Here is a 57671-nt window from a genome sequence, read left to right as displayed (position 1 = left end):
CCGGTGGCCGGCCAGGAAGGTCTCCAGCGCCCGGCCGACGGCCTCCCGGACATATCCCTTCGTCAGCTTTTTCTCGATGCCGAAGAGGCGAGGCGTGATCGTCTCCGAGTCCAGCAGCGCCATCAGGTGATGGGCGGCGACGATCGGATCGCTCTGTCGCAGCTTGCCCTTTTCCATCTGCAGTGCGAGGAAGCGGCCGAGCTCGGCCGTGCCCTTCTTCGGGCCCCCTTCGAAGAAGCGCACCCCGATGTCGCTGCGCCCCGATTCCGCGATGATCGCGCGCCGTGCCTGGACGGCCGACTCCTGGCAGAGCACGGCCAGCGTGCGCTCGCCGAAACGCTGCAGGGCCAGCGGCAGGTCGTCGCTGTCGTTCTCCAGCGCCGCGAAGATGCGTTCGAAATGATGCTTGGCTGCGCTGTGCATCACCTCGACGAACAGGTCTTCCTTCGAGCCGAAGTAGCCATACAGCGTCGCCTTCGAGCCGCCCACGCGTGCCGCGATCTCGGCCATCGACGCGCCTTCGAAGCCTGATTCGAGGAAGACCTGCGACGCGGCCTCGAGGATCGCTTCTCGCTTGGATTCGGTTCTAACGCGCACGGGGTGGTCTCCTCATTGGCTCCTCATTTCTATACCAGAGTGTTCAGTATTGCTTGACGGGGTCGTCAAGTCAACCTACATTACCGTACAGTACGGTATGTTTAAAGCCGAACCGCTCTTGTCCTGAAGCCTTTCCTGGAGATCGCCATGCGTCCTGTCGCCACCTACAGCTCGACCCTCATCGCGGCGCTTGCAGCCGCCTGCCTGCTCACCGCCTGCGGCAAGCCGCCCGGAGGCGCGCCGCCGGCAGCCGGTACCCCCGTGGTGGGCGTGCTCACGGTGCAGCCGCAGCGCGTCGCGCTGAGCACCGAACTGCCGGGGCGCACGGTTCCTTTCCTGATCGCCGACGTGCGCCCGCAGGTCAACGGGATCGTCAAGACGCGCAATTTCCGGGAGGGCAGCGACGTGAAGGCGGGCGCGGCGCTCTACCAGATCGACCCGGCCACCTACAAGGCGGCCTACGACAGCAACGTGGCCGCGCTGGCCAAGGCGCAGGCCAGCCTGAAGACGACGCGGCTGAAGGCGGACCGGTACAAGGAACTGGTCGCGATCCAGGCGGTCAGCCAGCAGGACTACGACGACGCCGCCGCCTCCCTCGGCCAGGGCGAGGCCGACGTGGCGTCTGCCAAGGCCAATGTCGAGACCAGCCGGATCAACCTCGCGTACGCCCGCGTCGACGCACCGATCTCGGGGCGCATCGGCAAGTCGAGCGTCACGCCGGGCGCGTTGGTGACGGCCAGCCAGACCACCGCGCTCGCCACGATCCAGCAGCTCGACCCGATCTATGTCGACGTCACCCAGCCCAGCGCGTCGCTGTTGCGCCTGAAGCAGGCCCTGGCCCGTGGCGACCTGCAGCAGGCCGGCACCAACGCCGCCAAGGTGAAGCTGTTGCTGGAAGACGGCAGCACCTACCCGCTGGAGGGGAAGCTCGAGTTCTCCGACGTCACGGTCGATCAGAGCACCGGCGCGATCACCTTGCGCGCGGTGTTCCCCAACCCGAAGGCCGACCTGCTGCCCGGCATGTACGTGCGTGCCGTGCTGCAGGAAGGCGTGAAGGAACAGGGCCTGCTGGTGCCGCAACAGGCCGTGTCGCGCGACAACGCGGGCAAGCCGACGGCCTACGTGGTGGGCAGCGACAACAAGCTGCAGCGCCGCACGCTCGAGACCGACCGCGCCGTGGGCGACCAGTGGCTGGTGCGCAGCGGCCTCCAGGCGGGCGACCAGCTCGTGGTCGACGGCCAGCAGAGCGCCCGGCCGGGCGCCGAGGTGAAAGTCACCGCGTGGACGCCGAAGCCGGCCGCCGCCACCACCACCAGCGCGTCGAACTGACCCGCGCGAAAGACCGCCATGGCACGCTTCTTCATCGACCGCCCCATCTTCGCCTGGGTCCTCGCCATCATCGTGATGCTGGCCGGGGTCCTCTCGATCTTCACGCTGCCGATCGCGCAGTACCCGAGCATTGCGCCGCCCGCCGTCGCGATCAGCGCCACTTACCCCGGGGCCTCCGCCAAGACGCTGGAGGACACCGTCACCCAGGTCATCGAGCAGAAGATGAAGGGGCTCGACCGGCTCAGCTACATGGCTTCGACCAGCGAGTCCTCGGGCCAGGTCACCATCACGCTGACCTTCGGGAACGGCACCGACCCCGACACCGCGCAGGTGCAGGTGCAGAACAAGCTCTCGCTGGCCACGCCGCTGTTGCCGCAAGAGGTGCAGCAGCAGGGCGTGACGGTCACCAAGTCGGCGACCAACTTCCTGAACGTGCTGGCCTTCACGTCCGAAGACGGCAGCATGAACGGCTCCGACCTGTCGGACTACGTGGCGGCCAACGTGCAGGACGCGATCAGCCGGGTCGAAGGCGTCGGCGACACCACGCTGTTCGGCGCCCAGTACGCGATGCGCGTCTGGCTCGACCCGGACAAGCTCGCGAACTTCAGTCTCACGCCGATCGACGTCAAGACGGCGATCACGGCGCAGAACGCCCAGGTCTCGGCCGGCCAGCTCGGCGGCCTGCCCGCGACGAACAACCAGCAGATCAACGCGACCATCACCTCGCAGACGCGGCTGAAGACCGCGCAGGAGTTCGAAGACATCCTGCTGCGCACCCAGACTGACGGCTCGCAGGTGCGCCTGCGCGACGTCGCCCGCATCGAGCTCGGCCGGGAGTCGTACGCGACCGTCGGCCGCTACAACGGCAAGCCGGCCGCCGGCCTGGCCATCAAGCTGGCCACCGGTGCCAATGCGCTCGACACGGTGAAGGCCATCGACGCCCGCGTGGACGAGCTCGCCAAGTTCTTCCCGCAGGGCATGAAGGTGCAGAAGCCCTACGACACCACGCCTTTCGTGCGCATCTCGATCGAAGAGGTGGTGCGCACCCTGATCGAGGCCGTGGTGCTGGTGTTCCTGGTGATGTACCTTTTCCTGCAGAACTTCCGCGCCACGCTGATCCCGACCATCGCCGTGCCGGTGGTGCTGCTGGGCACCTTCGGCGTGCTGTCGATGTTCGGCTACACCATCAACACGCTGACGATGTTCGCCATGGTGCTGGCCATCGGCCTGCTGGTGGACGACGCCATCGTGGTGGTGGAGAACGTCGAGCGGGTCATGACGGAAGAAGGCCTGTCACCGAAGGAGGCCACGCGCAAGTCGATGGACCAGATCACCGGCGCGCTGGTCGGCGTGGCCCTGGTGCTGGCCGCGGTGTTCGTGCCGATGGCCTTCTTCGGCGGCTCGACCGGCGTGATCTACCGCCAGTTCTCGATCACCATCGTGTCGGCGATGACGCTGTCGGTGCTGGTCGCGCTGGTGCTCACGCCGGCGCTGTGCGCCACCCTGCTCAAGCCGGTGCCCAAGGGCCACGCCATGGCGAGCACCGGCTTCTTCGGCTGGTTCAACCGCAGCTTCGACCGCGGCAACGGCCGCTACCAGGGCGTCGTGCGCCACATGCTGGGCAAGGGCTGGCGCTACATGGTCGTCTACGCGGTGCTGCTGGCGGCGGTGGTGTTCGGCTTCATGAAACTGCCGGTCGGCTTCCTGCCCGACGAAGACCAGGGCACGATGTTCGTGCTGATGCAGCTGCCACCCGGCGCCACCGCCGCACGCACCGACGAGGTGATCCTGCAGGTGGAGCACCACTTCCTGGAAGACCAGAAGGACGCGGTCGCCGGTGTGTTCGCCGTGTCGGGCTTCAGCTTTGCGGGCAGCGGCCAGAACACCGGCTTCGCCTTCGTCAAGCTCAAGCCCTGGGACGAACGCAAGGGCGACGCGCTGAGCGTGACCGGCGTGTCGGCCAAGGCCAGCGCCTTCTTCGCGACGATCCGCGATGCGAAGGTCTTCGCCTTCGCGCCGCCGGCCGTGGCCGAACTGGGCAACGCCACCGGCTTCGACCTGATGCTGCAGGACCGGGGCAACCTCGGCCACGCGGCGCTGATGCAGGCGCGCAACCAGCTGCTGGGCGAACTGTCGAAGGACAAGCGCCTGGTGGCGGTGCGGCCCAACGGCATGGAGGACACGCCGGAGTTCCGCCTGGAGATCGACCCGCACAAGGCCGGCGCGCTGGGCCTGACGATGGCCGACATCAACGACACCTTCTCGGCGGCCTGGGGCAGCAGCTACGTCAACGACTTCATCGACAAGGGCCGCGTGAAGAAGGTGATGCTGCAGGCGGACGCCAGGTACCGCATGCTGCCGGAGGACATCGACCGCTGGTACGTGCGCAACAGCGCCGGCACCATGGTTCCCTTCACGTCCTTCTCCAAGGCGAGCTGGACGTCGGGCTCGCCGCGGCTGGAGCGCTACAACGGCGTGCCGTCGGTGGAAATCCTGGGCATGGCCCTGCCGGGCACGGCATCGAGCGGCGAGGCGCTCGCCATCGTCGAGGCCGCGGTGGCCAAGCTGCCCCCGGGCATCGGCTACGAATGGACCGGCCTGTCGCGCCAGGAGAAGGCGTCGAGCGGCCAGACCGGCGTGCTCTATGCGCTGTCGATCCTGATCGTGTTCCTCTGCCTGGCCGCGCTCTACGAGAGCTGGGCGATCCCGTTCTCCGTGATCATGGTCGTGCCGCTGGGCGTGTTCGGCGCGCTGCTCGGGGCGATGCTGACCTGGAAGATGAACGACGTGTACTTCCAGGTGGGCCTGCTCACCACCATCGGCCTGGCGTCGAAGAACGCCATCCTGATCGTCGAGTTCGCGAAGGATCTGTACGAGGAGGGCATGAGCCTGGTCGACGCGGCGCTGGCGGCCGTCCGCATGCGGCTGCGCCCGATCCTGATGACCTCGCTGGCCTTCATCCTGGGCGTGCTGCCCCTGGTGCTCGGCAGCGGTGCCGGCGCCGGTGCGCAGCACGCGCTGGGCACGGCGGTGATCGGCGGCATGCTGTCCGGCACCGTCCTCGCGATCTTCTTCGTGCCGCTGTTCTTCGTCCTCGTAGTGGGCCTGTTCAACCAGCGCAAGCCGGCCGCGCCGGGCGCGGCGGCCCCCCATGACCAATCGGCTGCGGCCGCTTCGGAAGGTGTCTGACATGTCCCGCTTCACATGGGCTCCCCTGGCGCTCGCCGCCTTCCTTGCCGGCTGCAGCCTGATGCCGACCTATGAGCAGCCGGCCGCACCGGTGCCGACCACCTTCTCCGGCGACACCGGTGGCACTGCCACAAAACCGGTGGCCGAGATCGGCTGGCGCGATGTCTTCACCGACCCATTGCTGCAGCGCGTGATCGAGCTGTCGCTGGCCCACAACCGCGACCTGCGCGTGGCCGCGCTCAACATCGAGAAGGCCCGCGCGACCTACCGTGTGCAGGACGCGGCGCTGTTCCCCACCGTCAACGCCAGCGGCAGTGGCAGCGGCAGCCGCACGCCGGGCGACCTGTCCATCAGCGGCCAGCCGACCGTCTCGCACAGCTACAGCGCCACGCTCGGTTTCAGTGCCTACGAGCTCGACTTGTTCGGCCGGGTACGCAGCCTCAACGCCCAGGCCCTGGAGCAGTTCTTCTCCACCGCCGAGGCGCGCCGCAGCACGCAGATCAGCCTGGTGGCCGAGGTCGCGACGGCCTGGCTCACCCTGGCCGCCGACCAGGACCAGCTCAAGCTCGCGCAGGACACGCTCGCCAGCCAGAGCAACACCTACAAGCTCAACCAGCGCAGCTTCGACCTGGGTGTGGCCTCGGCGCTCACGTTGCGGCAGGCGCAGACCAGCGTCGAGACGGCGCGGGTCGACGTCGAGAAGTACACCGCGCAGGTGGCGCAGGACCGCAATGCGCTCGTGCTGCTGGTGGGCGCCGACCTGCCGGACGACCTGCTGCCCAAGGGCCTGCCCGACGGCGCGACGGCCGCGGCCAACCCGCTGGCCAGCATCCCGCCCGGCCTGCCGTCGGACCTGCTGCAGCGCCGCCCCGACATCCTCCAGGCCGAGCGCGACCTGAAGGCCGCCAACGCCAACATCGGCGCCGCGCGCGCCGCCTTCTACCCGCGCATCAGCCTCACCGCCTCGGCCGGCAGCTCCAGCGCGAGCCTGTCGAACATGTTCAAGGGCGGCTCGGGCAGCTGGAGTTTCTCGCCGCAGATCTCGTTGCCGATCTTCGACGGCGGCGCCAACCAGGCCAACCTCGACATCGCCAGGACCGAGCGCGACATCACCGTGGCGCAGTACGAGAAGGCGATCCAGACCGCCTTTCGCGAGGTGTCCGACGCATTGGCGCAGCGCAGCACGCTCGGGCGCCAGCTCAAGGCGCAGCAGGCGCTGGTGGATGCCACGGCCGACAGCTACCGCCTGTCCGACGCGCGCTTCAAGCGCGGCGTCGACAGCTACCTCAGCGTGCTCGATTCGCAACGCTCGCTCTACACGGCGCAGCAGAACCTGATCAGCACGCGGCTGTCGCGCTTCACCAACCTCGTGACCTTCTACAAGACGCTGGGCGGCGGCTGGGTCGAGACGACGGGCACGCCGGTGGCGACGCTTTCCGCCGCCGCGCAGCCTTGATCGACGCGACGCATGCCGCCGCCTCCCACCGAGCTTGCACCGTGGTGAGACACACCAAGGCCGAAGCCGACCGCACCCGTACCCGCGTGCTCGAGGCCGCGCTCGCGGCCTTCGCCGAGGGCGGCGTGCGCACCACCAGTCTGGAAGACGTGGCGGCGCGTGCCGGCGTCACGCGCGGCGCCGTGTACTGGCACTTCGCCGACAAGGCCGCGCTGGTGACCGAGCTCGTCGAGGGCGTGCGCTGGCCGCTGGACATCGGTGGCGACGTGGCGGCCTACGAGGCGCATCCGCAGCCGCTCGAACTGTTGCGCGAGCAGTTGTGCCGGCAGATCGAGCGCTGCATGGCCGACCCCTGGCAATCGCGCGCCGTGAAGATCGTGCTGCGCCATGGCGTCGAGTCGGAGCTGCCTGCGCCAGCCATGGCGCGTGTGGAAGGCGCCCTGGCCGAGACCGTGTGGCGCCTCGGTCGCGTGATGGCCATCGCGCACCGCCGCGGTCAGCTGCGCGCCGGCCTGCGCCCCGCGTCGGTCGCACGCTGCCTGCATGCAGTCGGCATCGGCGTTCTGTCCGACTATGCGAGTGAGGCGGCCGCCGCACGGCAGAACGCCTCGCCGCTGTGCCTCGAACTGTTCATGGCCGGCGCCGGCAGCGCCGGGGGCGATCGCTTCAGCGACGCGTCGACAGGCCGTTCAGGGTCGCCAGGTCTTCATCGCTGAGCTCGAGCGCCGCACTCGCCAGGTTCTCCCGGAGATGCGCCACCGACGACGTGCCGGGAATGAGCAGGATGTTCGGCGAACGGCGCAGCAGCCACGCGAGGGCCACCTGCATCGGCGTCGCCCCCAGCCGTGCGGCCACGTCGTTGAGCGCGCCCGACTGCAGCGGGGTGAACCCGCCCAGCGGGAAGAAGGGCACATAGGCGGTTCCGCTGGCGGCGAGCTGGTCGATCAGGGCGTCGTCGCCTCGGTGCACGAGGTTGTAGTGGTTCTGCACGCAGACGATCGGCGTGATGCGGCGGCCCTGTTCGATCTGCGCCGGCGTGACATTGCTCAGCCCGATGTGCCGGATCAGGCCGCGGCGCTGCAGTTCGGCCAGCGCCGTCAGCGGCGCCTCGATCGAGCCTTCGGCCGGGCCGTGCACGTCGAACATCGCGCGCAGGTTCACCACGTCGAGCACGTCCAGGCCGAGGTGGCGCAGGTTGTCGTGTACCGCGCGTTCCAGGTCCGCTGCGGAGAAGGCGGGCTGCCACGAGGCGTCGTCGCCGCGCATGGCGCCGACCTTGGTGACGATGACCAGGTCGTCGCGGTAGGGATGCAGCGCCTCGCGGATGAGCTGGTTGGTGATGTGCGGCCCGTAGAAGTCGCTGGTGTCGAGGTGGTTGATGCCGAGGGCCATGGCTTCGCGCAGCACGGCGAGCGCGGCGGGGGTGTCCTTGGGCGGGCCGAACACGCCGGGGCCGGCGAGTTGCATGGCGCCGTAGCCCAGGCGATTCACGGTGCGGGTGCCCAGGCGGTAGGTGCCGGCGGAAGCGATGCGGGTCATGGTGTGGTCCTTCGGGAAGTGGTGTGTCATGAATCTAGGAGCGCAGGCACTGCGCGACAATCCACTGCAATCTGCACAGGCCGTGCAGAAATCAGGACAGTCCATGGACGATCTGGCAGACCTCACCGCCTTCCTGGCCGTCGCCCGCGAGGGTGGCTTCCGCAACGCCGCGCGCGTGGCCGGCACCAGCGCCTCGCGCCTGAGCGATGCGGTCCGTCGGCTCGAAACCCGGCTGGGGGTTCGGCTGCTGCATCGCACCACCCGCAGCGTGGCGCCGACCGATGCCGGCGCGCGCCTGCTGGAGCGGCTCGCGCCCGCGCTCGGCGAGGTGCACGCGGCGCTGGACGTGGTCAACGGCTTTCGCGACCAGCCGGCGGGCCGCCTGCGGCTCAACGTGCCGGTGAGCGCCTCGCGGCTGGTGTTGCCGCGCATCGTGCCGCCCTTTCTCGCGAAGTACCCCGACATCTGCCTCGAGGTGATCGCGGAAGACCGCTTCGTCGACGTGCTGGCCGAAGGGGCCGACGCGGGCATCCGCTATGAAGAGCGGCTCGAGCAGGACATGGTCGCCGTGCCCATCGGCCCGCGCGTGCAGCGCTTCGCGGCCGCCGCATCGCCGGCCTACCTCGATCGCCGCGGCCGCCTCGCGCATCCGCGCGAACTGCTCGGCCACGACTGCCTGCGCGGACGCTTCGCGAGCGGGGCGATGCCGGCATGGGAGTTCGAGCGCGACGGCGAATCGGTCAAGGTCGACACGACCGGGCCGCTGATCGTCGGCCTGGGCGCGACCGTCGACCTCGCCGTCGACGCGGCTGTGGCGGGCAGCGGCGTCATCTACCTCTTCGAGGATTGGTTGCGTCCATTCATCGATCGCGGCGAACTGGAACCCGTGTTGGAGCCATGGTGGCCGAGCTTCTCGGGGCCGTTCCTTTACTTCTCGGGACGACAGCACCTGCCGGCACCGCTGCGGGCGTTGGTCGACTTCGTGCGGGAGATGGAACACTGACAACCGACCGGTGAGCCCTGCCTACGTGCGCACGCCCTGTTCTCCGGCTGGAGGTCGCGCGAGGTCTGGTCAAGGTCGTGAGCATCCAACCCGAACGAAAAGGATCTGCCATGACATCGAGCTCCGACAAGACGACGCTTCCCGCACCCACGACGGCAAAGGACATGAACGAAGCCCGCGCAGGCGACCGCGGACCTGCCTCCGGCCGGAACATCGAGCAGAACCGCGCCATCGGCCAGGACGACCCGATGGACGGAAGCCGCATGGGCCGCGAACAGCACAAGGCCCGCGACTACCCGGGTTCGGGCGAGGCGGGCGATGGTCAGGGCACCGACGCGACGCAGGTCGCCGAAGGGGTGAAGGACAAGCGATAGCGGCAGCGATGCCGGCCGCAGAATGAGCGCCATGCCCCTGATCAAAGCGCTCGTCTCACTGGCGGCCTGTCTCACCGTCGGCGCGGCCTTCGGCCAGGCCCCTGCTGCCGCGCGAACCGGACCGGCGGATGCGGAGATGCCCGGCGATGTGCTGACGAACGGTCGCGTCGATGCGGCCAGGTACCGTGCCACGGCCGCCGCCATGGGCACGGAGGTCGGCATCGCCTATCGCTACGGGCCGAGCGCCGCGGACCTTGGCTATCCCGCAGCGACGGTGACCTATGGCAAGCGGCCGGACAAGAGCTATGACCCGATCTCGGTTCGCCTCGGCTGGAGCAACCGCAGTTGCGTGTCGCCCGGCGGCTGGTGCGGCACATGGCAGATCGGCCGCGCGACTTCGAAGGAGCCGGGCGACTTCAGCTCGTCGATCGTGAACGTAGCCTACGTGCCGGATGCGGTGCCTCCGCCGTCGTTCTTCCCGAAGAAGTACTTCGGCGTCGCCAGCCTGCAGCAGTTCGGCATCGCGCACGACGTGGTCGCCGTGAAGCCCGAGCATTCGTGGACCACCTACGACGGCCTCGCGCGCGACGGTGGCGCCAACGACGGCAACATCGAGGCCGCGGCGCAGACCATCGCCATGGACCAGAAGCCGGTGGCGGTGGGCAAGTGCTACGGCCGCGGCGGCTGGTGCACCAACTCGATCGCCGTCTTCGCCAACGGCTGGCTGATGGGCGTCGGCTCCAACACCGCGCACAACCGCATGCGGGTGAAACTGGCCGACGGCAAGGTGCCGACCGCCATCGCGGTCACCAACAGCGGCGAGTTCGCGCTGGTCACCGTCTGGGACACGGCGGCGGTGCGCGGCCAGATTGCGGTGGTGGCGCTGGCCGATGGCTGCCAGTGGTGCGACCCCGCCAAGGAACGCGACTGGGGACGCAACTGGGGCAGCGCCCGGCGCATGTATCACGGCTTCCCCGGCCTGGGCAACTACATCGCGGCCAAGGTGATCGGCTACGTCGACCTGCCCGACACCTTGAAGGCTCCCACCGAGATCAGCGTGAGCACCGGCAAGAGCCACGGCGACTACGAGATCGTGCGCGACTTCTGGGCGAACGACATCGACACCGCCGAGCGCCGGGCCCAGTACTTCGACGGCGACGAGCGCAGTCTGGCGATCGCGCGCACCGGCATGGCGGTGGTGATCAGCAAGAACGAGAAGCGCGCTGCCTTCATCGACCTGCGCCCGCTGTTCCAGTACTACCGTGCCCAGTACCTCGGCCAGGACCAGGCCAGATGGCATGCGCTGATCGCCAGCCGCGGCGAGGCGCCGAACCAATGGCCCTACGCCTTCAGCGCCGCACCGGCGCAGGTGCCGACCGTGGTGAAGGTGATCGACCTGCCGGCACGGCCCACGGCCGTCAAGCTGGGGCTCACGGCGCCGTACCGCGCCTTCATCGCCACGCAGGAGGGCCGGCTGCGGGTGTTCGACCTCGGCACCGCCTACCTCGACCAGGCCGGCAAGGCCGTCGGCAAGCCCGCCGACATCGTCGAGAAGTTCGCGGTCGAGGTCGGCAGGAACCCCACGGACATCACCTACGTCAAGGAGCGCGGCTGGAACGAGACCACGGCGCTCTTCGGGCCGCTGGGCCTGAAGCACGACCGCTCCTACTGGGTGACCTCACGCGGCGAGCGCAAGGCGCAACTGGTGAGCTTCGACGCGACTTTCGGCAGCGCACGCACCGTGAAGACCCTGGCCGACAGCCGCATCGTGGATCCGATCGCCTCGGACGACGCTGCCAACCATGGCACCGAGAGCTACGTCCTCACGCTGGCCGACTACGGCGGCAAGACGGTGCGCAACTACCTCTACGGCCCGGTCATCGCATGGACCTACGGCACACAGGACGGGTGGACGATCTGCCCGGCGCCGCAGGGCTGCACGCTGCTCGACGGCAAGCCCTTCGAGTATGGCGGCGGCTACGACCTGCCGGGCAAGCCGTTCCACGCGGCGGGGGCGAACATCAATTGAGCGCAGCGGCTATCGAGTGATCAAGCCCCATCGGTTGGGGCAGATCTCATTTGCCCCCCTGTCCGCCTAGGACCGGGTTGCGAGGGAGATCAGTGACAGCACCAGGGCGAGTGCCAGGCCGACGACGAGCGCCGCCTCACCCCAGACCCGGTCGCGCCTTGGCGGCCGGCTCGGTTCGTAGGTGCGAAAGCGCGCTGCGGGCCGCGCGTCTCTCTGAGGCTTGTCGATCCACCAGCCGAAGTTGGTATCCCAGTCTTTCTCGTGCGGTGATGGCGAACTCATGTCACCAAGTTTAGCTACGCCGCTGACATTTGGTTAACCAAAGTATTCATTCGTGCGAGACGTGCGCAGTAGTTCACATGCGAGCGCGAACGCGCAGCTGTTCGATGCTTGGCCCTCGGCGCGGCGTCCAGGGGAAGCTGCCGGCGATTGGTCAGACGTAAATATCCACCTGCGTGCCCAGCGCACCCTCCCCAGCATCGGCTGACTTGGACCGCTCGGTCTCGTGGGAGCGAACCTGTGCCATTTGGCGCGCGGTGCTGGCTGCAGCCTGCTGGCGCTGCAGGTCCGAGATCTGCTGCTGGATCATTTGCATCTGCTGCGCCAGCAGGTCCAGCTGCATCTTGATCGCGTCTCGCGCGGGGCCTTCAGGGGCGCCGATCAAGGTCGACTGCGTGTCCTGGATCTGCTTTTGCAGCACGACCAACTTCTTCTGCAGCGCCGCGATCTGACTGCCTGAGTTACCGCCGCGCGCAGGCGTCGCTGCCGCTGAGCCAATCGCCTGGACCATTGCGTTTTCTTCCTTCATGAATTTGAGTCTCTATCGGCACTTCAGTGATGGTTCTGAAGGGCTGACACGCGGACATCGCACTGAGTGGCGCTTGACCACCAACGTGAAAGCGTGCCGCTGGTCCGCCGCTGGTTTTCGTTCCGCCGTCCGGCCCGAATTTGCCGAACTTGATTCGGCGCCCAGGCCGGCCGCCTGAGGTCGTCCGCGTGGTGCGGTGCGCGCTGCGCGATGGATCAGCGTCCGCCGCCAGCTCCCCCGCCCCCAGCTCCGCCTCCACCGCCTCCGCCGCCTCCGCCCCCGGAGCCCCCTCCGCCGCCGCCAGATCCACCGCCTCCGGCACCACCGCCCCCTGAGCCTCCGCCACCAGAACCGCCTCCGGAGCCCCCGCCACCCGCGCCGCCTCCTCCAGACCCGCCTCCCGGGCCGCCGCTGCCAGAGCCACCTGCGCTCGCGCCTGCGGCAGCACCGGCGCCAAGGCCGGCGTCTGCAGCCGCACCACCGCCGTCGCCGCCGACTGCGCCTTGGCTTGCGGCGCTACTCCCGCTCGATGCCATCGCCGTTCCAAGGGTGCGCAGGGCGTCAAAAACCTTGTACAACGGGTTTCCACTGGTCGCGGCAGCGGCGCCGGCCGACGCCGACGAAGGGGCGGCGCTGCCTGATGCCGCAGGCGCAACCTCGGCTGAGGAGGGCGGCGGTCCACACAGGGCACTGAGCCGCGCATCGCAGCCGGCCGAAGGCACCGGTTCCTGACGGGTCGGCGCTGGTGATCGGGCAACTGGCGCCGTGCGAGAGCTCTGTCGCCGCACTCCTTCCTCGCGTACCGCGGCCACGCGCTGACGTCGGACGAGTGCCTTCTGCGTCGGCAACTCCGCCGGCTCTCCGCGTACCGCACCGCTGTCGAGGGAGGGTGGGCTGGAACGCTCGTCCGGCGTTGGTCTCGCAGGCGAAGAAGCCTCGACACCGGACATGTCCAGCGAGTCCAAGGCGCCTGATCTAACAGAGGGAATGTCCGGCGCAGCGGAGTGCGCCGTCGTGAGCGCCGGGGGTTCAACGGCAGACTGCGGTTCAGCAGCAGTGGAAATTTGCGGCTGAGCGCTGGACGCTGGCACGAGCTGCAGCGCAGGCGCCACCGCCAGCGAAGCAGAGTGAGTCGAGGGCTCGTCGTTTGTCCTCGTCGGACTCTCCAAGTACGCCGATGGGGTCGGCCGAGTCAAATACCAGAGCATGAAGCTGCCTTGCAGGACGGTCAGTGCCAGCACCAACCACACCACCGACACGTCTATGCCCATCAGCACCGGGAGCCATCGCCAGCGTGATTCGCTTGCCTTCCATGGACGTGTGGCCGGGGCGGAAATCTTCCGGGTCTCCAGGGGCGCCGCGACGAGCACCGCGTCGCGCCGCGTGGAGTCAAACGCGGTGGCGGGCGTCTTGATGCCAGAGAACCTGCCTGTGCATCCGCGACAAAAGCGCGCGCTGTCGCGGTTCTCGGTATGGCATGAACTGCAAAACTTCGTCATGACGGAGCTCCTGGGAAGCGATCCCGAAGCCTTCCAGCCCTCGCGGGCAAACGGTCGCCAAGAACGGCAAGACAAATGCCAAGAAGAGCGCGACGGACACGATCCAGTTGATCGCCGCAGCCGCGTGAAAGGCGCAAAGGTCCGCTTCTGGCGAAGCGCCGCTGCCCGTCCACGGCGCCACGTTCTTTACGACGATCCATCGCTACTGAGGACAACCCAGACGGTCCGCGCGAGAATCTTGACGTCCAGCCAAAGCGACCACTGCGATGCGTAAGTCATGTCGAGCTCGACGCGGGCGGCATAGGAAAGCCGGTTGCGACCGCTCACCTGCCATAACCCCGTCAGTCCCGGTCGCATCTCGCAATAGCGGTTCCAATGTGGCCCGTAGAGCGTGCGCTGGCGCGTCATGCAAGGCCGGGGGCCCACAAGACTCATGTCACCCTTGAGCACATTGAAAAATTGCGGAAGCTCGTCAATGCTGAACTTCCTCATCACTTTGCCGAGCGGCGTGATCCTCGGGTCATCAGCAAGCTTCTGGAATGCGTTCCATTGGTCGCGCGCTTCTGGGTTCGCGGCGAGGTGCCGTTCCAGGATCTCGTCGGCGTTCACCACCATCGAACGAAATTTGTAGAAGCGAAACGTTCGCCCGCCCTGGCCGATACGGTTTTGCCAGTAGTGCACCGGGCCACCCATGCACAGACGCACTGCCAACGCGATGGCAACGTAGAACAGGCCGAAGCTCAGGAGAAAAAATAAGGCGCCCGCAATGTCCAGCGCGCGCTTCGCGACGCGTTGTGACGTTGTCAAACAATAAGGGCTCGCCTCGTCCGGACAACTGACAAGCTTCGGTGCTTGGACAGGCCGCGAAACGGCGAAGAAGTCGAAATCAGGTCGCATGGGTCGGCTTACGAGCGGTACGTCAAAGAATGTGAAAAAATCACATTGCGTTGTCCCGCATGCGCGGCTTGCTCGATGTAGGACTAAAGGCTGAATTTTCGCGTTCGACCGCCGCTGCTTAGACGCGTGCGTTTTGCGATACGACTTCCAGCGTCACGTCCTGCCCGGTGCCCACCGCAGATTGGTACCGGTTTGATTCCCGGCTCATCTCAGCTCTTGCGATCGCTCGAAGCCGGGGCGAAATGAACGTTCAGAGGAGTTGGCCTCCCGCGCATCATGAATGCGTCTGCGCTCCAGGTCAGCGTTTGAGTCGACCTCTGCGGGGCTTGAAGTTGCCGTGTTTGAAATCCGGCATAACGTTGCCGCTGCGGCAAGACTTTGCTGGTTTTACAGGGTCGGTGATCCGGCCTGGTCTGGCCTTGGTGCCCTCGACAGGAATCGAACCTGTATCTGAGTCTTAGGAGGACCCCGTTCTATCCATTGAACTACGAGGACGCTGGGCAGCGGCGACTTTAGCAGTTCGTCAGTCGTACTTCAGCGTGTAGATCAGGTCGACGCCGCTCTGGATCCCGGCTTGGCCGCGCAGGGTGAGGCGCTGGGTCAGGTCGTAGAAGATGTAGAGCGTACCGAGCATGCCGGTCAGGCTGCTTTCATAGGTGACGTAGAAATCGCTCGACAGGCGCTTGCCCAGCGTGACGGCCGATTCGCGCAGTTCGCCGCCCGGGTTCGGGCCCTTGAAGCCGATCTCGTCCAGGCCCAGCCGGCTCGCCAGGCTGCCCCCCGAGCCGCCCTTGCCGAGGCCGCCGAGCAGGGCGAGCGCAGCCTGCTGCATCAGGATCGACTCGCCGCCGCTGCTGGCCGACGCGCGGCCGAGCACCACCCACGACAGCGTCTCGACGTCCGACAGCACCGGCTCTGAATACAGCTTGACGCGCGGCGACTGGGCCGTGCCCGTGACCTGCACGCCCGCACGCTGCGTGATGTTCGGCCGGATCGCCAGGATGTCGAGCGAGGGGTTGTCGACCGGGCCGTTGAATCGCGCCAGGCCGGTCTCGACGTCCAACTGCTGGCCGTAGGCGCGGTACTGGCCCTTGACGGTGCGGACCTCGCCGGTGACGCGCGGCGGCGCGGTGAGCGACGTGCTGCGGATGTCCAGCTTGCCTTCGAGCCGGGTCGTGATGCCGCGGCCCTGCACGGCGAAGTCCTTGCCGAGATCGAAGGTGACGGCCACGTCGGGTGCCTTCGCGGTCTGTGGCTTGGCGGCATCCGCGCTGGCACGGGCAGCGTCGCGCTGCGCGGTGGCAGCGGCTTCGGCGGTCTTGGCGGCGGAGCGCACGACCACATCGCTGCCCAGGCTGGGTGCGCTCTCGTCGGGCAGGATGATCACGGCGCGCTCGGTGTCGATGTTGCCGCGCACGGTGAACTGGCCGTCGGCGAGGCCCGCCTGCAGGTCGCCCGACACCGTGATCTGCCGGTCGGAGCGCACCAGCAGGCGCAGGCTGCGCAACTGGGCGCGCATGTCCATGCGGATGCCCGACGCGCCGCTGCCGGCGGGCACCGCGCCCCAGCTCATCTGGCCGGTGCCCGACAGCGTGCCGCCGTCGCGCGCCGCTTCGCTCGCGGTGGTGCTGACGTTGCCGCTCTGGCCGGCGATGCGCGCGCTGCTGCCGCGGCCACCTTTGAGCGTGAATTCGGTGATGTCGACACGGTGGCCCGACAGCGTGGCGCGCAGCCGGCCGTCGCGCAGGTCGAGCCCTTCGACCAGCGCGCGCAGGGCGAGCTGGTCGGCGGCCAGCGTGCCGTTCCAGCGCGGTTCGGTGCGGCTGCCCGACAGCGTGGCATCGGCGTCGAGCGTGCCGGCGATGCGCCAGCCCGGCGGCGCCAGCATCGACCAGACGCCCAGGCTCGGCATGCGCGCCTTGACCGCACCGGACAGCGGCGCGTCGGCCGGCCACTGCCAGCCGCCGTCGCGCTGCAGCACACGGGTGCCGAGGGTGGCGTCGATGTTGCCGGCGCGCATGCTGTCCCACACCAGCTTGGCCTGCACCGATTCGCCGCGCGCCTCGATGCGCAGCTCGGCCTGGCGCAGGCCGGCGGGCGTGCTCGGCCCCTCGACGTTGCCGGTGCCGCTGACCATCTTGATCTCGCTCCTGGCGCCGGTGCCGCGGCTTTCGATGCGGGTGACGAGTGCGGCCTCGCCAGCCTGCACGCGGATGTCGCCGCTGCGGCGCGCCAGGCGCAGGTCGGCGCGCAGGGCGTCGCCGGCCTCGATGTCCCAGTCGCCGTCGAAGATCAGGTCGCCGGTCACGCCCATGCTGGCGAGCGAGCTGTTGCTGTCCATGGCCTCGGCCCAGGCCATCGGCAGGCCCTGCATGCGGCCCTTCGACTGCAGGCGGAAGGCGCGCTGCCCGGTGGCACCGGTCTGGCGGAAGCGCACCGGCTCCCAGTCGATGCGCACGGTGCCGGGCACCGGCCCCTGCAGCGTGGCGCCACCGGCGGAGGTGTCGACTTCGAGGCCGCCGGCGGTGCTGCGCACGTTGGCGTTGAGCGGCGCGCTCAGCGCCACGGTCCAGGGGCCGGGGCGGGTGCTGTCCTGGGCCTGCACGCGCAGGCTGGCCAGCGCGGCGCGCCAGCGGCCGGGGCCTTCGAGCGCACCGCTGGCGCGGGTGTCCAGCGTCATCTTCTGCGTGCCGCGGGTCGCCTCGCCCTGCAGCGCCAGCGTGGCCTGCGCCAGGCTGCCGGACAGCTCGGCGCGCAGGCCGCGCAACTGAACGGGAAGCGCCGGCGGGGGCGGCACGCTGCCGGCAGGCACTGCAGCAGCAGGAAGGCGCAGGTCGAGCCGCGGCACGGTCAGCGTGGCCTGCACGGTGGGTTCGGCAGTGCCGCGCGGCGCGGGCGTGGTCGCGTTCTGCAGCCGGCGCTGCACGGCCTCCCAGCCGCCGTCCCAGCGCGCGTCGAGGCGCGCACTGCCGTCGGCGCTGGCACCGGCGAAGACCTTGCCAAGGCCCGGCAGCGTTTCGACCCAGCGCTGCAGCGTGGCGGCGTTGTCGATCTGCGCGTCGATCTGGCCGCGGCCCTGCGCCGGCGCGATCCGTCCGGCGACCTGGGCGTTGCCGCCAGGCAGCACCAGCTTCAGGTCGCCGCTGCCGGCGCGTTCGGCGATGCGGGCCTGCAGCGTGCCGGCGACACTGGCCTGTGCCGCCTCGACGCGCAGCGTGCGCAGGTCGAGCACCTCGTTCTTCCACTGGCCCTGCGCGACAACGCGGTCGAGCCGCAGGCCCTGCAGCGCGGCGCTGCCCGCGGTGCCCTGCGCCTGCAGCGCCACGTCGAAGACCAGCGCATCGTCGCGCTGTTCAAGCTCGGCCTTGCCGCCGACCGGCGCACCGGCCAATTGGGTGTGCAGCGCGCCCGGCTGTACGTTGCGCACGGTGGCGCGCACGGCCCAGGGCAAGGGGGCAGGGCTCCAGTCGCCTTCGGCGTCGATGCGGCCGCCGCCGGTGCGCACGGTGGCGCCGGGCACCGTCCAGGTGGTGCCGTCGTAGGTGGTGCGGGCCTCGACGCGCTCGACCGGCAGCTTGCCCTGGTCCCACGGGCCGGGCAGGGCGTTGCGAATGTCGGCGCTGGCCTGCCATTGCACGCCGCTGCCGGCTGCGCCGGGGCCGGCCAGCACCTGGCCGCTGAGTAGCGTGGCCGGGGCGGTGGGCCACAGGCGCGCGAGGTCGACGTTGCGCAGGTCGGCGTTGGCGTCGATCACCGGTTGCGGCTGCCACGGCGCGATGTTCGCCTGCAGCTGTGCCTGCATCGGGGCGGTGGCGTCCTGCTCGGCGGGCTTCAGGTCGGCGGCGATCGCCAGGCGGGCGTCGGCGCCGGCGAGCGTGCCCTTGGCCGTCGCGGTGGCCAGCACGTCGATGCTGCGGCCTTCGGCCAGCGGCGCGCGTACGCGGCCGTCGAGCGCGAGGTCGAGCGCCATCGGCGCATCGCCCTGCAGCCCGACGCGCGCGCTGTAGTGGCCGTCGGCCATGTCGACGCTGTCGACCTTCAGCGTGTGCTGGCGCTGCGCGTAGATGTAGTGGCCGGCGAGGTTGGTGGCCTCGACCACCGGCGGCCCGGCCCAGCGGACGGTGCCGACGCGGAAGGGCAGGTCGACATCCACCGGCAGCACGATCTGTTCGAGCGGCTGCAGCGGCTCGCTGGTGTCGGGCGCGGGGCCGCGGCGCTCGATGCGCACGTCCTTGGCGACGACTTCGCCAAGCTGGACCTTGCGCTGGAACAGCGGCTTCAGCGTCCAGCCGATCGCGGCATCGTGCACCTCGACCGAGAGCGTGGGGCTCTGCCATTGCAGGTAGCCGATGCGGCCGCCGGTGCGCAGCGAGCCGCTCACGTCGCGGCTCTGCAGCGTTTGGCCGGGCGGCATGTAGTGCGCGGCCTTGGCGAGCGCATAGGCGAGCGACTGGTCGGAGCCCAGCCACCACCACGCGCCGGCGCCGATCGCGATCACCAGGACGATGAGCGTCACGAACGCCCATGCCAGGCCGCGCAGCACGCGGCGCGTGCGCGACCGGCGTGGCGCGGGCAGAGGGGTGAGCGTCTCGGTCGTTGCCACGCGTGTGCCTAGAAGCTGAAGCCCAGCCGCAGGTGCAGCCGGTACTTCTTCGTGTCGACGCCGTAGGCGACGTCGGCCTGCACCGGCCCGACGGGGCTGCGCCAGCGCACGCCCACGCCGGTGCCGACCTTGGCCTTGAGCTCGCCGAACTTGTCGGCCACCGACCCGGCGTCGACGAAGACCGCGCTCTCGAAGTCGCTGAGCTTGCCGTTCCAGAGGATGGGCCGCTGCCATTCGACGCTGCCCACGCCGAGGTAGCGGCCGGCGACGATGGCGCCATCGCTGCGCTCGGTGCCGATCTGCCGGTAACTGTAGCCGCGCACCGTGGTGTCGCCGCCGGTCAGGAACAGCAGCGTGGTCGGGATCTGCGCGTTGTCGCGGGCGACGACGGCGCCGCTCTCGGCGCGGAACTGCAGGCGGCTGCTGCGCGAAGCACCGCCATCGGTGCCCTGCACCGTGCCGATGGGCAGGATGCCGAGCCAGCGCAGGTAGCTGCGGATGAAGGGCGCGCGCTCGCCGATCAGCGTCTGGCCCACGCCCAGTTCCAGCGACAGCCCCTGGCCGCGTGTCGGCGCCGCGTTGTCGTCGAAGTAGCGTCCGGTCCAGCCCCAGTTGGCGCTGATGGCCGACGCGGACGGGGGCGCGCCTTCGCCCTGGTTGGTCGCGTAGTCGTACTGCAGGAACAGGCTGCGCTCGATGCGGTCACCGGTGCGGCCACGGCCGGCGCGCAGACGGCCACTGTCGGTGTCGTAGGTGCCGGCGGTTTCGTGCTTGAGCAGGCCCGAGCCGAACCAGCGCCAGCCGGTGTCGTCGGGAATGGCGTTCCAGTCGGTGCCCAGCGACTGGGTCTTCTGGTCGATCGACAGCTTCGACACCGCCCGCCAGCCCAGCAGCGGCATCTGGTTGTGCACGTGGTCCAGCGACACGCGCGGGCCGCTGTCGGTGGTGAAGCCCACGCCCGCCACGACCTTCTGCAGCGGCGCCTCGCGCACCTGCGCGATCACGGGCGCGGTCTGCGGGTCGGTGCCTTCGGTGTCGAGCGTGAGGAAGACCGAGTCGTAGTAGCCGCTGCTGGCCAGCCGCTGCTGCGCGTCGAGCAGCTTCTGCTGGTCGTAGTCGGCGCCGGTGGGGATGCGGGCGATGCGGCGCGTGCCGTCGGCGCTGTAGCGCTGCACGCCGCGCACGTCGAGCGGGCCGAAGCGGTACGCCGCGCCGGAGTCGTAGCTGACGCCCAGCTTCGCCTCGCTCTTGTCGGCATCGATCTCGGCCCGGCTGGTGGCGACGCTGCCGGTGGCATAGCGCTTGGCCGTCAGGCTGCGCAGGCCGACGGTCTTGGCGTTGTCCCAGGCCTGTTGCGTGAAGAGCTGGCCGGTGCGCAGCGTCCAGGCTGCGCGGATCGCCTCGCGCTGTGCGGCGGCGCTGGGGTCGTTCGCGATGGCGCCGCGAAAGCCGATGTCCACCGCGCCGATGCGGGTGGGTGGGCCGGGGTCGACGGTCACCACGACCTGGCGCGGTGCCTTGCCGCCGAGCGTCTCGTTCAGTTCGAGCGTGAGCGTGGGCGTGAAGTAGCCGAGCGTGCCGAGCAGCTCGCGCGCATTGGCCTCGGCCGCCACCATGAGCCGCGACAGCTCGGTCGCGCCGAGGTCGGCGATCTTGCTGTAGCGCTGGATTTCGAGGTGCAGCGCGAGGTAGTTGCGGACGTCATCCGGGCCGCGCACCTCCAGCGTGAAGGCATCGCCGGTCGACGGGGCATCGGCCACCACGGCCTGCTTGCTGGTATCCGTGTCGGCGTCCTTCTTCGGCAGCAGGCTGCATCCCTGCAGAAGAAGGACGATTGCAAAAAGCAACGCCGGCCATGACGCCGGCGTTTGAAGGGAAGCCACCCTGAGCATCGCTGCATTCTGACAGCAGTTCCTGCACGCTCCGGGCCGCGGCGCGTCGGACGGCGGCGCGTCTTGCGCTTAGCGGCCTGTGACCTTTTTGGCCAGGCGCCAGAGGATCGGCGGCACCCACTGGCGCAGCATCGCCTTGGCGGCGTCGATGCGGCGCGGCTGGATGAAGATGGAAATCGAGCGATCCAGATCTTGCTCGGGCATCGGCGTGCCGGTGTAGAAGTAGGTCGCCACCGAGCGACGTGGCCGGTCGTCGGGCGCCTGCAGCGGGGTGGGGTGGCCGTGGAAGCTCCTGGGGCCGTGCGGCATCAGCAAGGTGCGACCGAACTCGGGCTGCACGGTGGTGACGCACTGGCCGTCCTTCGCATCCCACAGCTCGAGCGCCGAGCCCCATTCGGGCTGCCAGCCGCGGTTGAGATAGGTGATGAACACCATCTCATTCTTGAGGCCGGTCTTGGGATGGCGATCGAAGTCGCGGTGCACGGCGAAGCTCCCGCCGGTGCGGCTTTCGTGCAGCCCGCCGCCGTGGCGCAGCGGGTCGGGGATCAGGTAGGGCGTGCCGGTCACGTCGGACAGCCAGGTGGTGAACCAGCCGGCATTGACCAGGTCGAAATAGAGCTGCGTGGCCGGCCCCAGCGTGGCGCCGAGCACCGAGCGGCGCGTGCGCTCGTAGCTGCTCTGCACGTCGTACCAACCGCCATCCTCGTGCGTGTCGAATTCCTCGAGTACCAGCGTCAGCAGGTCGGGGTTGAAGAGGCCGTCGACGACCAGGTGGGGAAAGGGGGCCGCGCCGGCGAGTTGGGCGCGCAGGCGCTGGCGCGCCTCAGGCGTGAAGAAGGCCGGGTCGACCAGTTCGTCCAGCAGCAGTGTCGTGCCGCGGAGCGTGATGCAGTCCGCCCGTCGGGTTCGGACGATGCCCAGGGGAGAAGGGTCGCGCAGGGCAGAGGCGAGGGCAGGCATGGTGCTGGGTCTCGAAGGGCAACCACCGGGAGAAGTTCTCGCCCCATGAAGCCGTTATCGCCAATGTAACAAAAAGCACTCAAATCGCGAGGGATTTTTGCCGCACTTTTCAGTGTGTCGTTATTTCGACAGCATCCGCATGGCGTCCTCGAGGCCCCGGAGGGTCAGCGGGTACATGCGGTTGGACATCATCTGCTGGATGACCGCGATGCTTTGGCGGTACTGCCAGACCCCCTGCGGCTCCGGGTTGATCCAGGCGAACTTCGGGAAGGTGTGCGTGAGGCGCTGCAGCCATTCTGCACCGGCTTCCTCGTTGTTGTATTCGACGCTGCCGCCCGGCTGCAGGATCTCGTAGGGGCTCATGGTCGCGTCGCCGACGAAGATGAGCTTGTAGTCCTTGTTGTACTTGCGCAGGATGTCCCAGGTCGCGAACTTCTCGGAGAAGCGGCGCCGGTTGTTCTTCCACATGAAGTCGTAAACGCAGTTGTGGAAGTAATAGAACTCCAGGTGCTTGAACTCCGTCTTGACGGCCGAGAACAGTTCCTCGACGCGCTGGATGTGCTCGTCCATCGTGCCGCCCACGTCCATCAGCAGCAGCACCTTGACGTTGTTGTGCCGCTCGGGGCGCATCTTGATGTCGAGGTAGCCCGCGTTGGCGGCCGTCTTGCTGATGGTCTCGTCCAGGTCCAGCTCTTCTTCGTGGCCCTCGCGGGCGAACTTGCGCAGGCGGCGCAGCGCGACCTTGATGTTGCGCGTGCCCAGTTCCTGCCCGTCGTCGTAGTCCTTGTAGGCGCGCTGGTCCCACACCTTGACCGCGCTCTTGTTCTTGCCCGCGCCGCCGATGCGCACGCCCTGCGGGTTGTAGCCGCCGTGGCCGAAAGGCGAGGTGCCGCCGGTGCCGATCCACTTGTTGCCGCCCTCGTGGCGCTCCTTCTGTTCCTCGAAGCGCTTCTTGAGCGTCTCCATGAGCTCGTCCCAGCCCATCTTCTCGATCTTGGCTTTCTCCTCGGCACTGAACTCGCGTTCCAGCGTCTTGCGCAGCCAATCGAGCGGGACGTCCTTGGTGAAGTCGGTCAGCACGTCGACGCCCTTGAAGTAGCCGGCGAAGGCGCGGTCGAACTTGTCGTAGTGCTTCTCGTCCTTCACCAGCGTGGTGCGGCTCAGGTAGTAGAAGTCGTCGAGGCTGCAGGCGTCGTCGGAGTTGGGCCCCACCACGTCGGCCTGCAGCGCTTCGAGCAGCGTGAGGAACTCCTTGACCGACACCGGCAGCTTGGCCGAGCGCAGGGTGTAGAAGAAGTCGATCAGCATGCGTGGACCCTCCGTGGATCAGTGCTCGGCCGGGCGCGGCTTGTCGAGCAAATAGAGCAGGTGCGCCTTCACCTCCGGCCATTCGCCGGCGGTGAGGCTGTACATCACCGTGTCGCGGGTGGTGCCGTCGCGCCGCAGCGCATGGCCGCGGATCACGCCGTCCTTCTTGGCGCCCAGGCGCTCGATCGCGCGCTGCGAGGCGAAGTTGTAGTTGTCGGTGCGCCAGCCCACGGTGCGGCAGCCCATCGTGTCGAAGGCATGGGTGAGCATCAGCAGCTTGCAGGTGGTGTTGATGTGGGTGCGCTGGCAGCGTTGGGCATACCAGGTGTAGCCGATCTCCACGCGCTTCACGGCCGGCAGGATGTCGTGGAAGCTGGTGGTGCCGAGCACCGTGCCGCTGGCCTCGTCGGTCACGGCGAAGGCGAAACGGTGGCCGTCGTCGCGCCCCTTGAGCGCGGCCTCGATGTAGGCGCCGGTCTGCTCGGGCTCGGGCACCGAAGTCACGCGCAGTTGCCAGAGTTCGCCGTCGGCGGCCGCAGCGCGCAGGCCGGGCTCATGGTCGAGCGCCAAGGGAACGAGCGCGAGGCCCCGGGCCTTCAGGGTGGTGGGTTCGACGAATGCCATGTTCAGACTCTGGGATCTCCGTATTTGCGCCGGTACCACGCCCGACCCAGTTGCACGCCACCGCCGCCGCCGAGGCCGATGAGCGCGATGCCCAGCATGGCCGGGCCGTCGTAGCCGTTGGGCCCGAAGGCATCGAAGCCCAGCACGATGCCGAGCCAGCGGCCGAGCAATGCACCGACCACGAAGCCCAGCGCCTGGGCGATGCCGAGCAGCAGCAACTGGCGCGGCGGATGCGGCGTCGTGTTGTTCATGGCTTCAGCGGTTGTTGCGCTGCATGAAGACCAGCTTCTCGAACAGTGTCACGTCTTGCTCGTTCTTAAGCAGGGCGCCGACCAGCGGCGGCACCGCGACCTTGTCGTCCTTGCTCTGCAGCGCTTCGAGCGGGATGTCTTCGGCCACCAGCAGCTTGAGCCAGTCGAGCAACTCGGAGGTCGACGGCTTCTTCTTCAGACCCGGCAGGTTGCGCACGTCGTAGAAGGTCTTCATCGCCGCGGCGAGCAGGTCCTGCTTGAGCGTGGGGAAGTGCACCGCGACGATGCTCTTCATCGTGTCCGCATCGGGGAACTTGATGTAGTGGAAGAAGCAGCGGCGCAGAAAGGCGTCGGGCAGTTCCTTCTCGTTGTTCGAGGTGATGAAGACCACCGGCCGGTGCTTGGCGCGGATCAGCTCGCGCGTCTCGTAGCAGTAGAACTCCATGCGGTCGATCTCGCGCAGCAGGTCGTTCGGGAATTCGATGTCGGCCTTGTCGATCTCGTCGATCAGCAGCGCCACCGGCCGGTCGGCCGTGAAGGCCTGCCAGAGCACGCCCTTGACGATGTAGTTGTGGATGTCCTTGACCCGCTCGCCGCCATCGATGTCCGAGAGCTGCGAATCGCGCAGCCGGCTCACCGCGTCGTATTCGTAGAGGCCCTGCTGCGCCTTGGTGGTCGACTTGATGTGCCACTGCAGCAGCGGCAGGCCCAGGGCCGCGGCCACTTCCTCGGCCAGCATCGTCTTGCCGGTGCCCGGCTCGCCCTTGACGAGCAGGGGGCGGGTCAGCGTGATGGACGCGTTGACCGCGAGCATCAGGTCCTGGGTGGCAACGTAGTTGTCGGAGCCCTTGAATTTCATGGATGACATCGAGCGGGGAGTGGGTGAATCGGCCCATTCGATCCTGCGTTGCCGGCCGGCGGTGTCGCCGAGGCACGGGGCTGCAAGGAGCCCCCGCATATAATCAAATGTTGATCTAAAAAACTGTTCCTCCACGAGATTGTGCGCGCAAAATGAACAAGTTGTTGACCACGATGTTTGCCCTCGCTGTCGCTTGCGGGACGGTTTCCGCCCAGGCCCAGACCGTCACCGGCAAGGTTGAAGACGGCGCCAAGAAAACCGCCATGTGCGTGGGCTGCCACGGCATCATCGGCTACCAGGCCAGCTTCCCCGAGATCCACAAGGTTCCCAAGATCGCGGGCCAGAGCGCGACCTACATCCGTTCCGCACTCGCCGCGTACAAGGCCGGCGACCGCAAGCATCCGACGATGCGCGCCATCGCCGATTCGCTGACCGAACAGGACATGGCCGACCTCGCCGCCTACTATGCGCAGCTCGGCGTGAAGGAAGGCGACGCACCGCCCGCCACCCCGGCCAAGCAGCCGAGCGAGCGCGTCCAGGCGCTCATCACGCGCGACAAGGCCAACGCCTGCACCACCTGCCATGGCGCCAACTTCAACACGCCGAACGACGGCACCGTCGCCAAGCTGGCCGGCCAGCATGCCGACTACCTGTTCGTCGCGCTCAAGTCGTACAAGGTCGAGAACCACGCCCAGCTCGGCCGCTCCAACGGCGTGATGGGCGGGCAGGCCAAGAAGTTCACCAACGCCGAACTCAAGGAACTGGCGGGCTACATCAGCTCGCTGCCTGGTGAAGTCAAGACGGTGCCCGAGTCGCGCTTCCACACCGCCGCCAAGTAAGCGCCGTCCTTTCTGCCTGTGCAAAGCCCGCCCCGTGCGGGCTTTGTTGTTTCCGGTCGTCCGTGCGTTGCGTGCAGGAGAAACCCTCGAACTGGTCGATCAGCGACCGAATGCGCGCGATGATCGATCGGGACGAACGCGTGCCGTCTCGACACCGGCCCACGCGCCGGCCTACAGTTCCCAGCGACCGACGATTCTTCGACGAGACGATCCATGACCTCCACCATCAGCGGCAACACCCAGGCCTATCTCATCCCGGGCGATCCGGTGCGCAATGTGCGTCTGCCGCGGATGTTCAATGCCGTGTTCGAGCGCTTCGAGATCGACGCGGTGCTGCTGCCGATGCAGGTGCCGCGCCGCGACTTCGCGGTGTTCTTCGCCTCGGCCTTTCTCGCGCGCAACGTGCGCGGGATGCTGATCGCGCCGCCGCACAAGCCGCTGGTGCTCGACCTGCTGGACGGCTGCGGGCTCATCGGCCGCGTGGCGGGTTCGGTCAACGTGGTGCGTCGCATGGACGACGATCGGCTCGAGGGTGATCTGTTCGACGGCGAAGGGCTCATCGGCGCGCTCGACCACTACCGCATCCCGTTTCGCGGCAAGCGCGTGCTGATCCTGGGCGCGGGCGTGAGCGCTGCCGCCGCCGGCGTGGCGTTGATCGAAGGCGGCGAGGGCGGGAGCGACGGTGCCGCGCATGTCGCCCTGTTCGACACCTCCGCCGGCAAGGCGGCGGGTGTGGCGGCCAAGCTCGACGCCTTCTTCGATGCCGACGTGACGGCCGTCGACAGCAATGCGCCGGAAGGCTACGACCTGGTCATCAACGCGACGCCGCTCGGCCTGAACGAGGGCGATGCCCTGCCGGTCGACGTCGCGCGCATGGAGCGCCACGCCGCGGTCTTCGACATCCTGCTGCGCGGCCAGCCCACGCCGCTGGTGCAGGCGGCACGCGCGCGCGGCCTGAACGCGCAGGCGGGCTTCGAGATGCTGATCCAGCAGATGCCGCACTACCTGCGCTACTTCGGCTACGAGCAGGTCGCGCGCGCCCTGAGCCAGGACGCCGACTTCCTGCGCGAGGCCATCTACCCGCCCGCGATGCACGCCGAGATCCGGCAGCCGCTGCGCTACCACGCGCCTTGAGGCGCGGCGTTCCAACATCCCTCCGTCCCCGATCCACCTCATGATTTCTGGCAAGACCACCCTCATCGCCCATCTGGGCTACCCCACCGAAGCCTTCAAGGCACCGATGATCTACAACCCCTGGTTCGACAAGCAGGGCATCGATGCGGTGGTGGTGCCGATGGGCGTGAAGCCCGACGCCTACGCCACGGTGTTGCGCTCGCTGTTCCAGCTGACGAACATCCGCGGCGCGCTCGTCACGATGCCGCACAAGATCGCGACCGTGGCGCTGATGGACGAGGTGACCCCGACCGCGCGCATCGCCGGTGCCTGCAACGCGATCCTGCTGCGGCCCGACGGCACGTTGCTGGGCGACCAGTTCGACGGCGCGGGCTTCGTGCGCGGCGTCGAGCGCAAGGGCCGGCTGTTCAAGGGCACGCGCGTGCTGGTGTCCGGCACCGGCGGCGTGGGCTCGGCCATCGCGGCGTCCATCGCGGCCGCGGGTGCAGCCGAGATCGCGCTCTTCGACGTCAGCGATGCCTCGGCGCAGGCACTGGCCGGTCGTCTGCGGGCGCACTACCCGGCGCTGGCCGTGCGCACCGGCTCGAAGGACCCCGCCGGCTTCGACGTGGTCGTCAACGCCACGCCGCTCGGCATGAAGGAGGGCGACCCGCTGCCCTTCGACGTCGACCGCATCGCCCCCGACACCTTCGTCGGCGAGGTGGTGATGAAGTCGGAATACACGCCGCTGCTGCAGGCCGCCAAGGCCAAGGGCTGCGCGGTGCAGGTGGGCACCGACATGCTCTTCGAGATGATCCCGGCCTACCTGGAGTTCTTCGGCTTCGGCACCGCGTCGCCGGACGAACTGCGGGCCACCGCGCAGCTGCGCTATTGAACTGCGCTGCGCAATCGCACTAGATGATCGGCCGCATGGCCTCGGCGACCTCGCGCAGCACCGGCAGCAGCTTCTTCGTCAGTTCGTCGTCGGGATAGACCTGCCGCTGCACGGTCACGCTCAGCGCGTACTGGCAGCGGCCCTTGCGGTCCTTCAAGGCGACCGCGAGGCCGCTGAGGCCGACGTTCAGGTGCTGTTCGGCCTGCCAGTAGTCCAGCTGCCGTGCCGCCAGCACGCTCTCGCGGAAGCGTGCCGCATCGACCGGCGCCGCGCCGGTGAAGCTGGCGAAGTCGTGCGCGGAAATCCAGGCGTCGAGCGCTGCGTCGTCGAAGGTCGACAGCAGCACGAAACCCTGCGACACCACGTGCGCCGGCACCCGCGCGCCGGGGTGGAAGCCGATCGACACCATGCGCGGCGCGTTGCTGCGCGCGAGGTACACCACCTCGTGGCCGTCGAGCGCGCCGACGTTGAGTGTCTCGCCGCACTGCATCGAGGCCCGCTGGATGTAGGGCTGCACCAGCCGCGGCACCCGCGCGCCTTCCAGGTAGGCCTGCCCCAGCCGCAGCACGCGTGGCAGCAGCCAGTAGTACTTGCCGTCGGTCGCGGCGTAGCCGTAGTGCACCAGGCTCAGCAGGTAGCGGCGGGCGGCGGTGCGCGTCAGGCCCGCGTGCTCGCCGGCCTCGGTCGCCGTCAGGCGGGTGCGTTCGTCGGTGAAGGCCTCGATCACGCGCAGCCCCTTGCCCAGGCCTTCGATGAGCAGCTTGCGGTCGATCGGAGCGGCGTTGTCGGTGGTGGTCATGGCCTAGGTGTAACCCGAGTTTCGTGCGTATTCTGACCGCATGCGGTCGATCATCGATCGCAACCAAGGCTCAAGTCGTTGTCGGCTGGGCAGGGCCTTCCTACAGTCGACCCATGACCACCCGCCGCCACGACTGACCATGCACCGCTCGATCGCCACGGTGTCGCTCAGCGGCACGCTGCGCCAGAAGCTCGAAGCCATTGCCGCAGCCGGCTTCGACGGCTTCGAACTGTTCGAGAACGACTTCATCCAGTTCAACGGCTCGGCCGCCACGCTGGGCGCGATCGCCCGCGACCTCGGCCTGTCGGTCGACCTGTACCAACCGTTCCGGGACTTCGAAGCGATGCCGGAGTTGCAGTTCCGCCGCAGCCTGGAGCGCGCCGAGCGCAAGTTCGACCTGATGCAGGCCATGGGCGCGCGGCTGATGCTGTGCTGCTCGAACACCTCGCCGATGGCTGTCGACGACCCGGCGCGCGCCGCCGCGCAGCTGCATGCGCTGGCCGAGCGTGCCGCGCAGCGTGGCCTGCGCGTCGGCTTCGAGGCGCTGGCCTGGGGCCGCTGCACCTCGCGCTACGGCCAGGCCTGGGACATCGTGCGCCGCGCCGACCATCCGAACCTCGGTCTGATCCTCGACAGCTTCCACACGCTCTCGCTGAAGGACGACCCGGCCGGCATCGCCGACATTCCCGGCGACAAGATCTTCTTCCTGCAGATGGCCGACGCGCCGCTGATGGCGATGGACGTGCTGCAGTGGGCGCGGCACCACCGCTCCTTCCCCGGGCAGGGCGACTTCGACGTCGTGACCTTCCTCGAGAAGACGCTGCAGGCGGGCTACACCGGCCCGCTGTCGCTGGAGATCTTCAACGACGTGTTCCGCGAGACGCCCAACCGCCGCACCGCCGTCGACGCGATGCGTTCGCTGCTCTACCTCGAGAGCCAGGTGCGCGAGCGCTTGGACGATGCAGCGCCCCGCGCGGTCACGCTGTTCAGCCCGCCGCCGCTGCCGGACCTCTCGGGCATCTCGTTCATCGAGTTCGCGGTCGACGAGGCCGCCGCCGCGTCGCTCGGCGCGCTGCTGCAGCAGCTCGGCTTCCGCCGCGTCGGCCAGCACCGGTCGAAGGCGGTGGTGCTGTACCGCCAGGGCGACGTGCACCTCATCGTCAATGCCCAGCCCGACTCGTTCGCGCGCGAGCGCTTCGACGCGCACGGCGCTTCCGTCTGCGCCCTCGGCCTGCGCACGGACGACCCGGAGGCCGCTGCGGAACGTGCCGTCGCGATGCGCTCGCAGCCGCACCACAGCCCGGTCGGCCCCGGCGAAGTGCGGGTGCCGGCCATCGTGGCACCGGGCGGCAACCTGGTGCACTTCGTCGCGAGCGCGCTGGGCCGCGACGGGCTCTACGCCGCGGACTTTGTGCTGGACGACGACGGCCCCGGCGCCTCGGATGCCGGCCTGCAGGCGATCGACCATGTTGCGCTCGGCCTGGACATCGACCAGCTCGACACCTGGGTGCTGTTCTCGCGCGCCGTGCTCGGCCTTGAGCCCGGCGAGAGCCTCGAGCTGGCCGACCCCTTCGGCCTCATCCGCAGCCGCGGCGTGGCCAACGCCGATCGCAGCGTGCGCCTGGTGCTCAACGTGTCGCTGAGCCAGCGCACGCGCACTGCGCGCACCCTGCGCAGGAGCGGCGGCGGGGCAGTGCACCACATCGCGCTGCGTTGCGACGACATCTTCGAAAGCGTGGCGCACCTGCGCGCCAACGGTGTGGCCTTCGTGCCGATCTCCGGCAATTACCATGACGACCTCGCCACGCGCATCGATCTCGACGGCGGGCTGATCGAACGCATGCGCGCCGCTGGCGTGCTGTTCGACCGCTCGCCCGCGGGCGACTACCTCCACATCTACACCGAGAGCTTCGAGAACGGCCTGTTCTTCGAGGTGGTGCAACGCGTCGACGACTACGACGCGTATGGCGCGATCAACGCGCCCGCACGCATGGCATCACAGGCCCAGTCATGACCAACCGATCACCGACCAGGAGACAACCATGAGCAGCATCCACTTACCCGGCGAGCCGCAAGGCAAGCACCAATCCCGAAAGGCCACCGCCAGCGGCTGGATCGGCTCGGCGCTGGAGTACTACGACTTCTTCATCTACGCCACGGCCGCGGCGCTGATCTTTCCGCAGATCTTCTTTCCCAAGGGTGACCCGCAGATCGCGATCATCGCGTCGCTCGCGACCTACGGCGTGGGCTACGTGGCGCGGCCGATCGGCGCCATCGTGCTCGGCCACTGGGGCGACACGCACGGGCGCAAGCACGTGCTCATCGTCTGCATGTTCCTGATGGGCTTCTCGACCGTGGCCGTGGGCCTGCTGCCGACCTACGACCAGGTCGGCCTGTGGGCACCGGCGCTGCTGGTGCTGATGCGCCTGATCCAGGGCTTCGCGGTGGCCGGCGAGATCTCCGGCGCGAGTTCGATGATCCTCGAGCACGCACCCTTCGGGCGACGCGGCTTCTTCGCCAGCTTCACGCTGCAGGGCGTGCAGGCCGGCCAGATCCTGGCCGCGGCCGTGTTCCTGCCGCTTGCGCACTACATGGACAAGGACGCCTTCAACAGCTGGGGCTGGCGCATTCCGTTCCTGCTGAGCTTCCTGGTGATCATCGCCGGCTGGATCATCCGCCGCGAGGTCCACGAGACGCCGGCCTTCACCGAAGTCGACCAGAGCGGCCAGGTGCCCAAGGCCCCGGTGATCCAGGCCGTGACCGAAAGCTGGCGCGACATGCTGCGCGTGATGTGCTGCTCGCTGATGAACGTGATCCCCGTGGTCGCCACCATCTTCGGCGCGGCCTATGCGGTGCAGCCCGGCTACGGCATCGGCTTCGAAAAGGACATCTATCTGTGGATTCCGGTGATGGGCAATATCCTCGCCGTGATCGTGATTCCTTTCGTTGGGAACCTGTCGGACAAGGTCGGCCGGCGCATCCCGATCATCGTCGGCGCGCTCGGTGCAGGGCTGCTGTCCTTCGGCTACCTGTATGCCATCAGCATCCACCACGTGCCGCTGGCCATCGTCATGTCGCTGCTGATGTGGGGCGTGGTCTACCAGGGCTACAACGCGGTGTTCCCGAGCTTCTACCCCGAGATGTTCCCGACGCGCACGCGGGTGTCGGGCATGGCGATCGCGCAGAACATCGGCACCGCCATCACCGCCATGCTGCCGGCGCTGTTCGTGGCCGTCGCGCCCCCCGGTGCGATGAACATTCCGCTGATCGTCGGTTCGATCACGCTGGCCATCTGTGCCATTGCGGCCCTCGCGGCCTACACGGCGCGCGAAACCTACCGCGTGCAGATGAAGGACCTCGGCAGTGTCGACGCGGTGCCCGTGCCGGCGCAGGAGTACGAGCGCCTGCGGGCACAGGCCATGGACGAGGGACGCATGACGCGCGTCCCGGCCTGACGACAGTCATGCAGAAGTCCGCGACCGGAAGGTCACGGACCTGCGCGCCTCATGGGAGGACGCCCCACACGTCGGGGGGGCAATGGTTTCCAGCTGGCCTTGAATGGACAGGACTACAAAGAAGTTAAGATAAGAATAGTTCTCATTCGTTGATGCTTGAAGCGATTCACCGTGCCATCCGACGTCGTCGTGCTGCAGCAGCATATCCACACGCTCTACAGCGACCATCACGGCTGGTTGCAGGGCTGGCTGCGCAAGAAGCTTGGATGTACCCATGGTGCTGCCGACTTGGCACAAGACACCTTTCTGCGCTTGCTGACCTCGCGTGTTCCTTCACATCTGGACGAGCCCCGGGCCTATCTGACCACCGTGGCTCGCCATGTGCTGCTGAACCATCACCGGCGGCAGAAGCTGGAACGGGCCTGGCTGGCAGAACTCGCGCAGGTGCCACCAGCGTTCGCGCCATCGGCGGAGGACCGCGCGATGGTTCTCGAAACGCTCGTGGCCATCGATGCCATGCTCGACGGTCTGTCGACGAAGGCGCGACGGGCCTTTCTGCTCAGTCAGCTCGACGGGATGACCTACGCCGAAATTGCCGCTGAAACCGGCGTTTCGGTCAGCCGCGTGCGCCAGTACATGTCGCAGGCGCTCACGCGCTGCTATGCGGCGCTCTAGCTCAGATTCAGGTGGTCTGCCGCAGAACTTGCATGCGGCGCCCGATGCCACCGATTCCATCGCCGCTCAGGCCATCGCATGGGCAGTGCAACTGCGCTCCGGCGAAGCCACGGCGGCAGAACGCGCGGAATTCGAAGCCTGGCGGCAGCGCGATCCAAGGCATGCCGCCGCCGCCGAGCAAATGGACCGCGCCTTGGGCCGCTTGGAAGCGTTGCCGGACGGGCTGGCCCCGCGCCAGGCCATGCGCCGCAGCTTGCTGCCGCAGCCGGGGCGGCGCACCGCCTTGCGCAGTAGCGTGGGGCTGGCGTTCGTGGGCGCAGGTGGCGGTCTGTTATGGGCCCATGCGCAGCGCCCCCTGTCTGCGCTCGGTGCCGATTTCGCGACAGGCACGGGAGAGCGCCGTGTCCTCGTTCTGAACGATGGCAGCCGCCTGTGGCTCAACGCCCGCAGCGTCGTGGAACAGGCTTTCGACGGCACGGCTCGTCGTCTGCATCTGCGGGCCGGCGAACTGATCGTCGATGTTGCCAAGGAATCCGGCACGCGCGCCTTCATCGTTCAGACCTCGGAGGGTAGCGTTCAAGCCCTGGCAACACGCGTCCTGGTGCGAAAGCAGGAGGGCAGCAGCCTGATCGCGGTACTTCACGCTGACGTACGGGTCGCCCCGTTGCACGGCGATGCGGTCACGCTCACCGAAGGCCGGAGCGCCCGCCTCACCGCACAAGGCGTGCGGCAGGAGACGCTGTCGCCGCAGACCGCCAGCGCGTGGGAAGACGGCTTTGTCGAGGTGCACGATCGTCCATTGCAGGACGTGGTGGACGCCTTGCGTCCCTATCGCCCCGGCCTGTTGCGGGTCTCCCCGCAGGCCGCCCGCCTGCGGGTGACCGGCAGCTTCTCCCTCGACGACAGCGAACGCACGCTGAGCGCCCTTGCCGCCGCGCTGCCGATCACCGTCCGGCGGCGCACCGGCTGGTGGGTGAGCATCGACGTCAGCTGATTTTTCTTGCATCCCTCTGTCACTTTTCTCCGCTCGCGGTTCATGGCTAGTGAAGACCTCGACTTCAGCCATCCACTTGCTTTCCGGAGAAACGCATGCATCCACACCATCGCCCTGACGGCACGTCCAATCCGTTGCACCCACTCTCTCTGGCAGTTCTGCTCGCGTTGACGGGTTCGCTGTTCCATCAAGCGGCCTGGGCGCAGTTGGGCGGCAGCAGCCAAGCCACTGCCTACGATCTGCCCGGTGGACCGTTGGACGCTACACTCACCGGCATCGCCCGCCGGGCTGGCCGCATCATCGTCATCGATCCCGCGCTGGTCGCCGGCCGCACCAGTGCCCCCGTGCGTGGGAACCTGACGACGGAACAAGCCTTCGCCCAGGCACTGACCGGCACCGAGTTGGAGATAGCGCGTAGCGATGAGCGCGGCTACACGCTGAAAAAAGCACCGCCGGTGGTGGGGAAGCCTGAAGCAACAGCGCCGCTCGGAGCGCCCATGTTGCCCATGGTCACCGTGAGCGCTGGAGCCGGGCAGGAGACCGCAACCGGTCCTGTCGACGGCTATGTGGCCAGACGCAGTTCGACCGGCACGAAAACGGACACGGCAACCCGCGAGATCCCCCAGTCGATCTCGGTCGTGACCCGCGACGTGCTGGATGCGCGCGGCGCTTCGAGCCTGGCTGAGGCTTTGGAGTACACGCCGGGTTTCACACCCATGACCTACGGGCGCGATGACCGCTACGACTGGTCGATTGCCCGTGGCATCGGCACTACCTACGGCGCCAATTACCGGGACGGACTGAAGGAAGTGGGCGGCGCCTATGCCGTGCCCCGGCTCAACAGCTACGGCGTGGAACGCGTCGAATTCCTCCGCGGCCCGGCTTCGCTGCTCGTCGGCAGCAATGCACCCGGCGGGGTCGTCAACTCGATCACCAAGCGACCGACCCAGGAAACGCAACGCGCGATCCGGCTGCGCGCAGGCGATCTCGATCGCCAAGGCGTGGCCGCCGACCTGTCCGGCCCGTTGAACGAAGATGGCACGGTGCTCTATCGGATGGTCGCATTGACCGAGCACTACGACCTGCCGACCCCACAAACCGACAAGGATCAGCGCTATTTCGCGCCTTCGCTGACGCTCCGCCTGAACCGCGATACCGAGCTGACGCTGTTGGCGGACGTCCAGCAGGAGAAGATCAGAGGTGACGCGTACCCCTACAGCTACGACGAAGCCTTCGGCCGCTACGTCAGCGTGGTCGAAAGGGGGCGGGACCGCTTCTATCGCGACCAATGGTCGGGCGGATTCCTGCTGGACCACCGCTTCAGCGACGCATTGAGCTTTCACAGCCGCACCCGATACACGAACACCAAGCTCGACTACCGGCGATCGTTCCCAGCCAGCATTCCACGCGGGACGCTCGTGGAACGCGCCGCGCAGGACATGCAGGACGAAGGCAAGGCATGGCAGTCCGACAACTTTGTCGAGGGCAAGTGGTCGGTCGGCAAGTGGGCCAACACGACGATCGCCGGTCTCGATCTGAGCAACGTCGAAGGCGCGATGTACCGCGGCGTCGGCATGACTTCACCCTATGACCTGTCGACAGGCCAGGGCGTGGGCGCGTACATCGCACCGGAACTCGTCCCGTTCCAGCTCTCGAAGAGCCGGCAGGCCGGCCTGTATGTGCAGAACCAGGCCAAATTCGACAACCAGTTCGTCGTTGTGGCGGGTCTGCGTCAGGACCGTTATCGGGAGACCGTCATCGCCTCCTGGGCCGATGCGCCCATCCGGCAAAACAAGGTGACCGGACGCCTGGGAGGCGTCTGGCTGTTGGCCGACGGTCTGTCGCCCTATGTGAGCTACAGCACTTCGTTCGAGCCCCAATCGGGTGCCAGCTTCGATGGCACGCCCTTCAAGCCGACGAGCGGGCGTCAGTACGAGGTCGGCTTGCGCTACGAGCCGCAGGGAACGAACGCGATGATCTCGGCCGCGGTGTTCGACATCTCGCAGCGCAACGTGTCGGTGACCGATCCGCTGCGACAGGACTTCAGCGTGCAGCGCGGGCGGGTAGGCTCACGCGGGCTGGAGCTTGAGGCCAACGCCAGCCTGAGCCGGGGGCTCGACGTGACGGCGAGCTACAGCTACACAAACGCCAAGGTGACCGAGGACACCAACCCTGCGCTGGTGGGGCGCAAGAACGGTTTGGTGCCTGCGCACAAGGCGGCGGTCTGGTTGAACTACCGGGTGCCAGCCGATCTGATCCAAGGACTCAAGCTGGGGCTTGGCATCCGCCACACCGGCAAGGTCCCCGACTATGACAATGTGCGCTGGGTGCCGCGGGTCACGCTCGTGGATGCTCGCATGGGTTACCAGGTGAATCGTCAGTGGGAAATTTCACTCAACGCGCGCAACCTGTTCGACAAGAAGCATCTCGTCAATTGCAGCTACGGCACTTGCTATCCGGGTGACGAACGGGAGTTCGTCGCGACGGCCAACTATCGTTGGTAGAGGCCGATCTTTCGCCGGCGCGCCGGAAGGCGCGCCCCTTCTGTATGCGGGAAAAGACTCAGACGTCGAAGAACACCGTCTCGTTCGCGCCCTGCATGTGGATGTCGAAGCGATAGAGCACCGCGCCGTCCTGCTCCACGCGCTGTGCGATCAGCGTGGGGCGGCGCGCGGCGGGCACGCTCTGCAGCACCGCGTCTTCGGCGTTGGCGGCCGCCTCGTCGCTGAAGTAGATGCGCGTGAACGCATGCAGCAGCAGGCCGCGCATCGTCACGATCACGTTGATGTGCGGTGCTTCGCCCGGCGCTTCGGCGCCCGGCTTCACGGTGTGGAACACGAAGCGCTTCTGCGCGTCGGTGCCGGTGCCGCAGCGGCCGAAGGCGCGGAAGCCGCGGGCCTGCGCGTCGTCCACCGATTGCGGATAGCGGCCTTCGCCGTCGGGCTGGCTGATCTCGATCATCGCGTCGAAGATCGCATTGCCGTCGCCGTCGAACACGCGGCCTTCGAGCCGGATGCGTTCGCCGGTGGCATCGTCGAGTGCCACGGTCGCGTCGAAGGGCTGGTCGAAGTCGTAGCCGTACTGCGTGGCCGTGAGGCCGTAGGCGAAGTAGGGGCCGACCGTCTGCGACGGGGTCTGGCCGAAGTTGGTTTCCAGTGCGCTCATCATGGTGGGAGTCTCCTGCTTCAGCGGTTTTCGAAAGGCGTCTCGTCGGCACCGCGCAGCACGATGTCGAACTGGTAGCCCAGCGCGAAGTCGGGCTCGGCGATGTCGAGGCTGAAGTCGGCGATCAGCCGGTTGCGGTACTTCTCGGGCGTGCCGGTGACCATCGGGTCGTACTGCAGCAGCGGGTCGCCGGGGAAGTACATCTGTGTCACCAGCCGGCTCGCGAAGTGCTGGCCGAAGAGCGACAGGTGGATGTGCTGCGGGCGCCAGGCGTTGGGGTGGTTGCCCCAGGGGTAGGCGCCGGGCTTGATGGTGAGGAAGCGGTAGCGGCCCTCGTCGTCGGTCAGGCAGCGGCCGGCGCCGAGGAAGTTCGGGTCGAGCGGTGCGTCGTGCTGGTCGACCTTGTGCACGTAGCGGCCCGACGCGTTGGCCTGCCACAGCTCGACCAGCGTGTTGCGCACCGGGCGGCGGCGCTCGTCGAAGACCTGCCCGGTGAGGATCATGCGTTCGCCGATCGGCTCGCCGTTGCGGCGCGCGTTGCGCGTGAGGTCGTGGTCGAACTCGCCGATGCTGCTGTGGCCGTACACCGGCTGCTGCAACTCGCCGAGCGAGGCCTTCAGCGGAATCAGCGGCTGCAGCGGGCCGCGCTTGGCCGTCGACTTGTAGCCGGAGTAGATGTACTTGGGGTGGCTCTCCCAGTCGCGCGGGTCGAGCGTGGGCAGGGCGGCGCCGGGAGTGGCGGGTGAGGTCATGGGTGTCTCCATCGTCGGGGGAACTCGCACTCTATTCATGCGCGCTGTTGATGTAAATTGATCATTCTTTGATTTCTCATAACCATTGGTAATTCGATGACGACGCCTTCCGAGGTCTTCGCGCGCGGCGTGCAGCTGCGGCATCTGCGCTGTCTGGTGGCGGTGGCGCAGGAGCGCCATCTGGCGCGGGCCGCGGAGCGGCTGTCGCTGAGTCAGCCGGCGATGTCCAAGACACTGGCCGAGCTCGAGGCGCTGGCCGGCACGCGGCTGGTCGAGCGCGGCGAGGCAGGGCGGCGCGGCATCCAGCGCTTCACCGTCGCCGGCGAACAGCTGCTGGCCCATGCGCTGCGCGTGCTCGAAGCCATCGACGCCGGCGCAGAGGCGCTGCGGCCCGATGGCGGCGAGCGCGTCGAGCGCCTGCGCGTGGGCGCGTTGCCCAGCGTGGCGCCGACCTTGCTCGTCGATGCGCTCCTGACGCTGCGCGAACGCATGCCGGCGCTGCAGGTCGAGGTGCGCACCGGCGTCAACGCCGTGCTGTTCGATGCGCTCCGCGCTGGCGAACTCGACCTGGTGTGCGGCCGCATGAGCGACCCGCAGCGCATGGCGGGCCTGAGCTTCGAGCTGTTGTGCGCCGAGCCGCTGGCGATGGTCGTGCGTCCGGGGCATCCGCTGGTCGGTGCCGCATCGACTTCGGTGCAGGACGCGATGGCGCATCCGCTGGTGGTCTACAGCGAAGGCACGATTCCCCGGCACCACACCGAGAGCCTGCTGTCGGGCCTCGGGTTGCGCCTGCCCGCGACGCACACGCAGACGCTCGATCTCGCGGTGGCGCGGGCGCTGGTGCTTCGCTCGGACGCCGTGTGGTTCACGCCGGCCGGCGCCGTCCGCGACGAACTGTTGTCGGGCGCGCTGGTGCGGCTGCGCGTGCCCACGGCCGGTACCGAAGAGCCGGTCGGCCTGCTGCTGCGCAGCGGGGTGGAACTGTCGGCCGCGCAGCGCACGCTGGCGGCCTTGCTGCGCGAAGGCGCATCGGCGCACGCGGCGGCGCTGGCACCCTAGAACGCGTGGCGAATTCCGAGGTCGTAGCCCGTCGAGCGCGCCGGCGCATAACCCGTCGTGCCGGCACCCGTCGACAGATAGGCTGCGGTCCCAGTGGCCACACCCATCACGGCCGGATTGTTCTGCGCGTTCCTGGCACGGACGCGCGCGGCGGTCACGTACAGCGCGGTGCGCTTCGACAGGTTGTGCTCGTAGCCGACGGCGATCTTGTCGACCGAGGCATCGCGCGACGGGCCAGCCGCCGAGCCCAGGTCATTGTCGAACCTGACCTTCGAGTACGCCGCCTTGATCAAGCCGGCGCCCACCGGCACCGTCACGCCGACCAGGCAGCCGTTGTACCTGTCGTCGTCGCGCGTGAGCAGCAGGCCCGTCGCGCCGGGCGCGGTGGAGGCACGCTGGTCCTTCACACGGGAGAGTTCGCCGAACAGCTTCATGAATCCGAGGTTGTACGAAGCACCCAGGTTGAGCGTCTTGAGCTTCTCGTCGAGATTGACGCCGTTCGGCTGCCCGGTGGCGCCGAGCCCCGTGGTGTCGGCCGCGACGCTCTTGCCGTAGGCCAGCGCGATGTCGAACGCGCCGGCCGCATAGCCGAGCCGACCGCCGGCGAACTGGCCCTTGTGCGAGGGGCTGCCCACCTGCCCGCTCTGCGAGACGTTCTCGTGCAGCGCGTACTGCACCTGGCCGTAGATGCCGCCGAGGTTCGGCGGCAGGAAGTAGCCGATGCTGTTGTTGGTGCGCAGGTAGTTGTCCGAAGCGGCCGTGGCCGATCCCGGGCCCCTGGCCACGGCGAGGTTGGTGCCCACCGCGGAGATCACGTTGGCGCCGACGCCGATCGTGCTGAACGGGCTGAAGAGCGAGTCGTTCCAGAAGGTCGGCGTGAAGTCGCGACCGAGCCGGATCTCGCCGATCGGACCCGACAGGCTGACCGTGGAGCGACGCGAAAAGAACGTCGCGCCACCGGCGTCATTGGCCAGGGCCGCCTCGAGCCAGAAGCCTGCCGCCCATCCACCGCCGAGATCCTCGACACCGCGGAAGCCGAGCCGGCTGTTGGACGTGCCGCTGTTCGACATCACGGTCTGGCTGCGACGCACGCCCGCAGGCGGCGTCTGGGGCGGTGCGACCGACTGGTTGGTGTTGTTGTAGAAGCTGCTCTTGGCCGTGTAGTAGCTCACGCCTGCATCGAGCACGCCGAACAGCGTGACCGAACTCTGCGCGGTGGCGGCCGCGCTGCAGCACAGCAGCGCAGCCGCTGCGATGGACGTCTTCATGGGATGTCTCCGTTTTTTCTGGTTGGATGGAAAGCGATGCGCCGGTTCACTCGGGCTTGAAGCCAGCGTCCTTCAGCAGCGTGGCGCTCTGCGTCACGTAGCCGTCGATGTAGCGGGAGAACTGCGCGACGTCCTGCGTTACCGGCTCGATGCCCAGGCCCGAGAAGGCGCCCGACTTGCCGAGCTCGCGCACCGCGTCGTTGATGGCCTGGTTGAGGCGCTGCACCCGCTCCGGCGGCGTGCCTTTGGGCGCCCACACGCCGTACCAGGAGGCGTAGCTCAGGTTCGGCAGCCCGCTTTCCTGCGCGGTCGGCACGTCCGGCGCGAGCGGGCTGCGGCGCGCCGAGGTGATCGCGATCGGCTTCACCCGGCCGGCCTTCGCGAGCGGCAGCACGGAGATCATCGAATCCAGCAGCAGGTCCACGTGGCCGCCGGCGACGTCCACCAGCGCGGGCTGCGTGCCCTTGTAGGGCACGAAGCTGAAAGCGACCTTGCCCTGCTGGGCCAGCAGCAGCGTGGCCAGATGGCTCGGCGCCCCGGCCGCGGGAATGGCGGCGGTCCACTTCGTCTGCCTCATGGCCGCGAGCAGTTCCGGGAGCTTGGTCGCTTCGTGCTTCGGTGCGATCACCAGCATCAGTGGCGCTTCGGCCACGCGCGCCACCGGCGCGAAGTCCGCCTGCGGGTCGTAGGGCGCATTGCTCATCACCTGCTTGGCCAGCACGTGGGTCGCTGCGGAGAAGAGCAGCGTGTAGCCGTCGCCGGGCGCGGTCTGCACCGCCTTGCCGCCCAGCACGCCGTTGGCCCCCGCGCGGTTCTCCACGATCACCGGCACGCTCAGTTGCGTGCCGAGCTGCTGGCCCAGCAGTCGCGCCGTGGCATCGACGCCGCCGCCGGCGGCAAAGGGCACGACGATGCGGATCAGCCGATCCGGGAACTTGGGCGCCTGCGCCCACACGGGTCCGACCACGACCGCTGATGCGGCGATCAGGCCCAGAATTTTATTTTTCATGATGTCTCCATTGGCTTTCAAGTGAATCAGGGCGAGATCTCTTCGAGTGCGCGGTTGGCCGTCTCGACCATCCGGCGTGCGGCGATGAAGCCGACGACGTTGGCCAGCGCGAACATCAGGAACACAGCGGCGATACCGTGGGCGGACAGGACGATGCCGACCAGCGCGGGCGCCGCCGCCGACGCCATGCGCAGCCAGGAGGTCGCCAGCCCGGTGCCGATCGCACGCATCCGCGTCGGGTAGATCTCGGGCGTGTAGAGGTACAGCAGCACGGTCGTCGTGCCCATCACCGCATAAGCCGTGGACGCCAGCGCCACCACTGACCAGGCACTGCCGGTGCCGAACGCGGCCAGCAGGCCCAGCAAGGCGCCGCTGACCACGAAGCTTGCCGTGGCCCAACGTCGGCGGCCCACGCGGTCCACCAGCAGCGCGCAGCCCAGCACCGCGCAGGTGCTGAGGACGTTGGTCAGCGAGGCCATCCGCAACGCCTGTTGCAGCGGCAGGTGGTAGACGGTGCGATAGAGCGTCGGCAACCAGTTGTTGATGCCGTTGGCGACGAAGTACGACGACGCCCAGAGCACCCACACCGCCAGCGTGCGGGGCCGGTACATCGGCGAGAACAACTCGCGCCACGAGGCTGGTCGGGTGGTGGCCAGCCCGGCCGCCAGCGTGTCGACCCGCGTCGCGATGCGCGCCTTGTCCTGTACCGGATCCAGGCTGCGCGCCGGCGTGCTCGCCTCGAGCTGCTCGATCACCCGTTCCGCCTGGTCGAAGCGCCGCTTCGACGCCAGCCAGCGCGGCGACTCCGGCAGCCGTGCCATGAAGAACAGGATCACCAGGCCCGGAATGCCGCCGACCAGGAACATGAACTCCCAGCCGAAGCGCGGCACCACGAAGGCGCCCACTTGCGCGGCGGCGAGCAGGCCGAGCGGGAAGATGAGTTCGTAGAGCAGGAAGAACCGCCCCCGGCCCTTGGCCTGCGACAGTTCGTTGATGTAGGCCGCGGCGATTGGCACCTCACCGCCGACGCCGATGCCCTGCACGAAGCGCAGCGCGAACAGCGCGTTGAAGCTGCCGGCGAAGGCACAGGCGATGCTCATCACCGACATGAGCGCGACCGCCGCGGTCACGCTCGGAACCCGGCCATGGCGTTCGGCCAGCCAGCCGAACAGCAGCGCGCCGATCACCTGGCCCGCGTAGCCGGAGGCGATCAGCAGGCCGACCTGCAGCGCGGACAGATGCCACAGCGCGATCAGCACCGGCAGCACGAAGGCCAGCGCCAGCGCATCGAAGGCGTCGAAGAAGGTCGCACTGCCCATGACGATGCGGGCCTTGGTGTGCCATCGGCTGAAGGGCACGTTCTCGATGCGGAACAGCAACCCGGCCGCGCGCTGGAAGGTCGCCTGCGGTGGGCTGGAAAGTGCTGGGCCAGGGATGGATGGGTTGGCTGTCATCTTCTTGTGTCTCCGAATCCGTCTGCGGCGCGATCTGCGGCGTGTTTTGCGGGGTGGCTCTCAGGGCGCAGCGTCCGGTGGCGGTGCCGCCGTGGCGACGGGGCGACGCATGTGCCGGCGCAAGAGCACGTCGAGCGTGTCCTCCAGCGCTTCGGCGTCGACACCGCGGGTGATGAACACGATGCGCGTGCGCCGGTCCGGCCCCGGCCAGGCCGGGAGCAGCGTCGGCGGCGCGAACAGGTGCTGCACGCCGTGGATGACCATCGGGCGGTCGGGCGCATCGGCCAGTTGCACCAGGCCCTTGACGCGCAGAAGGTCTTCGCCGCGCATCGCGATGACCATGTCGAGCCAGGCCGCGAAGGCGTCGCGTGGCAGTGGTGCATCGCGCACGATGACGAAGGAACGGATGCCGTCGCGGTGCGATGCGGTGTCCGCCGTGCCTGCGTCGGAGGCGGCCGGCCCCCGGTAGAGCGGCGCCTCGGGCGCGAATGCCTCTGCGCCGGTATCCGCGGCGCGGCGCACCAGCGTCGAGAGCAGCCGCAACTGTTCGCCGCGGTCGGCATGCAGCGTCGCAGTGGCGTTGATGTCGCGCAGCCGCTGCAGCAAGGCCGGCGGCGGCAGTGCGCCGTCGAGCAGGTCGGTCTTGGTCAGCAGCAGGTGGTCGGCGAAGGCCAGCTGCCGCACCGCTTCCGGATGCCGGTCGAGCGTGCCCATGGCCAGCACGGCGTCGGCGGTGCAGAGCACGCCGGCCAGCACGAACTGCGCGCGCACCGCGGCATCGCCCATCAGCGTGCGCACGATCGGGCCCGGGTCGGCCAGGCCGCTGGTCTCGATCAGCACATGCCGCAGCGGCCGGTCCTGCCGGGCCGCCAGACGGTTCAGCGCCTCGACCAGGTCGCCGCGCACCGCACAGCACAGGCAGCCATTGGCCAGCAGCACCGTGTCGTCGTGCGTCTGGGCGATCAGGTCATGGTCGATGCCCACGGCGCCGAACTCGTTGACGATGACGGCAACGCCGTCGAGCGACGGCTCGCGCAGCAGCTGGTTGAGCAGCGTGGTCTTGCCGCTGCCGAGAAAGCCGGTGAGCACCGTGACCGGCACACGCCTGCCCGCGATGGCAGGCTGCGCGACCAGCGCCGAGAAATGGCCGCCGGTATTCGTCATTCGCCACCTCGCGGCCCGTGCAGTTCCGCGAAGGAACGCAGCGTCTTCTCGACCTTCGGCAGCAGCCAGTCGGCGACTTCTTCGGGAAGCCGGCCCTCGCCGGCGTCTTCCAGCAGCTGCCGCAACGGCTGTGGGCGCGCTTCGGCCTGCGCCAGGCCGCCGAAGAACCCGACCAGCGCCGGTACGCCCGAGCGCAGCGCGGCGTCTTCGAGGTAGCCGACGATGTCGAGTTCGAAGTCGTCCAGGCGCAGGCTGATGCCCCCGGTGCCGCAGGCGCAAGCACCACTCAGAGCGACATGCCGCATCGACAGGTCGCTCCAGAGGGCCAGCAGGCGCTCGGCGCGCAGCGCGGACTCGTCGGCCATGGCAACGGTCACTGGCCGTCCCAGGCCACCGTCGACGACGCGCTGACCCCGGCCTTCGGCGCCTTGCGCAGAGTCTGCGTGGCGGCATGGTCGACCTGGCCGCGTGCATCGAGCGCCACGCGGTAGACCTCGCGCGCCACCTCTGCGCTGACATAGCCTTCGCGCACATCCTCGGCGACCAGGTCGAGTTCCCGCTCCAGCGGGCTGCCGAAGCCGCCGCCGCCACCCGAGAGCATCTTGTACGCGTCGCCACGTTCGAGTCGCACGTTGAAGATCTTCGCGTTGAGGTGGTCGGTCTTCCACTCGCCCTTGTGGCGCACGGCGATGCCGTTGCCCATCGCGTCGCCGCCGCCTTCCAGGCCCCAGGGCTTGCAGTGCACGCGGTCGATGCGGGTGGTCACGGTGAATGGCGACAGCGCCTGCACCACCATTTCGGCGCCGAGGCCGCCGCGGTACCTGCCGGCACCGGCGGAGTCCTGCCGGATCTCGTACTTCTCGACCAGCACCGGGTACTTGGCCTCGAGCTGCTCGGTGGGGCTGTTGTGGGTGTCGCCGTCGTTGATGCACACGGTCACCGACACGCCGTCCTCGGTCGACTTCGCGCCCCAGCCGCCGCCGAGCGGGCCGATGCCGACGATGAACAGCCGCCCGTCCTCCGGCGAGATGCCGTGGATGTTCGGGAACACGAGGTCGGCATGATGGCCGGCGATCGAGCGGTCGGGGATGGCCGGCGCCAGCGCCTTGAAGATGGTGTCGATCACCGTCATCGGGAAGGTCATCCACACCCGCATCGGGTACGGCCGCTCGGCGCTGATCACCGTGCCCATGGGCATGATCACCTTCAGCGGCCGGAAGCTGCCGTCGTTGACCGGGTAGTCGGTCGGCGTGGTCAGGCACTTGTAGGCCACTTGCGCGCAGGCGATGCCCGTGGTGAAGCCCGAGTTGTAGAAGCCGCGCACCTGCTTGCTCACGTCCGACAGGTCCACCGTCATCTCGTCGCCGGTCACCGTCACCTTGACGCGGATCGGGATGCGCTTGCCGATCTCCAGGCCGTCGTCGTCCATGAAGGACTCGGCCTCGTACACGCCGTCGGGGATCGACAGCGTGTTCTTGCGCGCCACCGCTTCGGACGAATCCATGATCTGGCGAATGGAACCGTTGACCGCATCGGCGCCGTAGCGCTGCAGCAGCTCGACATAGCGCCGCTCGCCGGTGGTGATGGCGGTGATCTGCGCGCGCAGGTCGCCCAGCGCCCGTTCGGCCAGGCGCACGTTCATCGCGATGATGTCGATCAGGTCCTGGTTGACCACGCCTTCGCGCTGGTACTTGATGATGGGGATCTGGATCCCCTCGCTGAAGATGTCGGTGGTGACGTTGCCCAGCGTGCCGCCCACGTCCAGCCAGTGCGCCATGCAGCAGGTGAAGCCTTCGAGCCGCCCTTCGTGGAACACCGGCATGGTGAAGGTGAAATGGTTCAGGTGGCTGCCGGTGGTGTACGCGTCGTTGGTCACCAGGATGTCGCCGGGCAGGATGTTCTCGTAGCCGAAGTGCCGGATCTTGGCCTTGACGGTTTCGGACATCCCGCGGATGAACATCGGCAGGCCCAGGCCGATGGAGACGGTGTCGCCTTCCTTCGTGAACAGGCCGACGGTGAAGTCGAGCGCCTCGTAGATGATGAGGTTGTAGGCCGTGCGCGTCAGGTTGGTCTTCATCTCCTCGGTGACGGCGTAGAGGCCGTTGCGGATGATCTCGACGGTGACCGGATCGATCGCCGCGGCGCTGGCGGTGGGGGTGTTCATGAGCGGTCGCTCCCGATGGTGATTTGCAGGTTGCCGAGTTCGTCGACGCGCAGTGCGTCGCCGGGCTGGACGACGGTGGTGGACGCGTGTTCCTCGATCAGCGCGGGGCCGTCGATCGCGTTGCCCGCGCGCAGCAGGTCGCGTGTGTAGACCGGGGTGTCGGCCCATCCGCCCTGGCGGAAGTACACCGGCTTGACCGTGCGCAGCGATGCCTTCTCGGGCTGCGCCGAGCCGGCCTCCACATGGTGCTTCGGCGGCTTCTTCATGGTGCCGAGCACCGTCACGCGCAGGCTCACCAGGTCGGCCGGCTCCTTCGGCGCCGAGGTGCCGTAACGCACCTTGTGCAGGTCGTCGAACTGCTGCTTGATCGCCGCGCGGTCGCGGCCCGCGAAGAAGGCCATCGGCAGGTCGACCGTGACGGCATGTTCCTGCCCGACGTAGCGCATGTCGGCCGCGCGTTCGATCACCACGCCGTCGGCCTTGACGCCCGACTGCGCCAGCGAGGCGCGGCCCTCTTCTTCCATCGCCAGGTAGGCGGCCTCGATCTCCTCGAAGGACAGGTCGTTGAGCTTGCGGAACACCGAGCGCACGTAGTCGTAGCGCAGGTCCGAGAACAGCATGCCGTAGGCCGAGAAGTAGCCCGGCGCGAACGGGATGAGCACCTTGCGTACGCCGATCTCGCGGGCGATGGCCGACGCGTGCAGCGGCCCGGCGCCGCCGTACACCACCATCGTGAAGCTGCCGGCGTCCAGCCCGCGCTCGGTGGTCACGGCCTTCACCGCGTGCGACATCTGCGTCACCGCGATGCGCAGGATGCCGTCGGCCGCCTCGGTCGGATCGAGTCCCAGCGCATCGGCCACGCGCTCGCGCATCTGGCGTTCGCAGGCCGGCAGGTCGAGCTTGAGTTCGCCGCCGAGGAAATGCTCGGCGTCGAGCCGCCCGAGCAGCAGGTTGGCATCGGTCACCGTCGGTTCCGTGCCGCCGCGTCCGTAGGCCACCGGGCCCGGGATGGAGCCCGCGCTCTGCGGGCCGACGCGCAGCGCGTTGCCGGTCTCGATGCGGGCGATCGAGCCGCCGCCGGTGCCCACCTCGTGGATGTCCATCATCGGGATCTGGATCGGCAAGGCGCGTTCGTAGCCGCCGATCAGCGCCGAGCCGGTGGTCAGCGGCCGGCCTTCGCTGATCACGCCGGCCTTGGCGGTGGTGCCGCCCATGTCGAAGGCGATCGCATCGCCCATGCCGAGCTGGGCGCAGATCGCCTGGGCGCCGATCACGCCGGCCGCGGGGCCGGACTCCAGCATGCGCACGCAGTCGCGCCGCGCATGCTCGCTCGGAAACAGGCCGCCGGTGGACTGCACGACGTAGAAGTCACCACCGAAGCCTTTCTTGGCCAAGTGCGTTTCCAGTTCACCCAGGTAAGCCGACACGCGCGGGCCCACGTAGGCATTGGCCACCGCGGTCGAGACGCGTTCGAACTCGCGGTACTCCTGCGACAGCTCGTGCGAGGCGCAGACGAAGGCGCCGGGCAGCTCTTCCTGCAGGATCTGCTTGACGCGCTGCTCGTGCGCCGGGTTGCGGTACGAATGCAGCAGCAGCACCGCCACCGCTTCCACGTCATGGCCGCGCAGTTCGCGCGCCAGCTCGCGCACCGCCGCCTCGTCGAGCGGCTTGTGGGTGCTGCCGTCGGCGCGCAGGCGCTCCGCCACCTCGAAGCGCAGCGAGCGCTTGACCAACGGCTGGTGCTTGTTGAAGAAGAGGTTGTAGGCGTCCGGGCGATTGACGCGGCCGATCTCGTAGATGTCGCGGAAGCCTTCGGTGATCAGCAGCGCCGTGCGGGCGCCGTTGCGCTCGAGCAGTGTGTTGATGGCGATGGTCGAGCCGTGCAGGAAGAGCTGGCCGTCGCGCAGGTCGATGTCGGCGCTGTCGAGCGTGGCCTGGATGCCGTTGACCAGCTGGCCGTGCGTGGAGAGCGCCTTGCCGAACAGCAACTCGCCGGTCGCCTCGTCGAAGGCGGCCATGTCGGTGAAGGTCCCGCCGATGTCGACGGCGATGCGCAGGTTGGGGGTGGAACGTGTGGCCATGGTGTCGCGTCGCTTCAGGCGTCCGTTCCGATGCGGTTGCGCAGAATGCCCAGGCCCGTGACCTCGACCTCGACCACGTCGCCGTCCTTCATGTAGAGCGGCGGCTCGCGCCGGTCGCCGACGCCGCCGGGCGTCCCGGTGGCGATGACGTCGCCGGGCGACAGCGGCGTGAAACGCGAGATGTATTCGATGATCGTGGGGATGTCGAAGATCAGGTCGCCGACGCTCGCGTGCTGCATCACCGCGCCGTTGACGCGAGTCTCCACCGTCAGCTGGCTCACATCGGGCACCTCGTCGCGCGTCACCAGGTACGGGCCGAAAGGAGCGGTCCCGGGAAAGTTCTTGCCCGGCGTGAACTGGTGCGTGTGGCGCTGCCAGTCGCGCACGCTGATGTCGTTCAGGCAGGCATAGCCGGCGATGTGCTCGAAGGCCTGCGCCTTCGGGATGTGGCGTCCGCCCTTGCCGATCACGAAGGCCAGTTCGCCTTCCCAGTCGAAGCGCTCGGAGAAGGCGGGGCGCAGCACCGTGTCCCCGTTCGCCGCCAGCGTGTCGTTGAAGCGCAGGAAGAGCGAGGGGTAGTCGCTGTCCGCGCGCTTGGTCTCGGCAACGTGGCTTTTGTAGTTGAGGCCCACGCAGATCAGCTTGGTGGGGTTCGGAATCACCGGCAGCGCTCGGACATCGCTGGCGGCCACGGCGATGCCGCTGGCTGCAGCGCTGCGCCCGAGCGCCGGCAGCGCGTCGGCGCGCAGCACCGAGACGAGGTCGGGATGGCGCGCGAGGAAGTCCGGCGTGGGCAGCAGATAGCGGCGGGCGTCCTGCACGACGCCATAGGTGGGCTGGCCCGCATGAACGAAGCTGGCGATTTTCACAATGTTCTCCTTGGATGCGTCGCTCGCGCAGGGCCTCGACATGAGGTGTACGGCAAGCGAATCGGAGGACTTTAGAAATCCGTGTGCTCACTGCCTAGATAGAATTCGGAGCTTTCAGGCATGCCAAAAATAGCATGACAAATGCGGGAAATCCCTATGAACATCGCCTCGGTCCGGCTGTTCCTCGAGGTGCTGGAGGCCGGCAGCATCAGCAAGGTGGCCGCCCGTCGGCAGACGGTGCAGTCGCACATCAGCCGTCAGATCAGCGAGTTCGAGTCGGGCTTTGGCGGGCCGCTGTTGCGGCGCACCGGCCGCGGCGTGGTCGCGACCGAACTGGGGCAGCGCTCAGCCGCGAGGCTTCGGCTGTGGGTGCAGGAAACCGAGCGCCTGACCGAGGAACTGCGCGAGGAGTCCGGAACACTGCTCGGCGAAGTGCGGGTGGGCATCATTCCGTCGGCCGCCCATCCGCTGATGACCCACGTCTTCGCCAGGCTGCAGGCGGAGCAGCCGGGTATTCGGCTCAACGTGACCGAAGCCCAGGGCACCGAGCTCAATGCCATGCTGGACAGCGCCACGGTCGACATGGCGATCCTCTTCCGATTCACCCGGCCGGGCGGCAACGACGAAAAGCTGCTGGGCGTGGCCCACACCTACCTCATCTCCGGACCGGGCGACGAACTCACCGCCGATGCGACGGTCATGTTCTCGAGGCTGGCAGAGCGGCGGCTGGTGCTGCCCCGCCGCCCCAGCCACTGGCGCAACGCTCTGGACGAAGCCGCACGCAGCCTGGGCTTTCGCCTCTCGCCGGTGATCGAGGTCGACTCGCTCACGATGCAGAAGGAACTCGTCGCGCATACGCCAGGCCTCTATTCGATCCTCGGCCCGTATTCGATCGCGGACGATGTCCGGAGCGGGCGCCTTCAGGCCAGCAAGTTGGTCAAGCCTGACCTGTTCCGCAACGTGACGCTGTCGTTCCCGAAGCAGGGGAAACTGTCACCGGCGTGCCGATGGGTGGCGGGCCTCATCCAGGAACTGGTGGCGTCGTGGGGGAACGACCTGAGCCACCCCGTGGAGCATCCGTGACCGCGGTGCCGGACGTGTCGCAAGACGGAGCCGGTCAGAAAATATGTCGGATCCCCAGGTCCAGGCCGGTCCAGTTGGCGTTGACCACGCCTGGCACCCCACCGCCGCTCACAGCCGCGCCATTCCTGTTTTGGATGCGGGAGTACGTCGTGTACACCGCGGTTCGCTTCGACAGGTTGTGAACGTAGCCCACGGCGATCTGTGCCGCTTTCCGTTCGGCAGCGCTGTTGTCCTGCACTTGCGAGTAGGAAACGGGGAAGTAGCCTTGCCCCAACTCGATCTGGGCACCCACGAGCCACCCGCGTGAGCGCGAAGGCGCTGCGGCCCGCTCCTTTGCGTCTCGGTAGAACTGCGCCATGAACTTGAACGAACCGACGGTGTAGCTTGCACCCAGATTCCCCGTCGACACGTCACCCGAAGCGAGTGATGTCGTGCCATAGGCCGCAGCCACGTTGAGCGGCCCTGCCGCATAGCCCAGGCGCGCGCCGGCATAGTTGCCGTCGTTCCTCGTGCCGGCAGGCGCAGGCGACACGTTCTCGCCCATCGCGTACATCGCCTGCCCGTAGAACCCGTTCATGGCAGGCAGGAAGTAGCCGACGGAATTCGATGCACGCAGCCCGGTCACCACGGTCGAGACGCGCGTGAGGCTGCCCTGCGCCAGATTGGCCGCGGAGCCCGCGCCGGCCGTGCCGAAGGGATCGAACACGGTGATGTTCCAGTAGGTCGGCACGAAGTCTCGGCCCAGCCGGATCTCGCCGAGTTCGCGGCTGCTCAGGCTGACCGTCGAGCGGCGATTGAACGTGGTGCCTGTCGCCGGCAGATTCACCTGGTTGTTCGCACTGGTCGGTGCACCGGTGCCTGTGTCGACGTTGAGCCCCATGTCGAGAACGAAGCCAGCCGCCAGGCCGCCCCCCAGGTCCTCGGTGCCCCGGAATCCGAGCCGACTGAACTGGTTGCCACCGGCGCCGAGCAACCGGTTGGCACTGGCGCCCGCCTGACTCGCGTGCTGGACGGTGGCATCCACGACGCCGAAGAGCGTGACGGACGATTGCGCCATGGAGGCGCCGCTGACCGCAGCAAGCGCACAAACAACCACTGCATGTTTTTGCATCGGATCCCTCAGATCATGGGGGTAACTCACTAATGGTGAATTATTGTCAGTCCTGGAGCCTTCAGAATTCCGTACTTACCCGATGAAGCAGAGCGACAGTCCAGACCATGAGCAAACGCACGACGACCACGCGAACGGCAGCCGATCCGGAGGCCAAGACGCGTGATGCAGAGCGCTCGCGCAAAGCGATCCTCGCGGCCGCGAAGGAGGAGTTCTCCCTGCATGGTCTGGGCGGCGCGCGGCTCGAGCGCATTGCGGAGAAAGCCGAGGTGCACAAGCGCCTCGTCTACTACTACTTCAAGGACCGGGACACGCTGTTCTCGGCCGTCCTGGAGTCGGTCTATGAAGAGATCCGGGATGCGCAGCTCTACCTCGACCTGCGGGACATGCCGCCACTGGCCGCCTTGCGCCGGCTGGTCGAATTCACGTGGGACTACTACATCGCACACCCGGAATTCATCACCTTCCTCAACAGCGAGAACCTGCACCGCGCCAGACATCTCGCAGCGATGCCCCGGATCACCGAGCTGAATTCGCCGCTGCTGAAAACACTGTCCGACATCGTCGAGCGCGGGCAGCAAGCGGGCCTGTTCCGGGCGGGCATCGACCCCATGCAGCTCTACATCACCATTGCAGGCTGTGCCTACTTCTACCTCTCGAACATCCACACCCTCTCGGTGGGCTTCAACACCCCACTGGGCAGCGAGAAGCTGCTGACGCAGCGGATGACGCACATCATCGAGGTCGTGACGGCTTACGTGCTGCGCTAGGGAAAACACGGGCGATGCCCGCTTGCGCCAGGGCCAATCTCCTTCGCATAATTCACCTTTAGTGAACTAAAGAGCGATTCGACAGCGGGCCTGCGTCGTCGAACTCGGCTCGCAGCCCTCAGGACGCCCATGCGAAAGATCGACAGTTACGCCCATATCCTGCCCAAGGCCTACTTCGACAGGATGGCCGCCATCGCCAAGGACAAAGGCGCCATCAAGCGCTGGCTGACCATTCCCGTGCTCTACGACCTGGACGCACGTCTCGAGATGATGGAAGGCTTTCCGGGCTATCAGCAGGTCCTCACCCTGTCCAACCCGCCGATCGAGATGATCGCCGGCCCGGAGGATTCGCCGGAACTGGCCCGTCTTGCGAACGACGAGATGGCGACGATCCGCGATGCGCATCCGGACAAGTTCCCCGCCTTCGTCGCCTCACTTCCCATGAACAACGTGCCCGCGGCGCTCGCCGAGATGGAGCGGGCCATCACCCAGCTCGGCGCGCGTGGCATCCAGGTCTTCACGAACGTGAACGGCCGACCGCTCGACGATCCCGAGTACTGGCCCCTCTTCGAAGCAGCCTGCGAGACGTACGACGTGCCTGTCTGGATGCACCCCGCACGCGGTGCCGGCATGGCCGACTACAGCAGCGAGACGAAGTCGAAGTTCGAGATCTGGTGGACCTTCGGATGGCCCTACGAAACCAGCGCAGCCATGGCACGCATGGTGTTCTCGCGCTTCTTCGACCGGCTGCCCGACCTGAAGGTGATCACCCATCACATGGGTGCCATGATCCCCTACTTCGACGGAAGGATCGGCCCCGGGCTGGACCAGTTCGGGTCGCGCACCTCGGACGAAGACTACGAAGGCCTGCTGGCGCGCATGCCGCATCGGCCCATCGACTACTTCAAGCGCTTCTACGTGGACACCGCCCTCGCGGGGGGCAAGTCGGGCATTCGTTGCGGCCTGGACTTCTTCGATGCCAAGCAGGTGCTGTTCGCCACGGACTGCCCCTTCGATCCGGAAGGGGGCCCCATGTTCCTGCGCACCATCCCCCAGGCCATCGACGAACTCGACCTGCCGCAGGACGTGCAGGACGGCATCTATTTCGGCAACGCGTTGCGCCTGCTCAAGCTGAAATGCTGCTGACACGGCGCGTTCCCCGAAGTCGGCAACCACAAGGAGACAAGCCATGAGAAAAAGACAGTTCGTTCAAGCCCTGGCCCTGGTGGCCGCCGTGGCCGCGCCCGCGTTCGCCTGGGCCGACACGTACCCTTCGCGCCCGGTCAGGATCATCGTTCCCTACGTGGCCGGCGGGACGGTCGATCTCGTGGCGCGCGTGCTCGCGCAGAAACTCGGCGAGCAGATGGGGCAGCCTTTCGTGGTCGAGAACAGGCCGGGCGCGAGTGGATTGATCGGCAGCGAAGCGGTGGCGAAGGCGTCGCCGGACGGCTACACGCTCTTGCTGCAATCGCCGACGCTCGTGGCGAGCCCGCTCATCATGAAGAAGACGCCCTATGACGTGAAGAGAGACTTCACCGCTATCTCGTTGCTGGGTTCCGTTCCGATGGTCGTGGTCGCCTATCCAGGCTCGCCCGGGACGAACCTGCGCGAATTTCTCGATGCAGCGCGGGCCAATCCCCAGAAGTTCGCTTTCGGTACGTCGGCGACCGGGTCGCCGATGCACCTTGCACAAGAAGCGATCAAGCGCGGCGCCAAGCTGGACGTCCCCATCATCATCTACAAGGGGACTGCCGCAGCGCTGACCGATGTGATGGGGGGACAGATCAGCGCGCTGATCGATGCGATTCCATCGTCGGCGCCGAACATCGCGAGCGGCAAGCTGAGGCCGCTCGCCGTGACGACACGGCAACGCTTGCCATCGATGCCCGACGTGCCGACCGTGGCCGAGTCCGGCTTGCCGGGTTTCGAGATGGTGTCGTGGTACGGCTTGTGGGCGCCGGCCCGATTGCCCGCGGCGATCACCTCCCGATTGGCATCGGAGGTGCAGACCGCGATGAACTCCTCGTTCGTCAACGAGCGCCTGAAGCCTCAGAGCTTCGTGTCGGCTTCGGGCACCCCAGCAGAGTTCTCGGCCTTCCTCGACAAGGAGATGGCCAACTACGCGCGCATCGTCAAAGACGCGAACATCCAGGCGGAATGAGCGCGGCGTCGACGCGCCTCAGTCGCGCGTGGCGCGCCGCTGCACGCAATCGACATACGCCTCGCCATCGGGCGGACGGCCGGCGCGCTGCGCCTCCCACATCATTCGGCCGAGGCATTCCATCGCCGCGTGGTGGGCATCGAGCAGCGAGCTGCGCGCGGCGAGCAGCTCGACCGCCTGGCGGATGCCGCGCGGCTGGTCGATGGAGCATTGCTCGCTGATCGACAGGTGCATCGACAGGTGCAGGAACGGGTTCTCCTGTCCGTTCTTGCCGTCGTACACGCGGCTCACCGCTGCGTCGGCATCGACCAGGTCGGCGTGGTACTCGGGGTGCGCGTCGATCCAGCCGGCGGCGATGGTCTCGAGCGCTTCCATCGGCAGGCCGTCGCGGCTCTTGGCGTAGACGTTGCAGAAGAAGCGGCGCACTTCCTCTTGAGTGGGATTGAACATGATGCGGGCGAGGGTAGCACCGGCCGCGCGGGCCGTCAGAGCAGCCGTGAAATCTCCGCAGCCGCGGCGCGCAGCCCCGGCAGCATCGTCTCCTGCATCACCTTCGCGCTGGTGCGGTTGGCCTGGCCGCTGACGTTGAGCGCGGCCACGGTGCGGCCGTTGCGGTCGGTCACCGGTGCGGCGATGGAGATGAGGCCTTCTTCCAGTTCCTGGTTCATCAGGCACCAGCCCTGGCGCCGCGCCTGCGCGACCTTCGCGACCAGCGTGTCGACGTCGGTGATGGTGTAGCGCGTGAGCGCCGTGCGGTCGGACGCCTCGAGCCGCTCGCGCACCGTGGCGTCGTCCAGGTCGGCCAGCAGCATGCGGCCGAGCGAGGTGCAGTAGGCCGGCAGCCGCGTGCCGACCGCCAGGTTGATGCGCATGATCTTGTGCGTCTGCACGCGCAGCACGTAGACGATGTCGGTGCCGTCGAGCACCGCGGCCGAGCACGACTCCTTCACTTGCCGCACCAGCGCTTCCATCACCGGCTCGGCGCGGTTCCAGATCGGCATCGACGACAGGTAGGCGAAGCCGAGTTCGAGGATGCGCGCGGTCAGCCCGAAGCGCTTGCCGTCGGTCTCGACGTAGCCGAGCGACTGCAGCGTGAGCAGGATGCGCCGTGCGCCGGCGCGCGTGAGGCCGGTCGCGGCGGCGACTTCGCTGAGCGTCTGGCGCGGTGCGGTGGCGCTGAAGGAGCGGATCACCTGCAGCCCGCGCGCGAAGGATTGCACATAGCTGTCGCCCGGCGCCGGGGCGGGCTCCTCTTCTTGTCTCGTGTTTGCCATCGGTGGCCTTTGTTGTTTAGAATTCATTATAAGAACAAATGTTCGCTATACGAACAAATTGAGAGGTTCCTCCGAGTGTCATGCTCGGTTTCTCCATCCTTCACCGGAGACAGTTCCCATGATCGACAAGATCGCGCCTTCGATCGCCGACGCCATGTCGGGCATCCAGGACGGTGCCACCGTCCTCATCGGCGGCTTCGGCACCGCCGGCATTCCTCTCGAACTCATCGACGGCCTGATCGAACAGGGCGCTCGCGACCTCACGGTCGTCAACAACAACGCGGGCAACGGCGAGACCGGCCTCGCGGCACTGCTCAAGGCGGGCCGTGTGCGCAAGATCATCTGCAGCTTTCCGCGGCAGGTCGACAGCCAGATCTTCGACGGCCTCTACCGCAGCGGCAAACTCGAGCTCGAACTGGTGCCGCAGGGCAACCTGGCCGAGCGCATCCGCGCTGCCGGTGCCGGCATCGGGGCCTTCTTCTGCCCGACCGGCTACGGCACCGAACTGGCCAAGGGCCGCGAAACGCGCGAGATCGGCGGCAAGCACTACGTGCTGGAGTACCCGATCTACGGCGACGTCGCGCTGGTCAAGGCCGAGACGGGCGACCGCTGGGGCAACCTGAACTACCGCATGGCGGCGCGCAACTTCGGCCCGGTGATGGCGATGGCGTCGAAGAAGACCATCGCGACGGTGCACGAGATCGTCGAACTCGGCGCGCTCGATCCCGAGAGCATCGTCACCCCCGGCGTGTTCGTGAAGCACGTGGTGAAGATCGATCGCGTGGCCACACAGGCCGGCGGTTTCAAGAAGGCGGCATGACCATGAGCACCACGACTGCAACCTACCAACGTCGCACCAAGGACCAGCTCGCAGCGCGGGTTGCACAGGACATCTTCGACGGCGCCGTCGTCAACCTGGGCATCGGCCAGCCCACGCTGGTGGCCAACCACCTGCCGGCCGGGCGCGAGATCGTGCTGCAGAGCGAGAACGGCATCCTGGGCATGGGCCCGGCACCCGCCGCCGGCAACGAGGACTACGACCTGATCAATGCCGGCAAGCAGCCCGTCACGCTGCTGGCGGGCGGTTCGTTCTTCCACCATGCCGACAGCTTCGCGATGATGCGCGGCGGCCACCTCGACATCTGCGTGCTCGGCGCCTTCCAGGTGTCGGCCACCGGCGACCTGGCCAACTGGAGCACCGGCGAAGAAGGCGCCATCCCCGCCGTCGGCGGCGCGATGGACTTGGCCATCGGTGCGAAACAGACCTGGGTCATGATGGACCTCTTGACCAAGGCCGGCGTGAGCAAGATCGTCAAGGAATGCAGCTACCCGCTGACCGGCATCGGCTGCGTCAAGCGCGTCTACTCCGACCTGGCCACGCTCGAATGCACGCCCGACGGGCTCAGGCTGATCGACACGGTCGACGGCCTCACGCACGCCGAACTCGAGAAGTTGATCGGCCTGCCGATCGCCGCCTGAACGCACCGCCCCGAAACAACCAAGGAAGAGACATGAGCAGCAAAGAAGCCTTCATCTGCGACGCCATCCGCACCCCCTTCGGCCGCTACGGCGGCGCGCTCTCGAGCGTGCGCACCGACGACCTCGGCGCGATCCCGCTCAAGGCGTTGATGGAGCGCAACAAGAACGTCGACTGGCAGGCCGTGGGCGATGTGCTCTATGGCTGCGCCAACCAGGCCGGCGAAGACAACCGCAACGTGGCGCGCATGTCGGCGCTGCTGGCCGGCCTGCCTATCGAACTGGGCGGCGCAACCATCAACCGCCTGTGTGGTTCGGGCCTCGATGCGGTCGGTTCCGCAGCGCGCGCCATCAAGGCCGGCGAAGCGGGCCTGATGATCGCCGGCGGCGTCGAAAGCATGAGCCGCGCCCCTTTCGTCATGCCCAAGGCCGAGTCGGCCTTCAGCCGCGCCAACGCGGTGTACGACACGACCATCGGCTGGCGCTTCGTCAACAAGCTGATGAAGGCGCAGTACGGTGTCGACTCGATGCCCGAGACGGCCGAGAACGTGGCCACCGACTACAAGATCGAGCGCGAGGCGCAGGACTTGATGGCGCTGAATTCGCAACTGCGCGCCGTGGCTTCGCAGAAGTCCGGCTTCTTCGACGCCGAGATCGTGCCGGTGACCGTGCCGCAGAAGAAGGGCGACCCCATCATCGTCAGCAAGGACGAGCATCCGCGCGAGACCAGCCTGGAATCGCTCGCCAAGCTCAAGGGCGTGGTGCGGCCGGACGGCACCGTGACCGCCGGCAATGCCAGCGGTGTGAACGACGGCGCTTGCGCG

General features: G+C 67.9%; 49 protein-coding genes and 1 tRNA gene (2 of these 50 only partly in view). 23 read left to right on the top strand and 27 right to left on the bottom strand.

Going from position 1 to position 57671, the window contains the following annotated elements:
* Positions 1–597: the 5' portion of a TetR/AcrR family transcriptional regulator gene (locus QTH86_RS13355; RefSeq protein WP_286649201.1), read on the bottom strand. Its footprint begins 33 nt before the window's first position; 597 of the gene's 630 nt are visible here — the first part of the coding sequence; its start codon is at positions 595–597; its stop codon lies beyond the left edge, outside the window.
* Positions 598–744: 147 nt separating this feature from the next.
* Between QTH86_RS13355 and QTH86_RS13350 the strand changes: the two genes are divergently transcribed.
* The 4 genes from QTH86_RS13350 to QTH86_RS13335 are packed head-to-tail and all read left to right on the top strand — an operon-like array spanning position 745 to position 7287.
* Positions 745–1926, top strand: a complete 1182-nt coding sequence (locus QTH86_RS13350; RefSeq protein ID WP_286649200.1) for an efflux RND transporter periplasmic adaptor subunit — start codon at positions 745–747, stop codon at positions 1924–1926.
* An 18-nt stretch (positions 1927–1944) separates the two neighbouring features.
* Positions 1945–5115, top strand: a complete 3171-nt coding sequence (locus tag QTH86_RS13345) for an efflux RND transporter permease subunit (protein WP_286649199.1) — start codon at positions 1945–1947, stop codon at positions 5113–5115.
* 1 nt (position 5116) lies between these two features.
* On the top strand, positions 5117–6571 hold the full coding sequence (adeC, locus tag QTH86_RS13340; protein WP_286649198.1) for an AdeC/AdeK/OprM family multidrug efflux complex outer membrane factor: 1455 nt from the start codon (positions 5117–5119) through the stop codon (positions 6569–6571).
* A 41-nt stretch (positions 6572–6612) separates the two neighbouring features.
* Positions 6613–7287: a TetR family transcriptional regulator gene (locus QTH86_RS13335; protein WP_286649197.1), complete on the top strand. Its 675-nt coding sequence runs from the start codon at positions 6613–6615 to the stop codon at positions 7285–7287.
* On the opposite strand, the gene QTH86_RS13330 is transcribed toward QTH86_RS13335, so the two are convergent.
* Positions 7238–8110: an aldo/keto reductase family oxidoreductase gene (locus tag QTH86_RS13330; protein WP_286649196.1), complete on the bottom strand. Its 873-nt coding sequence runs from the start codon at positions 8108–8110 to the stop codon at positions 7238–7240. The two genes, QTH86_RS13335 and QTH86_RS13330, sit on opposite strands and share 50 nt — an antisense overlap.
* A gap of 103 nt (positions 8111–8213) precedes the next feature.
* Here QTH86_RS13330 and QTH86_RS13325 point away from each other — a divergent pair, with 103 nt between their 5' ends.
* The 3 genes from QTH86_RS13325 (at position 8214) to QTH86_RS13315 (ending at position 11516) form a co-directional block, all read left to right on the top strand.
* The gene (locus QTH86_RS13325; protein WP_286649195.1) at positions 8214–9113 is read left to right on the top strand and encodes a LysR family transcriptional regulator; all 900 of its coding nucleotides are present in this window, start codon (positions 8214–8216) and stop codon (positions 9111–9113) included.
* Between the two features lie 110 nt (positions 9114–9223).
* Entirely contained in the window at positions 9224–9487 is a 264-nt protein-coding gene (locus QTH86_RS13320; protein ID WP_286649194.1) for a hypothetical protein, read from the top strand.
* A gap of 31 nt (positions 9488–9518) precedes the next feature.
* Complete coding sequence (locus tag QTH86_RS13315) at positions 9519–11516, top strand: hypothetical protein (protein ID WP_286649193.1); 1998 nt, start codon at positions 9519–9521, stop codon at positions 11514–11516.
* A gap of 66 nt (positions 11517–11582) precedes the next feature.
* Here QTH86_RS13315 and QTH86_RS13310 read toward each other — a convergent pair whose 3' ends face one another.
* From QTH86_RS13310 to QTH86_RS13260, 11 genes are all read right to left on the bottom strand, one after another.
* Positions 11583–11798, bottom strand: coding sequence for a hypothetical protein (locus tag QTH86_RS13310; protein ID WP_286649192.1), 216 nt, complete (start codon positions 11796–11798; stop codon positions 11583–11585).
* Between the two features lie 151 nt (positions 11799–11949).
* Positions 11950–12324 (bottom strand): FlxA-like family protein, encoded by a 375-nt coding sequence (locus QTH86_RS13305; protein WP_286649191.1) that lies wholly within the window; start codon positions 12322–12324, stop codon positions 11950–11952.
* Positions 12325–14009: 1685 nt separating this feature from the next.
* Positions 14010–14720, bottom strand: coding sequence for a sugar transferase (locus QTH86_RS13300; RefSeq protein WP_286649190.1), 711 nt, complete (start codon positions 14718–14720; stop codon positions 14010–14012).
* A 420-nt stretch (positions 14721–15140) separates the two neighbouring features.
* Positions 15141–15215 (bottom strand) — tRNA-Arg (locus tag QTH86_RS13295).
* Between the two features lie 28 nt (positions 15216–15243).
* Entirely contained in the window at positions 15244–19323 is a 4080-nt protein-coding gene (locus tag QTH86_RS13290; protein WP_286649189.1) for a translocation/assembly module TamB domain-containing protein, read from the bottom strand.
* A gap of 8 nt (positions 19324–19331) precedes the next feature.
* Positions 19332–21215, bottom strand: a complete 1884-nt coding sequence (locus tag QTH86_RS13285; protein WP_286649188.1) for an autotransporter assembly complex protein TamA — start codon at positions 21213–21215, stop codon at positions 19332–19334.
* Positions 21216–21284: 69 nt separating this feature from the next.
* On the bottom strand, positions 21285–22175 hold the full coding sequence (locus QTH86_RS13280; protein WP_286649187.1) for a 2OG-Fe(II) oxygenase: 891 nt from the start codon (positions 22173–22175) through the stop codon (positions 21285–21287).
* A 120-nt stretch (positions 22176–22295) separates the two neighbouring features.
* Positions 22296–23483, bottom strand: a complete 1188-nt coding sequence (locus QTH86_RS13275) for a vWA domain-containing protein (protein WP_286649186.1) — start codon at positions 23481–23483, stop codon at positions 22296–22298.
* 18 nt (positions 23484–23501) lie between these two features.
* The gene (locus tag QTH86_RS13270; protein WP_286649185.1) at positions 23502–24107 is read right to left on the bottom strand and encodes a GNAT family N-acetyltransferase; all 606 of its coding nucleotides are present in this window, start codon (positions 24105–24107) and stop codon (positions 23502–23504) included.
* A gap of 2 nt (positions 24108–24109) precedes the next feature.
* Positions 24110–24358, bottom strand: a complete 249-nt coding sequence (locus QTH86_RS13265; RefSeq protein WP_286649184.1) for a hypothetical protein — start codon at positions 24356–24358, stop codon at positions 24110–24112.
* 4 nt (positions 24359–24362) lie between these two features.
* On the bottom strand, positions 24363–25217 hold the full coding sequence (locus QTH86_RS13260) for an AAA family ATPase (protein ID WP_286649280.1): 855 nt from the start codon (positions 25215–25217) through the stop codon (positions 24363–24365).
* 152 nt (positions 25218–25369) lie between these two features.
* On the opposite strand from QTH86_RS13260, the gene QTH86_RS13255 reads away from it, so the two are divergent.
* The 3 genes from QTH86_RS13255 to QTH86_RS13245 all read left to right on the top strand — a co-directional run bounded on the left by QTH86_RS13255 (position 25370) and on the right by QTH86_RS13245 (position 28064).
* Complete coding sequence (locus tag QTH86_RS13255; protein WP_286649183.1) at positions 25370–26056, top strand: c-type cytochrome; 687 nt, start codon at positions 25370–25372, stop codon at positions 26054–26056.
* A gap of 213 nt (positions 26057–26269) precedes the next feature.
* Positions 26270–27190 carry a shikimate dehydrogenase family protein gene (locus tag QTH86_RS13250; protein WP_286649182.1) on the top strand — a complete coding sequence of 307 codons (921 nt, stop codon included), beginning with the start codon at positions 26270–26272 and terminating at the stop codon, positions 27188–27190.
* Positions 27191–27230: 40 nt separating this feature from the next.
* Positions 27231–28064, top strand: coding sequence for a shikimate dehydrogenase family protein (locus tag QTH86_RS13245; RefSeq protein ID WP_286649181.1), 834 nt, complete (start codon positions 27231–27233; stop codon positions 28062–28064).
* 19 nt (positions 28065–28083) lie between these two features.
* On the opposite strand, the gene QTH86_RS13240 is transcribed toward QTH86_RS13245, so the two are convergent.
* Positions 28084–28863 carry an IclR family transcriptional regulator domain-containing protein gene (locus tag QTH86_RS13240; RefSeq protein ID WP_286649180.1) on the bottom strand — a complete coding sequence of 260 codons (780 nt, stop codon included), beginning with the start codon at positions 28861–28863 and terminating at the stop codon, positions 28084–28086.
* 139 nt (positions 28864–29002) lie between these two features.
* Between QTH86_RS13240 and QTH86_RS13235 the strand changes: the two genes are divergently transcribed.
* From QTH86_RS13235 to QTH86_RS13215, 5 genes are all read left to right on the top strand, one after another.
* On the top strand, positions 29003–30877 hold the full coding sequence (locus tag QTH86_RS13235; protein WP_286649179.1) for a bifunctional sugar phosphate isomerase/epimerase/4-hydroxyphenylpyruvate dioxygenase family protein: 1875 nt from the start codon (positions 29003–29005) through the stop codon (positions 30875–30877).
* Positions 30878–30905: 28 nt separating this feature from the next.
* Entirely contained in the window at positions 30906–32318 is a 1413-nt protein-coding gene (locus tag QTH86_RS13230) for an MFS transporter (RefSeq protein WP_286649178.1), read from the top strand.
* A 171-nt stretch (positions 32319–32489) separates the two neighbouring features.
* Positions 32490–32993: a sigma-70 family RNA polymerase sigma factor gene (locus QTH86_RS13225; RefSeq protein ID WP_286649177.1), complete on the top strand. Its 504-nt coding sequence runs from the start codon at positions 32490–32492 to the stop codon at positions 32991–32993.
* Positions 32994–33021: 28 nt separating this feature from the next.
* Positions 33022–33987, top strand: a complete 966-nt coding sequence (locus QTH86_RS13220) for a FecR family protein (RefSeq protein ID WP_286649176.1) — start codon at positions 33022–33024, stop codon at positions 33985–33987.
* A gap of 95 nt (positions 33988–34082) precedes the next feature.
* On the top strand, positions 34083–36491 hold the full coding sequence (locus tag QTH86_RS13215) for a TonB-dependent siderophore receptor (RefSeq protein ID WP_286649175.1): 2409 nt from the start codon (positions 34083–34085) through the stop codon (positions 36489–36491).
* A 58-nt stretch (positions 36492–36549) separates the two neighbouring features.
* Here the strand turns inward: QTH86_RS13215 and pcaG are convergent, their stop codons facing one another.
* Positions 36550–37155 carry a protocatechuate 3,4-dioxygenase subunit alpha gene (gene pcaG, locus QTH86_RS13210; protein WP_444813765.1) on the bottom strand — a complete coding sequence of 202 codons (606 nt, stop codon included), beginning with the start codon at positions 37153–37155 and terminating at the stop codon, positions 36550–36552.
* Positions 37156–37172: 17 nt separating this feature from the next.
* Positions 37173–37904, bottom strand: coding sequence for a protocatechuate 3,4-dioxygenase subunit beta (gene pcaH / locus QTH86_RS13205; RefSeq protein ID WP_286649174.1), 732 nt, complete (start codon positions 37902–37904; stop codon positions 37173–37175).
* A gap of 96 nt (positions 37905–38000) precedes the next feature.
* On the opposite strand from pcaH, the gene QTH86_RS13200 reads away from it, so the two are divergent.
* Positions 38001–38963 carry a LysR substrate-binding domain-containing protein gene (locus QTH86_RS13200; RefSeq protein ID WP_286649173.1) on the top strand — a complete coding sequence of 321 codons (963 nt, stop codon included), beginning with the start codon at positions 38001–38003 and terminating at the stop codon, positions 38961–38963.
* Here QTH86_RS13200 and QTH86_RS13195 read toward each other — a convergent pair.
* Genes QTH86_RS13195 through QTH86_RS13160 form a run of 8 tightly spaced genes read right to left on the bottom strand, consistent with a single transcriptional unit; the run spans position 38960 to position 48972 of the window.
* Positions 38960–40231, bottom strand: coding sequence for a porin (locus QTH86_RS13195; RefSeq protein ID WP_286649172.1), 1272 nt, complete (start codon positions 40229–40231; stop codon positions 38960–38962). The genes QTH86_RS13200 and QTH86_RS13195 overlap by 4 nt on opposite strands.
* Before the next feature lie 46 nt (positions 40232–40277).
* Positions 40278–41240: a Bug family tripartite tricarboxylate transporter substrate binding protein gene (locus tag QTH86_RS13190; protein WP_286649171.1), complete on the bottom strand. Its 963-nt coding sequence runs from the start codon at positions 41238–41240 to the stop codon at positions 40278–40280.
* Positions 41241–41266: 26 nt separating this feature from the next.
* Positions 41267–42694 carry an MFS transporter gene (locus QTH86_RS13185; protein WP_286649170.1) on the bottom strand — a complete coding sequence of 476 codons (1428 nt, stop codon included), beginning with the start codon at positions 42692–42694 and terminating at the stop codon, positions 41267–41269.
* Positions 42695–42754: 60 nt separating this feature from the next.
* On the bottom strand, positions 42755–43858 hold the full coding sequence (locus QTH86_RS13180) for a CobW family GTP-binding protein (RefSeq protein ID WP_286649169.1): 1104 nt from the start codon (positions 43856–43858) through the stop codon (positions 42755–42757).
* The gene (locus tag QTH86_RS13175; RefSeq protein ID WP_286649168.1) at positions 43855–44223 is read right to left on the bottom strand and encodes a hypothetical protein; all 369 of its coding nucleotides are present in this window, start codon (positions 44221–44223) and stop codon (positions 43855–43857) included. Before QTH86_RS13175 ends, QTH86_RS13180 begins: the two co-directional genes overlap by 4 nt.
* 8 nt (positions 44224–44231) lie before the next feature.
* The gene (locus QTH86_RS13170; RefSeq protein WP_286649167.1) at positions 44232–46022 is read right to left on the bottom strand and encodes a hydantoinase B/oxoprolinase family protein; all 1791 of its coding nucleotides are present in this window, start codon (positions 46020–46022) and stop codon (positions 44232–44234) included.
* Positions 46019–48103 (bottom strand): hydantoinase/oxoprolinase family protein, encoded by a 2085-nt coding sequence (locus QTH86_RS13165; RefSeq protein ID WP_286649166.1) that lies wholly within the window; start codon positions 48101–48103, stop codon positions 46019–46021. Before QTH86_RS13165 ends, QTH86_RS13170 begins: the two co-directional genes overlap by 4 nt.
* 14 nt (positions 48104–48117) lie before the next feature.
* Complete coding sequence (locus tag QTH86_RS13160) at positions 48118–48972, bottom strand: fumarylacetoacetate hydrolase family protein (RefSeq protein WP_286649165.1); 855 nt, start codon at positions 48970–48972, stop codon at positions 48118–48120.
* Positions 48973–49128: 156 nt separating this feature from the next.
* On the opposite strand from QTH86_RS13160, the gene QTH86_RS13155 reads away from it, so the two are divergent.
* A complete protein-coding gene (locus tag QTH86_RS13155) occupies positions 49129–50055 on the top strand; it encodes a LysR family transcriptional regulator (RefSeq protein WP_286649164.1) in 927 nt (308 codons plus the stop codon).
* 34 nt (positions 50056–50089) lie between these two features.
* Here the strand turns inward: QTH86_RS13155 and QTH86_RS13150 are convergent, their stop codons facing one another.
* A complete protein-coding gene (locus QTH86_RS13150) occupies positions 50090–51166 on the bottom strand; it encodes a porin (protein ID WP_286649163.1) in 1077 nt (358 codons plus the stop codon).
* A 107-nt stretch (positions 51167–51273) separates the two neighbouring features.
* On the opposite strand from QTH86_RS13150, the gene QTH86_RS13145 reads away from it, so the two are divergent.
* The 3 genes from QTH86_RS13145 to QTH86_RS13135 all read left to right on the top strand — a co-directional run bounded on the left by QTH86_RS13145 (position 51274) and on the right by QTH86_RS13135 (position 54097).
* Positions 51274–51936, top strand: coding sequence for a TetR/AcrR family transcriptional regulator (locus tag QTH86_RS13145; RefSeq protein ID WP_286649162.1), 663 nt, complete (start codon positions 51274–51276; stop codon positions 51934–51936).
* 129 nt (positions 51937–52065) lie between these two features.
* Entirely contained in the window at positions 52066–53082 is a 1017-nt protein-coding gene (locus QTH86_RS13140) for an amidohydrolase family protein (protein ID WP_286649161.1), read from the top strand.
* 79 nt (positions 53083–53161) lie between these two features.
* Positions 53162–54097, top strand: a complete 936-nt coding sequence (locus QTH86_RS13135; RefSeq protein ID WP_286649160.1) for a tripartite tricarboxylate transporter substrate binding protein — start codon at positions 53162–53164, stop codon at positions 54095–54097.
* An 18-nt stretch (positions 54098–54115) separates the two neighbouring features.
* Here the strand turns inward: QTH86_RS13135 and QTH86_RS13130 are convergent, their stop codons facing one another.
* Positions 54116–54547, bottom strand: a complete 432-nt coding sequence (locus QTH86_RS13130; RefSeq protein ID WP_286649159.1) for a DUF1841 family protein — start codon at positions 54545–54547, stop codon at positions 54116–54118.
* 35 nt (positions 54548–54582) lie between these two features.
* The gene (locus QTH86_RS13125) at positions 54583–55371 is read right to left on the bottom strand and encodes an IclR family transcriptional regulator domain-containing protein (RefSeq protein ID WP_286649158.1); all 789 of its coding nucleotides are present in this window, start codon (positions 55369–55371) and stop codon (positions 54583–54585) included.
* Between the two features lie 118 nt (positions 55372–55489).
* On the opposite strand from QTH86_RS13125, the gene QTH86_RS13120 reads away from it, so the two are divergent.
* The 3 genes in view from QTH86_RS13120 to pcaF are tightly spaced (at most 32 nt apart) and all read left to right on the top strand, a layout consistent with a single transcriptional unit that may run on beyond the window.
* Positions 55490–56191 (top strand): 3-oxoacid CoA-transferase subunit A, encoded by a 702-nt coding sequence (locus tag QTH86_RS13120; protein ID WP_286649157.1) that lies wholly within the window; start codon positions 55490–55492, stop codon positions 56189–56191.
* On the top strand, positions 56188–56850 hold the full coding sequence (locus QTH86_RS13115) for a 3-oxoacid CoA-transferase subunit B (RefSeq protein ID WP_286649156.1): 663 nt from the start codon (positions 56188–56190) through the stop codon (positions 56848–56850). Before QTH86_RS13120 ends, QTH86_RS13115 begins: the two co-directional genes overlap by 4 nt.
* 32 nt (positions 56851–56882) lie before the next feature.
* Positions 56883–57671 carry the 5' portion of a 3-oxoadipyl-CoA thiolase gene (pcaF, locus tag QTH86_RS13110; protein ID WP_286649155.1) on the top strand. It continues 420 nt past the right edge of the window, so the window shows 789 of its 1209 coding nt (coding positions 1–789); it begins with the start codon at positions 56883–56885; its stop codon lies beyond the right edge, outside the window.

Source organism: Variovorax sp. J2L1-78, from assembly GCF_030317205.1.
In the GTDB taxonomy this organism is placed as follows: Bacteria; Pseudomonadota; Gammaproteobacteria; order Burkholderiales; family Burkholderiaceae_C; genus Variovorax; species Variovorax arabinosiphilus.
Note: the sequence above shows the minus strand (reverse complement) of the source record. Positions and strands in the feature narration are given on the sequence as shown.

Coding starts and splice junctions, on each gene's coding strand:
- QTH86_RS13350 (WP_286649200.1), top strand. CDS start 745: ATGCGTCCTGTCGCCACCTACAGCTCGACCCTCATCGCGGCGCTTGCA.
- QTH86_RS13345 (WP_286649199.1), top strand. CDS start 1,945: ATGGCACGCTTCTTCATCGACCGCCCCATCTTCGCCTGGGTCCTCGCC.
- adeC (WP_286649198.1), top strand. CDS start 5,117: ATGTCCCGCTTCACATGGGCTCCCCTGGCGCTCGCCGCCTTCCTTGCC.
- QTH86_RS13330 (WP_286649196.1), bottom strand. CDS start 8,110: ATGACCCGCATCGCTTCCGCCGGCACCTACCGCCTGGGCACCCGCACC.
- QTH86_RS13325 (WP_286649195.1), top strand. CDS start 8,214: ATGGACGATCTGGCAGACCTCACCGCCTTCCTGGCCGTCGCCCGCGAG.
- QTH86_RS13320 (WP_286649194.1), top strand. CDS start 9,224: ATGACATCGAGCTCCGACAAGACGACGCTTCCCGCACCCACGACGGCA.
- QTH86_RS13315 (WP_286649193.1), top strand. CDS start 9,519: ATGCCCCTGATCAAAGCGCTCGTCTCACTGGCGGCCTGTCTCACCGTC.
- QTH86_RS13310 (WP_286649192.1), bottom strand. CDS start 11,798: ATGAGTTCGCCATCACCGCACGAGAAAGACTGGGATACCAACTTCGGC.
- QTH86_RS13305 (WP_286649191.1), bottom strand. CDS start 12,324: ATGAAGGAAGAAAACGCAATGGTCCAGGCGATTGGCTCAGCGGCAGCG.
- QTH86_RS13300 (WP_286649190.1), bottom strand. CDS start 14,720: ATGCGACCTGATTTCGACTTCTTCGCCGTTTCGCGGCCTGTCCAAGCA.
- QTH86_RS13285 (WP_286649188.1), bottom strand. CDS start 21,215: ATGCTCAGGGTGGCTTCCCTTCAAACGCCGGCGTCATGGCCGGCGTTG.
- QTH86_RS13280 (WP_286649187.1), bottom strand. CDS start 22,175: ATGCCTGCCCTCGCCTCTGCCCTGCGCGACCCTTCTCCCCTGGGCATC.
- QTH86_RS13275 (WP_286649186.1), bottom strand. CDS start 23,483: ATGCTGATCGACTTCTTCTACACCCTGCGCTCGGCCAAGCTGCCGGTG.
- QTH86_RS13270 (WP_286649185.1), bottom strand. CDS start 24,107: ATGGCATTCGTCGAACCCACCACCCTGAAGGCCCGGGGCCTCGCGCTC.
- QTH86_RS13265 (WP_286649184.1), bottom strand. CDS start 24,358: ATGAACAACACGACGCCGCATCCGCCGCGCCAGTTGCTGCTGCTCGGC.
- QTH86_RS13260 (WP_286649280.1), bottom strand. CDS start 25,217: ATGAAATTCAAGGGCTCCGACAACTACGTTGCCACCCAGGACCTGATG.
- QTH86_RS13255 (WP_286649183.1), top strand. CDS start 25,370: ATGAACAAGTTGTTGACCACGATGTTTGCCCTCGCTGTCGCTTGCGGG.
- QTH86_RS13250 (WP_286649182.1), top strand. CDS start 26,270: ATGACCTCCACCATCAGCGGCAACACCCAGGCCTATCTCATCCCGGGC.
- QTH86_RS13245 (WP_286649181.1), top strand. CDS start 27,231: ATGATTTCTGGCAAGACCACCCTCATCGCCCATCTGGGCTACCCCACC.
- QTH86_RS13240 (WP_286649180.1), bottom strand. CDS start 28,863: ATGACCACCACCGACAACGCCGCTCCGATCGACCGCAAGCTGCTCATC.
- QTH86_RS13235 (WP_286649179.1), top strand. CDS start 29,003: ATGCACCGCTCGATCGCCACGGTGTCGCTCAGCGGCACGCTGCGCCAG.
- QTH86_RS13230 (WP_286649178.1), top strand. CDS start 30,906: ATGAGCAGCATCCACTTACCCGGCGAGCCGCAAGGCAAGCACCAATCC.
- QTH86_RS13215 (WP_286649175.1), top strand. CDS start 34,083: ATGCATCCACACCATCGCCCTGACGGCACGTCCAATCCGTTGCACCCA.
- pcaG (WP_444813765.1), bottom strand. CDS start 37,155: ATGATGAGCGCACTGGAAACCAACTTCGGCCAGACCCCGTCGCAGACG.
- pcaH (WP_286649174.1), bottom strand. CDS start 37,904: ATGACCTCACCCGCCACTCCCGGCGCCGCCCTGCCCACGCTCGACCCG.
- QTH86_RS13200 (WP_286649173.1), top strand. CDS start 38,001: ATGACGACGCCTTCCGAGGTCTTCGCGCGCGGCGTGCAGCTGCGGCAT.
- QTH86_RS13195 (WP_286649172.1), bottom strand. CDS start 40,231: ATGAAGACGTCCATCGCAGCGGCTGCGCTGCTGTGCTGCAGCGCGGCC.
- QTH86_RS13190 (WP_286649171.1), bottom strand. CDS start 41,240: ATGAAAAATAAAATTCTGGGCCTGATCGCCGCATCAGCGGTCGTGGTC.
- QTH86_RS13185 (WP_286649170.1), bottom strand. CDS start 42,694: ATGACAGCCAACCCATCCATCCCTGGCCCAGCACTTTCCAGCCCACCG.
- QTH86_RS13180 (WP_286649169.1), bottom strand. CDS start 43,858: ATGACGAATACCGGCGGCCATTTCTCGGCGCTGGTCGCGCAGCCTGCC.
- QTH86_RS13175 (WP_286649168.1), bottom strand. CDS start 44,223: ATGGCCGACGAGTCCGCGCTGCGCGCCGAGCGCCTGCTGGCCCTCTGG.
- QTH86_RS13170 (WP_286649167.1), bottom strand. CDS start 46,022: ATGAACACCCCCACCGCCAGCGCCGCGGCGATCGATCCGGTCACCGTC.
- QTH86_RS13165 (WP_286649166.1), bottom strand. CDS start 48,103: ATGGCCACACGTTCCACCCCCAACCTGCGCATCGCCGTCGACATCGGC.
- QTH86_RS13155 (WP_286649164.1), top strand. CDS start 49,129: ATGAACATCGCCTCGGTCCGGCTGTTCCTCGAGGTGCTGGAGGCCGGC.
- QTH86_RS13150 (WP_286649163.1), bottom strand. CDS start 51,166: ATGCAAAAACATGCAGTGGTTGTTTGTGCGCTTGCTGCGGTCAGCGGC.
- QTH86_RS13145 (WP_286649162.1), top strand. CDS start 51,274: ATGAGCAAACGCACGACGACCACGCGAACGGCAGCCGATCCGGAGGCC.
- QTH86_RS13140 (WP_286649161.1), top strand. CDS start 52,066: ATGCGAAAGATCGACAGTTACGCCCATATCCTGCCCAAGGCCTACTTC.
- QTH86_RS13130 (WP_286649159.1), bottom strand. CDS start 54,547: ATGTTCAATCCCACTCAAGAGGAAGTGCGCCGCTTCTTCTGCAACGTC.
- QTH86_RS13125 (WP_286649158.1), bottom strand. CDS start 55,371: ATGGCAAACACGAGACAAGAAGAGGAGCCCGCCCCGGCGCCGGGCGAC.
- QTH86_RS13120 (WP_286649157.1), top strand. CDS start 55,490: ATGATCGACAAGATCGCGCCTTCGATCGCCGACGCCATGTCGGGCATC.
- QTH86_RS13115 (WP_286649156.1), top strand. CDS start 56,188: ATGACCATGAGCACCACGACTGCAACCTACCAACGTCGCACCAAGGAC.